The 54,017-nt window shown below is 61.6% G+C and carries 58 protein-coding genes and 1 pseudogene (2 of these 59 only partly in view); 34 read left to right on the top strand and 25 right to left on the bottom strand.

The window, feature by feature from the left end; translation table 11 throughout:
• Window positions 1-41: the final stretch of a bifunctional molybdopterin-guanine dinucleotide biosynthesis adaptor protein MobB/molybdopterin molybdotransferase MoeA gene (locus B5M07_RS13920; protein WP_120351749.1), read on the top strand. Its footprint begins 1,723 nt before the window's first position; only the last 41 of its 1,764 coding nucleotides appear in the window; its start codon lies off the left edge, out of view; it ends in the stop codon at window positions 39-41.
• Window positions 42-50: 9 nt separating this feature from the next.
• Here the strand turns inward: B5M07_RS13920 and B5M07_RS13915 are convergent, their stop codons facing one another.
• The 3 genes from B5M07_RS13915 to B5M07_RS13905 all read right to left on the bottom strand — a co-directional run bounded on the left by B5M07_RS13915 (window position 51) and on the right by B5M07_RS13905 (window position 2,126).
• Window positions 51-1,118 (bottom strand): hypothetical protein, encoded by a 1,068-nt coding sequence (locus B5M07_RS13915; RefSeq protein WP_254693931.1) that lies wholly within the window; start codon window positions 1,116-1,118, stop codon window positions 51-53.
• A gap of 14 nt (window positions 1,119-1,132) precedes the next feature.
• Window positions 1,133-1,603: a transcription elongation factor GreA gene (gene greA / locus B5M07_RS13910; protein ID WP_067624274.1), complete on the bottom strand. Its 471-nt coding sequence runs from the start codon at window positions 1,601-1,603 to the stop codon at window positions 1,133-1,135.
• Window positions 1,604-1,745: 142 nt separating this feature from the next.
• On the bottom strand, window positions 1,746-2,126 hold the full coding sequence (locus B5M07_RS13905; RefSeq protein WP_120351748.1) for a VOC family protein: 381 nt from the start codon (window positions 2,124-2,126) through the stop codon (window positions 1,746-1,748).
• Window positions 2,127-2,211: 85 nt separating this feature from the next.
• Here B5M07_RS13905 and soxR point away from each other — a divergent pair, with 85 nt between their 5' ends.
• From soxR to B5M07_RS13885, 4 genes are all read left to right on the top strand, one after another.
• The gene (soxR, locus tag B5M07_RS13900) at window positions 2,212-2,667 is read left to right on the top strand and encodes a redox-sensitive transcriptional activator SoxR (protein ID WP_120351747.1); all 456 of its coding nucleotides are present in this window, start codon (window positions 2,212-2,214) and stop codon (window positions 2,665-2,667) included.
• 126 nt (window positions 2,668-2,793) lie between these two features.
• The gene (locus tag B5M07_RS13895; protein ID WP_120351746.1) at window positions 2,794-4,446 is read left to right on the top strand and encodes an electron transfer flavoprotein-ubiquinone oxidoreductase; all 1,653 of its coding nucleotides are present in this window, start codon (window positions 2,794-2,796) and stop codon (window positions 4,444-4,446) included.
• A 168-nt stretch (window positions 4,447-4,614) separates the two neighbouring features.
• Complete coding sequence (locus B5M07_RS13890; protein WP_120351745.1) at window positions 4,615-6,324, top strand: tetratricopeptide repeat protein; 1,710 nt, start codon at window positions 4,615-4,617, stop codon at window positions 6,322-6,324.
• Window positions 6,321-7,193 carry a 4-(cytidine 5'-diphospho)-2-C-methyl-D-erythritol kinase gene (locus B5M07_RS13885; RefSeq protein WP_120351744.1) on the top strand — a complete coding sequence of 291 codons (873 nt, stop codon included), beginning with the start codon at window positions 6,321-6,323 and terminating at the stop codon, window positions 7,191-7,193. The genes B5M07_RS13890 and B5M07_RS13885 overlap by 4 nt, the downstream gene beginning before the upstream one ends.
• Here the strand turns inward: B5M07_RS13885 and B5M07_RS13880 are convergent.
• Entirely contained in the window at window positions 7,190-8,188 is a 999-nt protein-coding gene (locus B5M07_RS13880) for a polyprenyl synthetase family protein (RefSeq protein WP_120352276.1), read from the bottom strand. The genes B5M07_RS13885 and B5M07_RS13880 overlap by 4 nt on opposite strands.
• A 55-nt stretch (window positions 8,189-8,243) precedes the next feature.
• Between B5M07_RS13880 and B5M07_RS13875 the strand changes: the two genes are divergently transcribed.
• The 3 genes from B5M07_RS13875 (at window position 8,244) to B5M07_RS13865 (ending at window position 9,488) form a co-directional block, all read left to right on the top strand.
• Window positions 8,244-8,459, top strand: coding sequence for a putative signal transducing protein (locus tag B5M07_RS13875; protein ID WP_040700850.1), 216 nt, complete (start codon window positions 8,244-8,246; stop codon window positions 8,457-8,459).
• Complete coding sequence (locus B5M07_RS13870) at window positions 8,456-9,223, top strand: tRNA1(Val) (adenine(37)-N6)-methyltransferase (protein ID WP_120351743.1); 768 nt, start codon at window positions 8,456-8,458, stop codon at window positions 9,221-9,223. Before B5M07_RS13875 ends, B5M07_RS13870 begins: the two co-directional genes overlap by 4 nt.
• A gap of 100 nt (window positions 9,224-9,323) precedes the next feature.
• Window positions 9,324-9,488 (top strand): YdcH family protein, encoded by a 165-nt coding sequence (locus tag B5M07_RS13865; protein WP_082849498.1) that lies wholly within the window; start codon window positions 9,324-9,326, stop codon window positions 9,486-9,488.
• 188 nt (window positions 9,489-9,676) lie between these two features.
• On the opposite strand, the gene phbB is transcribed toward B5M07_RS13865, so the two are convergent.
• The 3 genes from phbB to B5M07_RS13850 form a co-directional block, all read right to left on the bottom strand.
• Window positions 9,677-10,399, bottom strand: a complete 723-nt coding sequence (gene phbB, locus B5M07_RS13860) for an acetoacetyl-CoA reductase (RefSeq protein WP_067629533.1) — start codon at window positions 10,397-10,399, stop codon at window positions 9,677-9,679.
• 76 nt (window positions 10,400-10,475) lie between these two features.
• Complete coding sequence (locus tag B5M07_RS13855; RefSeq protein WP_120352275.1) at window positions 10,476-11,651, bottom strand: acetyl-CoA C-acetyltransferase; 1,176 nt, start codon at window positions 11,649-11,651, stop codon at window positions 10,476-10,478.
• A 164-nt stretch (window positions 11,652-11,815) separates the two neighbouring features.
• Window positions 11,816-12,658 (bottom strand): EAL domain-containing protein, encoded by an 843-nt coding sequence (locus tag B5M07_RS13850; protein ID WP_120351742.1) that lies wholly within the window; start codon window positions 12,656-12,658, stop codon window positions 11,816-11,818.
• Between the two features lie 106 nt (window positions 12,659-12,764).
• On the opposite strand from B5M07_RS13850, the gene B5M07_RS13845 reads away from it, so the two are divergent.
• From B5M07_RS13845 to B5M07_RS13825, 5 genes are all read left to right on the top strand, one after another.
• Window positions 12,765-13,334 carry a DNA-3-methyladenine glycosylase I gene (locus B5M07_RS13845; RefSeq protein ID WP_120351741.1) on the top strand — a complete coding sequence of 190 codons (570 nt, stop codon included), beginning with the start codon at window positions 12,765-12,767 and terminating at the stop codon, window positions 13,332-13,334.
• 168 nt (window positions 13,335-13,502) lie between these two features.
• On the top strand, window positions 13,503-14,123 hold the full coding sequence (rpsD, locus tag B5M07_RS13840) for a 30S ribosomal protein S4 (RefSeq protein WP_007118979.1): 621 nt from the start codon (window positions 13,503-13,505) through the stop codon (window positions 14,121-14,123).
• Window positions 14,124-14,310: 187 nt separating this feature from the next.
• Complete coding sequence (gene hisC, locus B5M07_RS13835; RefSeq protein ID WP_120351740.1) at window positions 14,311-15,393, top strand: histidinol-phosphate transaminase; 1,083 nt, start codon at window positions 14,311-14,313, stop codon at window positions 15,391-15,393.
• The gene (locus tag B5M07_RS13830; RefSeq protein ID WP_120351739.1) at window positions 15,393-16,313 is read left to right on the top strand and encodes a prephenate/arogenate dehydrogenase family protein; all 921 of its coding nucleotides are present in this window, start codon (window positions 15,393-15,395) and stop codon (window positions 16,311-16,313) included. Before hisC ends, B5M07_RS13830 begins: the two co-directional genes overlap by 1 nt.
• Window positions 16,310-17,104, top strand: coding sequence for an extensin-like domain-containing protein (locus tag B5M07_RS13825; RefSeq protein WP_120351738.1), 795 nt, complete (start codon window positions 16,310-16,312; stop codon window positions 17,102-17,104). Before B5M07_RS13830 ends, B5M07_RS13825 begins: the two co-directional genes overlap by 4 nt.
• A gap of 7 nt (window positions 17,105-17,111) precedes the next feature.
• On the opposite strand, the gene B5M07_RS13820 is transcribed toward B5M07_RS13825, so the two are convergent.
• Complete coding sequence (locus tag B5M07_RS13820; RefSeq protein WP_120351737.1) at window positions 17,112-18,119, bottom strand: DUF2125 domain-containing protein; 1,008 nt, start codon at window positions 18,117-18,119, stop codon at window positions 17,112-17,114.
• Between the two features lie 66 nt (window positions 18,120-18,185).
• Here B5M07_RS13820 and B5M07_RS13815 point away from each other — a divergent pair, with 66 nt between their 5' ends.
• The 3 genes from B5M07_RS13815 to B5M07_RS13805 all read left to right on the top strand — a co-directional run bounded on the left by B5M07_RS13815 (window position 18,186) and on the right by B5M07_RS13805 (window position 21,924).
• Window positions 18,186-18,716 carry a gamma-glutamylcyclotransferase gene (locus tag B5M07_RS13815; RefSeq protein WP_120351736.1) on the top strand — a complete coding sequence of 177 codons (531 nt, stop codon included), beginning with the start codon at window positions 18,186-18,188 and terminating at the stop codon, window positions 18,714-18,716.
• A gap of 71 nt (window positions 18,717-18,787) precedes the next feature.
• Entirely contained in the window at window positions 18,788-19,987 is a 1,200-nt protein-coding gene (locus B5M07_RS13810; RefSeq protein WP_067941511.1) for a biopolymer transporter ExbB, read from the top strand.
• Window positions 19,987-21,924 carry a peptidoglycan -binding protein gene (locus tag B5M07_RS13805; RefSeq protein WP_120351735.1) on the top strand — a complete coding sequence of 646 codons (1,938 nt, stop codon included), beginning with the start codon at window positions 19,987-19,989 and terminating at the stop codon, window positions 21,922-21,924. Before B5M07_RS13810 ends, B5M07_RS13805 begins: the two co-directional genes overlap by 1 nt.
• 16 nt (window positions 21,925-21,940) lie before the next feature.
• Here the strand turns inward: B5M07_RS13805 and B5M07_RS13800 are convergent, their stop codons facing one another.
• The 3 genes from B5M07_RS13800 to gloB all read right to left on the bottom strand — a co-directional run bounded on the left by B5M07_RS13800 (window position 21,941) and on the right by gloB (window position 26,152).
• A complete protein-coding gene (locus B5M07_RS13800) occupies window positions 21,941-22,891 on the bottom strand; it encodes a M23 family metallopeptidase (RefSeq protein WP_120351734.1) in 951 nt (316 codons plus the stop codon).
• Window positions 22,888-25,209 (bottom strand): ATP-dependent Clp protease ATP-binding subunit ClpA, encoded by a 2,322-nt coding sequence (gene clpA / locus B5M07_RS13795; protein WP_067629557.1) that lies wholly within the window; start codon window positions 25,207-25,209, stop codon window positions 22,888-22,890. Before clpA ends, B5M07_RS13800 begins: the two co-directional genes overlap by 4 nt.
• Window positions 25,210-25,384: 175 nt before the next feature.
• Window positions 25,385-26,152: a hydroxyacylglutathione hydrolase gene (gloB, locus tag B5M07_RS13790; protein WP_120351733.1), complete on the bottom strand. Its 768-nt coding sequence runs from the start codon at window positions 26,150-26,152 to the stop codon at window positions 25,385-25,387.
• Between the two features lie 63 nt (window positions 26,153-26,215).
• Here gloB and B5M07_RS13785 point away from each other — a divergent pair, with 63 nt between their 5' ends.
• The 7 genes from B5M07_RS13785 (at window position 26,216) to B5M07_RS13755 (ending at window position 32,602) form a co-directional block, all read left to right on the top strand.
• The gene (locus B5M07_RS13785) at window positions 26,216-26,962 is read left to right on the top strand and encodes a class I SAM-dependent methyltransferase (protein WP_120351732.1); all 747 of its coding nucleotides are present in this window, start codon (window positions 26,216-26,218) and stop codon (window positions 26,960-26,962) included.
• Window positions 26,963-27,248: 286 nt separating this feature from the next.
• Window positions 27,249-27,809, top strand: a complete 561-nt coding sequence (locus B5M07_RS13780) for a F0F1 ATP synthase subunit delta (RefSeq protein ID WP_205570869.1) — start codon at window positions 27,249-27,251, stop codon at window positions 27,807-27,809.
• Entirely contained in the window at window positions 27,810-29,348 is a 1,539-nt protein-coding gene (atpA, locus tag B5M07_RS13775; protein ID WP_067629561.1) for a F0F1 ATP synthase subunit alpha, read from the top strand.
• Window positions 29,349-29,363: 15 nt separating this feature from the next.
• Window positions 29,364-30,245: a F0F1 ATP synthase subunit gamma gene (locus B5M07_RS13770; protein WP_067629562.1), complete on the top strand. Its 882-nt coding sequence runs from the start codon at window positions 29,364-29,366 to the stop codon at window positions 30,243-30,245.
• A gap of 18 nt (window positions 30,246-30,263) precedes the next feature.
• Window positions 30,264-31,688, top strand: coding sequence for a F0F1 ATP synthase subunit beta (gene atpD, locus B5M07_RS13765; RefSeq protein ID WP_067629563.1), 1,425 nt, complete (start codon window positions 30,264-30,266; stop codon window positions 31,686-31,688).
• A 12-nt stretch (window positions 31,689-31,700) separates the two neighbouring features.
• On the top strand, window positions 31,701-32,141 hold the full coding sequence (locus B5M07_RS13760; RefSeq protein ID WP_067629565.1) for a F0F1 ATP synthase subunit epsilon: 441 nt from the start codon (window positions 31,701-31,703) through the stop codon (window positions 32,139-32,141).
• A 110-nt stretch (window positions 32,142-32,251) separates the two neighbouring features.
• A complete protein-coding gene (locus tag B5M07_RS13755) occupies window positions 32,252-32,602 on the top strand; it encodes an H-type lectin domain-containing protein (RefSeq protein ID WP_120351730.1) in 351 nt (116 codons plus the stop codon).
• 80 nt (window positions 32,603-32,682) lie between these two features.
• Here B5M07_RS13755 and B5M07_RS13750 read toward each other — a convergent pair whose 3' ends face one another.
• Window positions 32,683-33,702, bottom strand: a complete 1,020-nt coding sequence (locus tag B5M07_RS13750; RefSeq protein WP_120351729.1) for a ribose-phosphate pyrophosphokinase — start codon at window positions 33,700-33,702, stop codon at window positions 32,683-32,685.
• A 102-nt stretch (window positions 33,703-33,804) separates the two neighbouring features.
• Here B5M07_RS13750 and B5M07_RS13745 point away from each other — a divergent pair, with 102 nt between their 5' ends.
• Together B5M07_RS13745 and B5M07_RS13740 are read left to right on the top strand one after the other, a co-directional pair.
• Complete coding sequence (locus tag B5M07_RS13745) at window positions 33,805-34,401, top strand: 2-hydroxychromene-2-carboxylate isomerase (RefSeq protein ID WP_120351728.1); 597 nt, start codon at window positions 33,805-33,807, stop codon at window positions 34,399-34,401.
• Window positions 34,398-35,195 (top strand): alpha/beta fold hydrolase, encoded by a 798-nt coding sequence (locus B5M07_RS13740; protein ID WP_120351727.1) that lies wholly within the window; start codon window positions 34,398-34,400, stop codon window positions 35,193-35,195. Before B5M07_RS13745 ends, B5M07_RS13740 begins: the two co-directional genes overlap by 4 nt.
• Before the next feature lie 4 nt (window positions 35,196-35,199).
• Here B5M07_RS13740 and B5M07_RS13735 read toward each other — a convergent pair whose 3' ends face one another.
• The 7 genes and pseudogenes from B5M07_RS13735 to B5M07_RS13705 form a co-directional block, all read right to left on the bottom strand.
• The gene (locus B5M07_RS13735) at window positions 35,200-36,234 is read right to left on the bottom strand and encodes a threonine aldolase family protein (protein ID WP_120351726.1); all 1,035 of its coding nucleotides are present in this window, start codon (window positions 36,232-36,234) and stop codon (window positions 35,200-35,202) included.
• The gene (locus B5M07_RS13730; protein WP_120351725.1) at window positions 36,234-36,704 is read right to left on the bottom strand and encodes a YcgN family cysteine cluster protein; all 471 of its coding nucleotides are present in this window, start codon (window positions 36,702-36,704) and stop codon (window positions 36,234-36,236) included. Before B5M07_RS13730 ends, B5M07_RS13735 begins: the two co-directional genes overlap by 1 nt.
• Complete coding sequence (locus B5M07_RS13725) at window positions 36,701-37,633, bottom strand: bifunctional riboflavin kinase/FAD synthetase (protein ID WP_120351724.1); 933 nt, start codon at window positions 37,631-37,633, stop codon at window positions 36,701-36,703. Before B5M07_RS13725 ends, B5M07_RS13730 begins: the two co-directional genes overlap by 4 nt.
• A 61-nt stretch (window positions 37,634-37,694) precedes the next feature.
• Window positions 37,695-38,138, bottom strand: a complete 444-nt coding sequence (locus tag B5M07_RS13720) for a MaoC family dehydratase (RefSeq protein WP_067940580.1) — start codon at window positions 38,136-38,138, stop codon at window positions 37,695-37,697.
• 90 nt (window positions 38,139-38,228) lie between these two features.
• On the bottom strand, window positions 38,229-39,101 hold the full coding sequence (locus tag B5M07_RS13715; RefSeq protein WP_120351723.1) for a TIGR01459 family HAD-type hydrolase: 873 nt from the start codon (window positions 39,099-39,101) through the stop codon (window positions 38,229-38,231).
• Between the two features lie 50 nt (window positions 39,102-39,151).
• Entirely contained in the window at window positions 39,152-40,072 is a 921-nt protein-coding gene (locus tag B5M07_RS13710; protein ID WP_120351722.1) for a manganese-dependent inorganic pyrophosphatase, read from the bottom strand.
• 99 nt (window positions 40,073-40,171) lie between these two features.
• Window positions 40,172-40,525: pseudogene (locus B5M07_RS13705) on the bottom strand (MmcQ/YjbR family DNA-binding protein).
• A gap of 64 nt (window positions 40,526-40,589) precedes the next feature.
• Here B5M07_RS13705 and B5M07_RS13700 point away from each other — a divergent pair.
• The 3 genes from B5M07_RS13700 to groL all read left to right on the top strand — a co-directional run bounded on the left by B5M07_RS13700 (window position 40,590) and on the right by groL (window position 43,432).
• Window positions 40,590-41,270 carry a DUF2161 domain-containing phosphodiesterase gene (locus B5M07_RS13700; RefSeq protein WP_120351721.1) on the top strand — a complete coding sequence of 227 codons (681 nt, stop codon included), beginning with the start codon at window positions 40,590-40,592 and terminating at the stop codon, window positions 41,268-41,270.
• Between the two features lie 166 nt (window positions 41,271-41,436).
• Window positions 41,437-41,724 carry a co-chaperone GroES gene (gene groES / locus B5M07_RS13695; RefSeq protein ID WP_067267338.1) on the top strand — a complete coding sequence of 96 codons (288 nt, stop codon included), beginning with the start codon at window positions 41,437-41,439 and terminating at the stop codon, window positions 41,722-41,724.
• Window positions 41,725-41,788: 64 nt separating this feature from the next.
• Window positions 41,789-43,432 carry a chaperonin GroEL gene (gene groL, locus B5M07_RS13690; RefSeq protein WP_120351720.1) on the top strand — a complete coding sequence of 548 codons (1,644 nt, stop codon included), beginning with the start codon at window positions 41,789-41,791 and terminating at the stop codon, window positions 43,430-43,432.
• Window positions 43,433-43,544: 112 nt separating this feature from the next.
• On the opposite strand, the gene B5M07_RS13685 is transcribed toward groL, so the two are convergent.
• Entirely contained in the window at window positions 43,545-43,973 is a 429-nt protein-coding gene (locus B5M07_RS13685; RefSeq protein ID WP_067629591.1) for a response regulator, read from the bottom strand.
• Window positions 43,974-43,996: 23 nt separating this feature from the next.
• Window positions 43,997-46,027 carry a sensor histidine kinase gene (locus tag B5M07_RS19745; protein WP_120351719.1) on the bottom strand — a complete coding sequence of 677 codons (2,031 nt, stop codon included), beginning with the start codon at window positions 46,025-46,027 and terminating at the stop codon, window positions 43,997-43,999.
• Window positions 46,028-46,203: 176 nt separating this feature from the next.
• Between B5M07_RS19745 and B5M07_RS13675 the strand changes: the two genes are divergently transcribed.
• The 3 genes from B5M07_RS13675 (at window position 46,204) to B5M07_RS13665 (ending at window position 49,400) form a co-directional block, all read left to right on the top strand.
• Window positions 46,204-47,544 carry an extracellular solute-binding protein gene (locus B5M07_RS13675; protein WP_254693930.1) on the top strand — a complete coding sequence of 447 codons (1,341 nt, stop codon included), beginning with the start codon at window positions 46,204-46,206 and terminating at the stop codon, window positions 47,542-47,544.
• A gap of 70 nt (window positions 47,545-47,614) precedes the next feature.
• On the top strand, window positions 47,615-48,370 hold the full coding sequence (locus B5M07_RS13670; RefSeq protein ID WP_120351718.1) for a sensor histidine kinase: 756 nt from the start codon (window positions 47,615-47,617) through the stop codon (window positions 48,368-48,370).
• Window positions 48,371-48,551: 181 nt separating this feature from the next.
• Window positions 48,552-49,400, top strand: coding sequence for a DMT family transporter (locus B5M07_RS13665; protein WP_120352273.1), 849 nt, complete (start codon window positions 48,552-48,554; stop codon window positions 49,398-49,400).
• On the opposite strand, the gene B5M07_RS13660 is transcribed toward B5M07_RS13665, so the two are convergent.
• Window positions 49,366-49,830 carry an NUDIX domain-containing protein gene (locus B5M07_RS13660; RefSeq protein WP_120351717.1) on the bottom strand — a complete coding sequence of 155 codons (465 nt, stop codon included), beginning with the start codon at window positions 49,828-49,830 and terminating at the stop codon, window positions 49,366-49,368. The two genes, B5M07_RS13665 and B5M07_RS13660, sit on opposite strands and share 35 nt — an antisense overlap.
• Before the next feature lie 63 nt (window positions 49,831-49,893).
• Here B5M07_RS13660 and B5M07_RS13655 point away from each other — a divergent pair, with 63 nt between their 5' ends.
• Window positions 49,894-50,694: an alpha/beta fold hydrolase gene (locus B5M07_RS13655; protein ID WP_120351716.1), complete on the top strand. Its 801-nt coding sequence runs from the start codon at window positions 49,894-49,896 to the stop codon at window positions 50,692-50,694.
• Window positions 50,681-51,823, top strand: coding sequence for an alpha-D-ribose 1-methylphosphonate 5-triphosphate diphosphatase (locus B5M07_RS13650; protein ID WP_120351715.1), 1,143 nt, complete (start codon window positions 50,681-50,683; stop codon window positions 51,821-51,823). Before B5M07_RS13655 ends, B5M07_RS13650 begins: the two co-directional genes overlap by 14 nt.
• 2 nt (window positions 51,824-51,825) lie before the next feature.
• On the opposite strand, the gene B5M07_RS13645 is transcribed toward B5M07_RS13650, so the two are convergent.
• The 3 genes from B5M07_RS13645 to B5M07_RS13635 form a co-directional block, all read right to left on the bottom strand.
• Window positions 51,826-52,896, bottom strand: coding sequence for a 5-(carboxyamino)imidazole ribonucleotide synthase (locus tag B5M07_RS13645; RefSeq protein WP_120351714.1), 1,071 nt, complete (start codon window positions 52,894-52,896; stop codon window positions 51,826-51,828).
• On the bottom strand, window positions 52,889-53,374 hold the full coding sequence (gene purE / locus B5M07_RS13640; protein ID WP_201721935.1) for a 5-(carboxyamino)imidazole ribonucleotide mutase: 486 nt from the start codon (window positions 53,372-53,374) through the stop codon (window positions 52,889-52,891). Before purE ends, B5M07_RS13645 begins: the two co-directional genes overlap by 8 nt.
• Window positions 53,375-53,469: 95 nt before the next feature.
• Window positions 53,470-53,694 (bottom strand): YdcH family protein, encoded by a 225-nt coding sequence (locus B5M07_RS13635; protein WP_007119020.1) that lies wholly within the window; start codon window positions 53,692-53,694, stop codon window positions 53,470-53,472.
• Between the two features lie 163 nt (window positions 53,695-53,857).
• Between B5M07_RS13635 and B5M07_RS13630 the strand changes: the two genes are divergently transcribed.
• On the top strand, window positions 53,858-54,017 hold the beginning of the coding sequence (locus B5M07_RS13630) for an Hsp20 family protein (protein WP_067267324.1). The gene runs 254 nt beyond the window's last position; only the first 160 of its 414 coding nucleotides appear in the window; the start codon lies at window positions 53,858-53,860; the stop codon falls past the right edge of the window.

The following is a 54,017-nucleotide window of genomic DNA, read 5'->3' as shown; positions in this document are numbered from 1 at the left end:
ATCTCGTCCGTTTCATTCCTTACGGCAGTTTTACCAGCTAAGGCCGCGCGTCAGTCGAAGGTGCCCGCACAGCGGCCCAGCAGCATAAAGGCGCGGGCAGTGCGGGTGTCAGCCAGCGATGAGATTTCCTCATCGGTTGCCTGTTTCTCGAACTCGGCAAAGGTCCGGTCAAACCGGCGCAGGAAGTGATGCGCGGCATCGCGAAAGATCGGGTCTTGCCGCATACGCGCATTGGCCAGCGCCAGTGAAGAGCGGTCGCGGATGCCACCCAAAGGCGCGATTGTACGGCCCCGCGCACCGCTGGCGAACTGACGCCAGATCTCGGGGCGGGCGCGATCGGGGCGCAGGTCGTCCATATAGATGCCGTCTTGGCTGAGCAGGGTCAGCACGTCCTGCGCGGCCTGCACCAGTTGCGAGGCGGAGCGGTCTTTCAACGCACGGCGCAGCGCGTCGAACCCGGCTTGGTCTTCCGCCGTTTCGGGGAAGTTAAGCGCGCGGGTGAAATCCTCGGCCGAGAGCGGCTGTGTCTTGTCGCCCGCCTGCGTGCCAAGCGCCAGCGTCGGCTGGTCTTCGGCGGCGGGCGGTGTGGGCGCGGGGGCTGGGGTGACGGGGCGCGCAGTCTCGTCGCGGCCCTGAAGCCCGGCCAGCGCGATCTCGGTCTTGCGGGCGCTGGCGGTGAGTTCATCGAGCTTGCGCGCGATGTTGCTGTCGCCCGCAGGTTTGTTGCCCTGCTGTTGCGAGATATAGGAATACCGGATGGCATCAATCGCGGCTTGTAGGCGTTGGATTTCCTCGCGCATGACCCGCCCGGCACGGGCGGCGGTGGCCCCGACCCAGATCATCGCGACCGGCAAGATCACCACCAACAGGATCAGCAGCCCGCGCAGCCCCCCGTCATTGGCCCCTTCCGGCACCTCTGCGGCAATGAAGGTGAAATAGATCGCCGTGCCAAGCAGCCAAAGCGCCGAAAGCGCGCCCGCGATGATCTCAATCTCTGTGATGCTGTTGGGTTTTGGGCGGTCGTATACGCCCATCGACGTAGGCCGCGCGGCGCCGTTCCCGCCGCGCGGGGCGCGGGGGGCTTGATCTTGGGGTGTCGAAGCGTCGGGCTCTGCCATGTCAGCCTTCCCGGTCAAGCGTAAACGATCTTGAGAACCTCATAGGATTTTTGCCCCCCGGGGGTGCGCACCTCGACGGAATCACCTTCGTCTTTGCCGATCAGCGCGCGGGCGATGGGCGACTTGATGTTCAAAAGGCCCTTTTCGATATTGGCCTCATATTCACCAACGATCTGATAGGTCTTCTCTTCGTCGGTGTCCTCATCCACCAGCGTCACCGTAGCCCCGAATTTGATCGACCCCGACAGTTTCTTGGGGTCAATCACATCCGCGAGCGAGATCACGCCCTCAAGCTCTTTGATGCGGCCTTCGATGAAAGACTGCTTTTCCTTGGCGGAATGATACTCGGCATTTTCCGACAGGTCACCATGTTCGCGCGCTTCGGCGATGGCCTTGATGATGGCGGGCCGTTCAACCGACTTGAGCTGCTTGAGTTCGACTTCGAGCGCGGTGTGACCGTCGCGGGTCATCGGGATCTTTTCCATGGCGGTGTGCCTACATAATGAGGGCCGCACCCGGGTTTTCGCCGGGGGGCGGCCAATTGCGTGTTAACTTGGCAGATACCTGACCCAAACTGCCCGCCAATTGCAAGTGCCTAACGGCCTCAGGGTCGGCGGTTGACTGCCGTCAATCGTATTGCACGACCTCATATTCGATCCCGTCCGCATCGTGGAAATAAAACCGCCGTCCGGGCTCATAGTCGGCGTGGTTTCCGGAGGTGAAGCCCTGCGCCAGCACGGCATTTTCGGTGGCGTCGAGGTCATCCACCACGACCGCGATGTGGTTGAGCGCACCGATAGTTTCGTAGCTGGTGTTCGTAAGAGTGCCCGCATTGCCGGGATTGTAGAGCGCGACGTAATGCGCCTCGGTGCCGACATGTTTGGTGTGGCCCCCGGCCATGGCGTCGCCCTCCCATCTCAGGTGCCAGCCAAAGACCTCGCGCATCCAATTGGCGGTGGCGGCGGGGTCAGAGACGGTGAAATTGGCATGTTCAAGTTGCGCGGGCATGGCGTTTATCCTTTTTGTGATCGCTTGTGCCATCTGAGCGTAATTGTTAAACCTAACTTTAGGTCAAGGGATTTATGAGGGCGAAATGGCGGTGAATGAGGGGCTGCCGATCGGGGCTTTGGCCAAGCGCACCGGGCTCGCCGTTTCGGCCATTCGCTACTATGAGGCGCAGGGGTTGATCTCGCCGTGGCGCAATGCGGGCGGGCAGCGGCGGTTTGATCGGGCCGATCTGCGGCGGCTGAGTTTCGTCATGATCGCCCAGCAATTCGGTTTCACCCTGCCACAGATCAAGGCTGAGTTGGACCGCTTGCCGGGCGGGCGCACGCCCACCAAGGCCGATTGGACCCGCATTTCCGAAGGGTTTCGCGCCGCCCTCGACGCGCGCATCGCCACCCTAAACAGGCTGCGTGACAATCTTGACGGCTGCATCGGCTGTGGCTGTCTGAGCCTCGAAGCCTGCGCGCTTTACAATCCTATCGACCAAGCAGGTGAAAAAGGCCCCGGACCGCGCTATCTGATGGGGGACGAACCGGCGGCCTGACAGGTCGCGCGTCATGTTATGTCGCTGAGGCCATGTTTTGCGCAATAAACGCAGGGTCGCGATTGCATTGCGCGCGGCGGTGGTTTAGCCAAATCCAAACCGAATTTGCCGTGAGGGAGCACCAAAATGGCCGAGATTGAACGCGAAGCGATGGAATATGACGTTGTGATCGTCGGCGCCGGGCCTGCTGGCCTGTCGGCTGCGATCCGGCTCAAGCAGTTGGACGCCGATTGCAATGTCGTGGTGCTGGAGAAGGGCTCGGAAGTGGGCGCGCATATCCTCTCGGGCGCGGTGCTTGACCCCTGCGGGCTGGACGCGCTGATCCCCGATTGGAAAGAAAAAGGCGCGCCGATCAATGTGCCGGTGAAAGAAGACAACTTTTACCTGCTGGGCGAGGCGGGCAAGCTGCGTATCCCCGAATTCCCCATGCCCCCGCTGATGAAAAACCACGGCAACTACATCGTCTCCATGGGCAATGTCTGCCGTTGGATGGCCGAACAGGCCGAGGAACTGGGCGTCGAAGTCTTCCCCGGCATGGCCTGCTCTGAACTTGTGTTCGGCGAGAATGGCGAAGTCAAAGGCGTTGTCGCCGGTGAGATGGGCCGTCAGGCCGATGGCACCCCCGGCCCAAGCTATGAGCCGGGCATGGAGTTGCACGGCAAATATGTCTTCCTCTCCGAAGGCGTGCGCGGCAGCCTGAGCAAACAGGTGATCGCGAAATACGGGCTGGATGAGGGCAAAGAGCCGCAGAAATACGGTCTTGGCATGAAAGAAATCTGGGAGATCGACCCCGCCAAGCACAAAGAAGGCACCGTCACCCACACGATGGGCTGGCCGCTGAACAGCAACGCGGGCGGCGGGTCTTTCATCTATCACCTTGAGAACAATCAGGTTTACGTCGGCTTCGTCGTTCACCTTGGCTACAAAAACCCGCATGTCTTCCCTTACATGGAATTCCAGCGCTTCAAGCATCACCCGATGGTGGCCGAGTTGCTCGAGGGGGGTAAACGTGTGGCCTACGGCGCGCGGGCAATCACCGAAGGCGGCTATCAGTCGATGCCCAAGATGGTGGCCCCCGGCGTGGCGATGCTGGGCTGCTCGGTCGGCATGGTCAACGTGCCGCGCATCAAGGGCAACCACAACGCCATGCTCTCGGGCAAGGCAGCGGCTGAGGCCGCCTATGCCGCGATCCAAGCAGGGCGGGGCGGTGATGAGCTGACCGAATATGAGACGGATGTGCGCGAAGGCCCGATTGCCGAAGACCTCAAGAAAGTGCGCAACGTCAAACCGCTGTGGTCGAAATACGGGCTCACCGCTTCGCTGGCGCTTGGTGGCTTTGACATGTGGACCAACACGCTCGGCTTCTCGCTTTTGGGCACGCTGAGCCATGGCAAATCGGACGCCGAGGCGACCGAGCCTGCGGATAAGCACAAGAAGATCGACTACCCCAAGCCCGACGGGAAGCTCAGCTTTGACCGTCTGACCAACGTGGCCTTCTCGTTCACCAATCACGAGGAAAGCCAGCCTGCGCACCTCAAGCTGAAAGACCCGAGCATTCCGGTCGAGGTGAACCTGCCGAAATACGCCGGCCCCTCGGCCCGCTATTGTCCGGCGGGGGTCTATGAGTTCGTCGAGGATGAGAAAACCGGCGAGACGCGGTTCCAGATCAACTTCCAGAACTGCGTCCATTGCAAGACCTGCGACATCAAGGACCCGACGCAGAATATCGTCTGGACCACCCCGCAGGGCGGCGACGGGCCAAACTATCCAAACATGTAAACGGGTCGCCAACAGGCACAATCAAAGGACCGGCATGCGAGGGCGTGTCGGTCCTTTCTTTGTCTGAATCGGCGAAATCCTGTCGGCTGCATGCCTCATCGCGGCCCCGCCATTGCGCCCGGGCACAGAGATGATAGCCTGAGCGCAAAGCGATATGAGGCGGTTTGCATGTTTCGGAATGTCCTAGGTTTCACCAGCGTTGCGGCGCTTTGCATCGGCCTTTCTGCGCCACTGATGGCGCAGTCGATCGCGGGCCCCTATCTGGCGGGGCGGCATGCCGCCGTGAACAGCGATTACCCCGAAGCCGCGCGCTACTACACCGAGGCGCTGGCCCGTGATCCCAAGAACATCGAACTGATGGAAAGCGCGGTGCTGTCCTATCTCTCGCTTGGGCGGGTGGATAAGGCGCTGCCGCTGGCGCGCAACATGATCACCCTCGGCACCAAGAGCCAAGTGGCCGAGATGACCCTCGTGGCCGCGATGGCGAAAGAGGGTGATTACAAGGCCCTGTTAGAGCGGGACACATCTTCCATCGGCCCTTGGGTCGGCGGGTTGGTGCAGGCTTGGGCGCATATGGGCGCAGGCGATGTCACCGCCGCCATGGCTGCATTTGACGGCCTCAGCGAAGAGGCCGGGATGCAGGGCTTTGTGATGTATCACAAGGCCCTCGCGCTGGCGAGTGTGGGTGACTTCGAAGGGGCAGAGGCGATCTTTGACAGTGGTGCGGCGGGCGCTGCGGGCCAGACCCGGCGCGGGGTCATGGCCCATGCCGAGATCCTTGGCCAACTGGGGCGCAGCGACGATGCACTGGCCGTGCTCTCGGACGGCTTTGGCGCAGATACCGATCCCGAAATCGCGCGGTTGATCGAGGCCCTGCAGCAAGAGGCACCGGCCCCCTTCAGCCATATGCCCGACGCCCAAGCGGGTATGGCCGAGGTGTTTTTCACCTTTGCCGCCGTGCTGCGCAACGAGGCGGCGGGGGACTACTATGTGCTGCTCTACTCGCGCATCGCGCGCTATCTGCGCCCCGATCATGTCGATGCGCTTTTGCTGACGGCCAGCCTTTTGGAAAACCTCGGCGAGCATGATCTGGCGATTGCCGAGTACAAATCTCTGCCTGCCGACAGCCCCGCCTATCACGCTGCGGAATTGGGCCGCGCCGATGCGCTGCGGCGCTCGGGCAAGACGGCGCAGGCCATCGAAGTGCTGGAGCAACTCGCCCGCAGTCATGGGGAACTGGCGGTGGTGCATTCCACGCTGGGCGACATGCTGCGCGCCGAGGAAGACTATGAGGCGGCCATCGCGTCCTACGACGAAGCGCTCGCGCTTACGCCTGAAACCGCCCGCGCCCGCTGGGTGCTGTTCTACGCCCGCGCCATCGCCAAAGAGCGCAGCGGCGATTGGGAAGGGTCAGAATCCGATTTCCGCGCCGCACTTGAGCTGAACCCAGAGCAGCCGCAGGTGTTGAACTACCTCGGCTACTCGCTGGTTGAACAACAGCGCAACCTGGACGAGGCGTTGGACATGATCGAACGCGCCGTCGCGGCTAGCCCCGACAGTGGCTATATCGTCGATTCGCTAGGGTGGGTGTTCTACCGTTTGGACCGCTACGAAGAGGCGGTCGAGCAGATGGAGCGCGCGGTGGAGCTGGAGCCGGTGGACCCTGTGGTGAACGACCACCTCGGCGATGTCTACTGGGCCGTGGGCCGCCAGCGCGAGGCCGAGTTCCAGTGGCGTCGGGCGCTGTCTTTCGTGGACCTGACGGATGCGGATTCCGAGGCCGACCCTGAGCGGATGCGCCGCAAGCTGGAAGTCGGGCTTGATGCCGTGCTGTCCGAAGAGGGCGCGGCCCCGCTGAAGGTTGCTGCAGACGAATGAGCCTTCCGAACAATGGGGCACCCGCTGGTCCCGGCGCTGCGGCGTCGCGGATGGCTTGGGCCAAGGTGAACCTGACCCTGCATTGCACCGGCCAGCGCGCTGACGGCTATCACCTGCTGGATTCGCTGGTGGTGCGGGCGGGCGTGGGCGATGCGCTGCATGTGGCGGCTGCGAATGATCTGACCCTGGCGGTCAGCGGCCCGCGTGCCGAAGGTGTACCGACCGATGCCCGCAACCTCATCCTGCGCGCGGCAGAGATGCTGGATGCCGGCGCAGGCCAAGGCGCGGCGCTGCATCTGGAGAAACATCTGCCCGCGGCGGCAGGGATCGGCGGCGGCTCTGCCGATGCGGCGGCGGCTTTGGACCTGCTTGCCGCGCATTGGGGCGTCCCATTGCCCGCAGACACGGCGCGGCTCGGGGCGGATGTGCCGGTCTGCCTGACACGCGGCCCGCAGCGGATGCAGGGGGTGGGGGAGATCCTCACGCCGCTTTCGCCACTGCCGCCCTGCCATATGGTGTTGGTGAATCCCGGCGTCGATGTGCCGACGCCTGCCGTTTTTTCGGCCCTGACCGATAAGAACCAACCGCCGATGCCGGAGGTGATCCCGACCTTCACGGGCTTTACTGAATTCATCGATTTTCTGGGCGAACAGCGCAATGACCTCGCCGCCCCCGCCATCGCGCGGGAGCCGATCATCGGGGCCTGTCTGGAGGCGCTGAGCGATGCGGCGCTGGCGCGGATGTCCGGCTCGGGCGCGACCTGTTTCGGTCTCTACGCCACCGCGTCGCAGGCCGAGAACGCGGCCCTCCGCATCAGCAGTGCCGCGCCCCAGTGGTGGGTCGCCGCCGCGCCGATCTTGGCCGCTTAGCTGATCCGGCTGACGACGTAGTCGGCCAGATCGATCAACATGCCTTTCAACTCATGGTCGGGCAGGGGGGCAAGGGCCGATTGGGCCTTTTCTGCCCAGTCCCGCGCATCGCGCTGTGTTGCCGTCAGCGTATCGTGTTTGCCCAAGAGCATCAGCGCATGGTCGAGATCGCCCTCTTCCTGTTTGCCCTTTTCAATGGTGCGCACCCAAAACGCGCGCTCGGTCTCATCGGCTTTGGCAACGGCCTTGATCACTGGCAGGGTCAGCTTGCGCTCGCGGAAATCGTCGCCGACGTTTTTGCCCGTGGCCCCTGTATCGCCTTGATAATCCAAAAGATCGTCAACGATCTGGAAGGCGATGCCAAGCGCGTCCCCATAGTCGTAAAGCGCTTTGACCTGATCCTCTGGCGCGTCGGCAATTACGCCGCCCACCTCGGTCGCGGCCGAGAACAGCGCCGCCGTCTTGCCACGCACGACTTGCAGGTAGACCTGTTCATCCGTGGCAAGGTTCTGCGCGGCGGTCAGTTGCAAGACCTCCCCCTCGGCAATTGTCGCGGCGGCGTTCGACAGGATTCGCATGACGGGCATTGAGCCCGGTTCGGTCATCAACTGAAAGCTGCGCGCGAAAAGGTAATCGCCCACCAGCACCGAGGACTGATTGTCCCACAAAAGGTTCGCCGTGGGCCGCCCGCGGCGCTGCGCGCTTTCGTCCACTACATCGTCATGCAGCAGGGTCGCGGTGTGGATGAACTCCACCGTCGCCGCGAGATGGACGTGATAGGGGCCGCCGTAGCCGCACATCCGCGCTGCGGCCAGTGTCAGCATCGGGCGCAGGCGCTTGCCGCCAGCTTCGACCAGATGGGCGGTGACTTCGGGAATGCGGGGGGCGTGCTTCGACGCCATCCGCTCACGGATCAGGGCGCTGACCGCCGCCATATCATCGCTTAGATAGGCCGCCATGCGGTCGTGCGGTTTGGCCGTTGCATCACTTTTCATCATCATTTCCCGCGTCCCGCTCGACATGCCGGTGATCCGGCTCTACATCTTTGATATGAAGGAACTTTTGCGCAGCACCGATATGACCATCATCGCCTTTGCCACCGCCCTTCTCAGGGGGGAGGATATAGACTGCTTTGAAATGGACGTAAACATGAGCGTGCTCGAAGGCGGCATCGGGATTTTCCCGCGCCGCTTGATGGTGCACCCCGATGACCATGACGCCGCTTTGCGGGTGATGCGCGACAATGAGATTCCGCTGGGGCTGTGACCCGTTTCGCCGAAGATGACCTGACCTGTGACGCCTTTCTGGGCGGCAAGCTGCACCTCTGGCAGCCGCGCCGGGGGCGGGGCTACCGCGCCGGGGTGGACCCTGTTTTGCTGGCCGCGAGCATTGAGGCCACGGCGGGGCAAAGCGTGCTGGAATTGGGCTGTGGGGTCGGTGCGGCGGTGCTTTGTCTGGGCGCGCGGGTGCCGGGGCTGGCGCTGACGGGGTGTGAGCTGCAACCTGCCTATGCCGAACTCGCGCGGCGTAATGGCGGCGCGGCGCTGGAGGTGGTCGAGGCCGATCTGACCGACATGCCCCTGCATCTGCGGCAGCGACAATTTGACCACGTTCTGGCCAATCCGCCCTATTTCGACCGGGCCGCCTCGGTTCAGTCCCGCGATCCGGGGCGAGAGACCGCCTTGGGCGAAGCCACGCCCCTGCGGCAATGGGTTCGCACCGCGGCGCGGCGGCTCAAACCCAAAGGGCAGGCACATTTTATCCACCGTGCCGAGCGGCTGCCCGAGATTCTGGCCGCCCTTCCGCATGAGATGGGATCGGTCGAAGTGCTGCCTCTGGCCTCGCGCGCGGGGCGGATGCCGGAGTTGATTCTTTTGCGTGCCCGCAAGAATGGCCGCGGTGCTTTTCGGCTCTATCACAGCTACGCTATGCACCGTGGCGCGCAGCATGAATCGGATGGCAACAGCTATGTGCCGGAAATCGAAGCGGTCCTGCGTCGCGGCGCGCCGCTGACTTATCCTACTTCTTAAGCGTTTTTTTACCAACTTCACCCCTATGCTGCGGTGCTGCGTGACTTGTGGGTCGCGCTGTGGTCCACTGAAATTCCACACACCAATCATGGAGGATTGTATGGCTTTGAACGCACATCTGGACACCCTGAAGCGCAAGCATCAGGCGATGAGTGAGGCGGTGGAAACCGCGCAACGCGCCCCCGGTATGGACGATTTACAAGTGGCTTCCATGAAGAAGGAAAAACTGCGCCTGAAGGAGGAGATTAGCCGCCTGTCGAGCTGACCTCACCCCGTGAATTGAGATTTTCATTCGAGGGCTGTCGTTTCGCTGGGGCGGGGCGGCAGCCTTTGCCTAGGGCAGGGGGATGCCAGAAGCGATACTGAGCGTGATGGGTGAACGGCCCCTCCCGCCGCAATGAAAAAGGCCAGCCCGTCGAGGGGCTGGCCTTTTCGATTCCATGCTGGCGTCGATCAAACGACGAATTGCGCGCCATTGGCCGAGATGGTCGAACCATTGATGAAGCCCGCGTCGTCAGAGACGAGGAAGGCCACCGCGCGGGCGATTTCCTCAGGCTCCCCCAGACGCCCCGCGGGGATCTGCGCGATGATGCTTTCGCGGACCTTCTCGGGCACGGCCATGACCATATCAGTCGCGATATAGCCGGGGCAGATCGCATTGGCGGTGATGCCTGCGCGCGCGCCTTCTTGGGCCAATGACTTCACAATGCCCAAATCGCCCGCCTTGGTCGCGGCATAGTTCACTTGGGCGAACTGACCTTTCTGGCCGTTGATCGAAGAGATCACGACGACACGGCCGAACTTCCGCTCACGCATGCCGGGCCAGACCGGGTGGATCGTGTTGAACACCCCGGTGAGGTTGGTGGCGATGACCTCGTTCCACTGATCGGGGGTCATCTTGTGGAAAGGCGCATCGCGGGTGATGCCTGCGTTGGCGACAACCACCTCGATGGGACCAAGATCGGCCTCGACCTGTTCGATACCGGCTTTGGAGGCGTCGTAATCTGCCACGTTCCATTTATAGGTCTTGATGCCGGTCTCTTCGGTGAATTTTGCGGCGGCTTCGTCATTGCCCGCATAGGTGGCGGCGACGGTATAGCCTTTGTCTTTCAGCGCGGTGGAAATGGCCGCGCCAATGCCGCGGCTGCCCCCGGTGACCAAAGCGATGCGTGACATGTAACTCCTCCCTCAAGGTAATGTTCTTGCAATTGCATGTTTTGGCGCGCAACAAAATTGCGCGCCAATTGTAGTTTTAGGGGCGCTCAAGACACATGGCAACACCCATACCGCCGCCGATACACAGCGTCGCCAAACCTTTTTTGGCCCCGCGGCGCTGCATTTCGAACAGTAGAGTGTTGAGCACGCGCGCGCCGGAGGCGCCGATTGGGTGGCCGATCGCGATTGCACCGCCGTTGACGTTCACGATTTCCGGATCCCAGCCCATTTCCTTGTTCACGGCGCAGGCCTGCGCGGCGAAGGCTTCGTTGGCTTCCACAAGGTCGAGGTCTTCTGGTTTCCAACCGGCTTTCTCCAACGCCTTGCGCGAAGCATAGACGGGGCCGACGCCCATGATCGACGGGTCGAGACCTGCCGTGGCATAGGAGGCGATGCGCGCCAACGGGGTGATGCCGCGCTTTTCGGCGTCATTCGCGCTCATCAGCAGGGCACCGGCTGCACCGTCGTTCAGGCCCGAGGCGTTGGCCGCAGTGACCGAGCCGTCTTTGGTAAAGGCAGGGCGCAGCTTTTGCATGGCTTCCATGGTGGCCCCATGGCGGATGTATTCGTCCTGATCGACGACAGTCTCGCCTTTGCGGGTTTTGATCGTGTAGGCGACGATCTCATCCGCGAATTTGCCAGCTTTCTGCGCGGCCTCGGCCTTGTTTTGCGAAGCGACGGCGAATTCATCCTGCTGGTCGCGGGAAATCTGCCATTTTTCGGCGACGTTTTCGGCGGTTTGGCCCATGTGGTAGCCGTTGAACGCATCCCACAGACCGTCGCGGATCATCGTGTCGATGAACTGCAGATCGCCCATCTTCTGACCCGCACGCAGGTTCTGCGCGTGGGGGCTGAGGGTCATGTTCTCCTGACCGCCAGCGGCGACGATGTTCGCATCCCCCAGTTGGATGTGCTGGGCCGCCAATGCCACGGCGCGCAGGCCCGAGCCACAGACTTGGTTGATGCCCCAAGCGGCGCTTTCTTTCGGCAGGCCCGCATTGATATGTGCCTGACGCGCAGGGTTCTGGCCTTGAGCGGCGGTCAGCACCTGCCCCAAAATGGTCTCAGAGACTTCGGACGGGTCGACCCCGGCGCGGGCCACCAGTTCTTTTAGAACGGCGGCACCCAGATCATGGGCGGGTGTATTGGCAAACGCCCCGCCGAAACTGCCCACGGCGGTACGGGCGGCGGATGCGATGACGACATTGGTCATGATGTGACTTTCCTCTACCTTGTTGGGCGGGGGCACACCGACACGCGCCATCGTCGGGCGTGGGCGCTCCCGTCCCTCTAAGGTAGTGATAGCGGATGCGCTGCAATGCGGCAACTGAGCAGGCAGCGCCACGCTGCCGACATGGCGTTACCCTCTTTACCCGGTCAGCCTGTGGCGCGCATGCGGTCGAACCCAAGCCAGGCGGGCCGGGTCGTGGGGGCGGCAAAATGGTAGCCCTGCAAACAGTCGACACCCATCTCGACCAGGACCGCTGCGTCGGCCGCGTTCTCCACGCATTCGGCCACGGTGAGCATGTCGAAATGTGTGGCGATCGACATCAGCGCGGCGGTCAGGGCGCGGTTGTCGGGGTTCGTCGCGATGCCCCGAATGAACTGCCCGTCAAGTTTCAGGATGTCGAAGTAGAAATCCTTGAAATAGCGGATCGCGGTTTGCCCCGCGCCGAAATCATCCATGGCAAAGCAAATGCCATAGGGCTGCAATTGATCCATAAAGTTCGCCACCAGTTCCGGCACCATCATGGCCGAGCTTTCGGTAATCTCTAGAATCAGCCGTTCGCCCAAGGTCGCGTCGCGGGCCAGCCAGTGGCGCAAGACGCGGGTCCATTCCTGATACCCGATGGAACGGGCCGACATATTGATCGACAGCCGCAATCCGGGGTGGTGGTGCAGCGCGTTCAGGCCAAGGCGCAGGGCCAGAACATCCACCTGCCGCCCGGTTTCCGTATCCTCAATCGCTGGCATGAAATCCTTGGCTGGGATCACGCGGCCCGTGGGGTCAAGCAGGCGGATCAACCCCTCATGAAAGGCGATGGACGTCGGATCGCTGGCCCGCATGACCGGCTGAAAGGCCAGCAGGGTCTGACGGTGCGCCACGGCGTCGCGCACCATTTCTAGGGTCGCGGCATCGCGCTGCGTTACCGCATGGTTAAGCGGGCTGTCCCCTCCGGGGGGGATATCGGCGATAGGGCGTTGGAATCGACGGGGCACGGCGGTACTCTTCTTTCTGTCCTGCCGTGGGTATGGGCGCAAAGGTGATAACACGGTCTTAATCAGCGGCGTTTTCCGCGGTGGATCACGGGCAGGAGACGCAAAGATGCAGCGCTGTGACTGGGCCGGGGAGGACCCGATTTACCAAGCCTACCATGACACCGAATGGGGTGTGCCCGAATATAACAGCCGCGCACTTTGGGAAAAACTGATTCTCGACGGATTTCAGGCCGGGCTAAGCTGGATCACGATCCTTAAAAAACGCGACAACTTTCGCGCCGCTTTCGCCGGGTTTGATCCGCATCAGATTGCCGAGTGGGGCGAGGCGGATGTCACGCGCCTGCTGGGCGATCCGGGCATCATCCGCCATCGGGGCAAGATCGAGGCCGCGATTACCAATGCCCGTGCTTGGCAGGAGCTTGAGGCACGCGAGGGCTTTGACAGCTTCATGTGGCGCTATGTGGATGGGGTGCCGTTGCAGCCCGGCTTTGCCACACAGGCTGAGGTCCCGCCGAAAACCGCGCTGTCAGAACAGGTGAGCAAAGACCTGAAGAAAGCCGGTTTCAAGTTCTGTGGGCCGACGATCACCTATGCGTGGATGGAGGCCTGCGGGCTGGTGAACGATCATATTCTGACCTGCCACCGCCACGGCCCCTGTGCGGCGATGGCGCGGTAGGGCGGGGCGTATTGCCCCTGCTGAAATCCCCCGTTGACTCCCGGCCATGGCACCGTATAAGCGCCCCTTCATTGGTGTTGGTGGACCCCGCAAGGGGAAGCCTGTCGGGCTTCGGCCAAAGGACAACGCCCTTTACCGCCCCTCGGGGCCTTATAAAGGAGAACAGCCGTGACAAAACGCACAGCTGCCAAGCACAAACTAGACCGCCGCATGGGCGAAAACATCTGGGGCCGTCCGAAGTCCCCGGTGAACCGTCGTGAATACGGCCCCGGCCAGCACGGTCAGCGCCGTAAAGGCAAGATTTCCGATTTCGGTATCCAGCTGCGCGCCAAGCAGAAGCTCAAGGGCTACTACGGCGACCTGACCGAAAAGCAGTTCCGCCGCATCTACGGCGAAGCCGAGCGTGTTAAAGGCGATACTGGTGAAAACCTGATCGGTCTGCTTGAGCGTCGTCTGGACGCCGTTGTGTACCGCGCCAAGTTCGTTGCAACCGTTTTCGCAGCGCGCCAGTTCGTGAACCACGGCCACGTTCGTGTGAACGGCAAAAAAGTGAACATCCCCTCCTACCGCGTGAAAGAGGGTGACGTCATCGAAGTGCGTGACCGTTCCAAGCAGTTGGCTTCCGTTCTCGAAGCGGTTCAGCTGCCCGAGCGTGACGTGCCTGACTACCTTGAGACGGATCACTCCAAGCTGACAGCAACCTTCGTGCGCACACCCGGTCTGTCCGACGTGCCATACCCGGTTGTGATGGAGCCGAACCTCGTCGTGGAATTCTACGCGAAGAACTAAGTTTCTTCGCCAGTCGACAATCGAAAGGCCGCGTGGTGCACACCGCGCGGCCTTTTTCTTTGCGCGGGGCCGGGCCGGGGCGCAGCAATGCAACAGCCTGTCCGGGGCAGGCGCGGATGCAGAATGATTCTGGCATCACCGCTGCGGCCCCGATAGAAGGGCGGCAGTAGCGTGAGGAAAGAGCGAGATGACACAGATCGCACCGCAACCGGGCATTATGGAGATTGACCTTTATCAAGGGGGTGCGGCGCATGTCGCGGGCCTTGATAATGTGGTCAAACTCAGCTCGAACGAAAACCCGCTGGGGCCCAGCCCTGCCGCCGTCGAAGCCTACCGCCGCGCGGCCTATGATCTGCATCGCTACCCGTCTTCCGATCATAGCGCGCTGCGCGCCGCCATCGCCGAGGTGCTGGGCCTTGATGCGGGGCGGATCATCTGCGGCGCGGGCTCGGATGAAATCATCGCCTTCCTTTGCCAAGCCTATGCCGGACCGGGGACCGAAGTGGTGCACACCGAACACGGCTTTGCCATGTACCGCATCTCTGCCCTCGCCGCGGGCGCCACGCCCGTGGAGGTGCCCGAGCGTGAGCGGGTGACCGATGTAGATGCCATCCTCGCCGCCTGTACCGACGCCACGCGGCTGGTGTTCATCGCCAACCCCAACAACCCGACCGGTACGATGATCGGTCTGGCCGAGATCGAGCGGCTGGCCGAGGGGCTGCCGCCGCAGGCGCTTTTGGTGCTCGACGGGGCCTATGCCGAATATGTCGAGGGCTACGACGGCGGAGCCGCACTGGTGGACCGGCGCGATAACGTGGTGATGACGCGCACCTTTTCCAAGCTCTACGGGCTGGGCGGTCTGCGCATCGGTTGGGGCTATGGACCCGCCCATGTGATCGACGTCCTCAACCGCGTGCGGGGGCCGTTCAACCTCTCACAGGCCGCACTCAACGCTGCCGAAGCGGCGATGCGTGATCGGGCCTATACCGACCACTGCCGGGCCGAGAACGCCCGCTGGCGCACATGGCTCGCCGATGCGCTGGCCGAGATCGGCGTGGCCTCGGATGTCTCGCTTGCCAATTTTGTGCTGGCCCGTTTCGCCAATCAGGCCGAGGCGGAGGCCTGCGACGACTACCTCAAGTCCCAAGGCCTGATCGTGCGCCGGGTGGCTGGATACAACCTGCCCAACTGCTTGCGCATCACCGTAGGCGACGAAAGCGCCTGCCGCCGGGTGGTCCATGCGGTGCGGCAGTTCAAGGGGGGCAGCTGATGGCTCAGGTCTATGACAGGGTCGCTCTGATCGGGCTGGGGCTGATCGCCTCGTCGCTTTTCTGGGCAATGAAACGCGGCGGGCTGGCGGGCGAAGTCACAGGCTATGCCCGCAGCGACGAGACCCGCGCCACGGCGCGCGAGATCGGCCTCTGCGACCGCGTCTGCGACAGCGCCGCCGAAGCCGTTAAGGGGGCCGATCTGGTGGTGCTCTGCGTACCGGTCGGCGTCATGGGGGCCGTCGCCGCCGAAATCGCGCCGCATCTGGCCCCCGGTGCCACGGTGACGGATGTGGGCTCGGTCAAGGCCGATGTGATCGCGCAGGTGGGGCCGCATCTGCCCGAAGGCGCGCATTTCATCCCCGCGCACCCGCTGGCAGGAACCGAGCATTCCGGCCCGCGCAGCGGCTTTGCCGAGCTTTTCGACAACCGTTGGTGTCTGCTGGTCCCGGTCGAAGGCACCGACGCGGACGCCATCGCCCGGCTGCGCGCGCTTTGGGAAGGGGCGGGCGCCAATGTCGAAGAGATGGACGCCGAGCATCACGATCTGGTGCTTGCGGTCACCTCTCATGCGCCGCACCTCATCGCCTATACGATGGTGGGCGTGGCCGACGACCTGCGCCGGGTGACCGACAGCGAAGTCATCAAATATTCCGCCGCCGGTTTTCGGGACTTCACCCGCATCGCGGCAAGCGATCCGACCATGTGGCGCGATGTGTTCCTGACCAACAAGGACGCCACGCTGGAGATCCTTGGCCGCTTCACCGAAGAACTTTTTGCCCTGCAACGCGCGATCCGCACCGGCGACGGCGATCATCTGCACGCCTATTTCACCCGCACCCGCGCGATCCGGCGCGGCATTATCGAGGCGGGGCAGGACACCGATGCGCCCGACTTTGGCCGGGGGGCACGCAAGTCATGAAGGGCTGGGCTGTCCTGCCGCTGATTGTGCTGGGGCAAGTCGCCCTCGCTGCGGGGCCGGACAGTTCGCAACGCCCGGTCCCGCGGGACAATGGGGATACCTTGCCGCTGATCGTCGTGCCCTCGGGCGCGATTGAACAGCCCAAGCGTGACCCCGCCGCCCGTGCTGCCGCTGAAGGGGGGCGGGGGATGGAAACCTCGCTTCGCCCCGCGCTGCGCAGCCGCAAGATCGAGAAAGCCGCCCGCGCACGTCGGCAGATGTTGGCCAAGGGCGCGGTCTGCGGAGACTTGGCAATACAGGGCACGCCGGTGGGCCGGGTGCCCGGCAAGATCAACGGTTGCGGGGTCGAGAACGCGGTCAAAGTGCGCTCCGTCTCAGGCATCAAGCTCAGCAATGCCGCGGTGATGGATTGCACCACGGCCAAGGCGCTGGACACATGGGTGCGCCAGTCGGCGGTGCCCGCTTTGGCGGGGCAGGGCGGCGGGCTGAAAGAGCTAAGGGTCGCGGCGCATTACGCTTGTCGGACGCGGAACAACCGCAAAGGCGGCAAGATATCCGAGCACGGTAAGGGCCGCGCGATTGATATCTCCGGGTTTGAACTGGCGGACGGCAGCTTGGTCACCGTGTTGAAAGGCTGGCGCGCCCGCCGCAGCAGCAAGGCGATGCGGCGGATGCACCGGGGCGCTTGCGGGCCGTTCGGCACGGTGCTTGGGCCGGAAGCGGACCGCTATCACCAAGACCATTTCCATTTCGACACGGCGCGGTATCGCAGCGGCAGCTACTGCCGCTAAGGCCCGCTTACGGCTGGATTAATCGCGGTGCCGAGCCAAGCGGAAGACCCGCAAGGACCATCTGCCCATCGGCAAAGACCAGATCAAGATCCAGACCGCCCGGCGTGCTGCCCCGCGCCTCCAACAGCCGCAGCATGGTATTCACCTGCCCGCGCATGGAGGGCGGCAGGAAACCCCCACGTTCGCCCGCATCAAGCAGTTTGGTCCAATTGGTGATCCGCAGGCTCAGCACCCCGTCGGGAATGCCCTCGGCATCAAAGGTCAGCGCGCCTTCGGCGCCCAGAGCCACGTCGCCCCATGCGGCATCGACATTCTCAACCGTCAGCGCATCGATCTGGGGCAGGGTGCCCGCCACCGCGCTGTGACGATCCAGCGGGCGGGCAAAGGTCACGGCCATTCGCGCAGACAGGATCGGCTGCCCGCCGGGCTGCACCGCGCCGTCCCCCAGAACCTTGCGCAGCAGCGGGCCGGGGGTGATTCCGCCGGGCAGCAAGGCAATGTCATAGTCCCGCGCCGCGCCCGAAGACTGCGTGACCCGCATCCGGGGCTCTTCGGCTTCCAGCAACAGCCCGTCGGGGCCATTGACCTCAAGATGCGTGCTGCGGAGCTCAATCGCTTCCAGTTGAAGCGTGGTCCCGGGATGCAGCGCCAACTCGGCACGCAGGTCGCGTATGTTCAGCGTCAAGGGCAGCGCGCCCGCAGGCAGCGCGGCGCTTGCGACCGAGGCGCGCGCAGAAAGGTCGCCGGGCCACCAGACCGGGGCGGAAAGATCAAACTGCGGGGCCTCAAATGCCAAGCTGCGGGCGGGAGCCGCCACGGCAAGCCCGCTCAACCGGTTTTGCAAGGAGAGGGGGAATCCCGATTTGCTGATGTCCTTGAGCGTAACCTCCCACCCCGCCGCGCGGCGGGTGTCGAGCAGGCCGGTCAGGGTGCTTTGCATCTGCGTCGTCGCAGTGGCCCACCACGCGCCCCAAAGTACGGCGAGCACAATCAGCAGCCAAACCAATTTCCGCATTTCGATAGCCCTTCAAATCGTGCTTCAGATGCGGTTTACCGAAGGCCAGCAGAAAGGACCAGCAGGATGACAATGTGGGTATTTGGCTATGGCAGCCTTTTGTGGAACCCGGGTTTTGAGGTGGCGGAAAGCGTGATCGCCACGCTGCCGGGCTATGCGCGGTCGTTCTGCATGCGCTCGATCCACCACCGCGGCACGGTGGAGCAGCCGGGGCTGGTGCTGGCGCTCGACGAATCTGTCCGCTCGGCCTGCGAAGGCATGGCGATGCGCGTGGCTCCGGGGCAGGAGGCGCAGACGCTGGACTATCTGCGCGAACGTGAGCTGATCTCCTCGGCCTATGTCGAGAAAAACCTCACCGTGCATCTGACCGATGGCCGCGACGTGGAGGCGGTGACCTATGTGATCGACGCGGCGCATGACCAATATTGCGGCGGCTTGCCACTGGAAGAACAGGCCCAGATCATTGCCCGCGCCGTAGGCGGGCGCGGGCCAAATACCGAGTATTTAATCAACACTGCCGTGCATCTTTCCGAAGTGGGCTTGCATGACCCCGCGTTGGAGTGGTTGCATGATCGCGTAAGGGCTTTGGCCTCATAAAAACTTGGCAACTCCGCGCCGTTTCAGTGTAAGCTGCGCCAAGAGCAGAATAGAGGGTCAGGAAAGGCCGCATGGCACAGCCAGACCGCAAGGCAAAACCGCAGTTTTCACAACCGGTGCGTCAGATTTCTCTGATGCTGATCGTATTGGCATTGACCGGCGTGGGCGCTTTTTTGGCCCTGCCCAGTGTGCTGCCGATCTTTGCCGCGAACCCATGGCTTAATGGGGTAATCATCTTTGTTTTCGTCGTCGGCGTACTGGCCTGTTTCTATCAGGTGACGCAGCTGATCGGCTCGGTCCGCTGGATTGAGGATTTTGCCGCCGACAATGCCGAACCCGACGCGCAACCGCCACAGCTGCTGGCGCCTTTGGCGTCGCTGTTGCGCCAGCGCGGTGCGCGGATGCAGGTCAGCACAGCCTCGACCCGGTCGATCCTCGACTCTGTCGCCTCACGTATCGACGAGGTGCGCGAGATCACGCGCTATATCGTCAACATGCTGATTTTCCTTGGTCTTCTCGGTACCTTCTACGGGCTTGCCACGACCGTGCCTGCTGTGGTCGACACGATCCGCTCGCTCGCCCCCGGCGAAGGGGAGGCGGGGGTTGATGTCTTTGGCCGCCTGATGACCGGGCTTGAAGCGCAGTTGGGCGGCATGGGCGTGGCCTTTGGCTCATCGCTTTTGGGGCTTGCGGGTTCTCTCGTCGTCGGGCTGTTGGAGCTTTTTGCGGGCCACGGTCAGAACCGTTTCTACCAAGAGCTCGAAGATTGGCTGAGCTCCATCACGCGGGTCGGGCTGACCTCGGGCGACGATGTGGGCGACCAAAATATCATGGCCAGCGTGATGGACCAGATGGTCGAACAGATGGCCGAGATGCAGCAGATGTTCACCCAGTCCGACGTCAGCCGCGCCATGGTCGACGACAAGCTGGGCAAGCTTGCCGATGCCGTTGACCGGATGACCACGCGGATGGAGCATGACACGACGACGAACAGCGCCCTTGATCGGGTGGCCGACGGGCAAGACCGGTTGATTGCCGTGCTCGAAGGGCAAGTGGCGGGCGAAGGGATCGACGCGGAGAGCCGGATGCGGCTGCGCTCAATCGACGTGCAGATGCTGCGCATTCTCGAAGAGATTTCTGCCGGGCGGCAAGAGACGATGGCCGAATTCCGCAAGGATATCTCACTGCTGGCCAAGGCGCTTTCCGGGCAGCGCGCGCCTGAGGCCCGTCGCCTGCGGGCCGGCGATGTCCCCGGTGGCGGGGACCAGTAATGGCACTTTCCCGGCGGACAGGCGCACGGTTTCAGGGCTCGATCTGGCCGGGGTTCGTCGATGCGATGACCGGGCTTTTGCTGGTTCTGATGTTCGTGTTGACGATCTTTATGGTCGTGCAATTCGTCCTGACCGAACGCATCAGCGGCCAAGAGAGCGAGTTGAACGAATTGGCCGGAGAGGTCGCGGCCCTTGCCCAAGCGCTTGGAGTCGAGGAACGCACCACTGCGCGGCTGGAGGCCCGGCTTGGGGCGCTGAATGCCTCACTGAACGATGCCCGCGATGAGGTCTCGCGCCAAGAAGCGGTGATCGCCGGGCTGACCTCTGAACGCGACGCCCAAGAGGCCGCGTTGCAGGCCGCCGAGGCCGAGATCACTGGGTTCGAGGCGCGGGTGGCGGCCCTTCTGGCTTCGCAGGCCGAAGATCAGGCGCGCATCGGAAGCTTGGAAGACCGCGAAGCCGCGTTGCTGGATGAGCAAGAGGCGTTGAACCTCGCGCTGAGCACCGCGCGGGAAGAGATCGACGCGCAGGCGGAAACGGCCCGGCTGGCCGCGGCAAAGCGCGAGGCGTTGGATGCGCTGGTGGCCGATCTGCGTGCCCAAAACGCTGAAACCGAGGCTGAGGTCGCGGCCCTCAATGCCGAGGTGTTAGAGGCCGAAGAAGCGCTCAGCGCCGAGGAAGCCGCCCGTCTGGCCGAAGCCGCAGCGGCGCAGGCATTGCGCGACCGGCTTGAGAATGCGGATGCGGAATTGACGGCCATGACCCTCTCGCTTGAGGCGCAGCGCAAGAAGGCCGAAGACACCTTGACCTTGCTGGCCGCCGCGCGCGCGGCGCGAAGCGATCTGGACAGTGAACTCGCCGCAGCTCTGCTGAGCTTGGAGGCGGCTGAACAAAGCGGAGCAGGTCTCGAGGCCGAGCGCGCCGCGCTGGCCGAAGAGTTGGACGCGGCAGAGGGCACCGAAGAGGACTTGCGCACACAACTAGCACAGGCAGAGGTGACCGAGCAGGCGTTGAATGCCCGCTTGGCCGAGGCGCTGGCCCGCGTGCAGAGCCTTGAACAAGAGGGCGAAGCACTGAGCGGCTCGCAGTCGGATCTGCGCGAACGTCTGGCGCAGGCGCTGGCGGCAAAGCTTGCCGCTGAAACGCTGGCCGAGGACAAGACCACCGCCGCCGAGCGCCGCGCCGCCCTACTGGCGCAGGCCGAAGCGACCTTGGCCGACGAGAAGGCGGTCAGCGCCGAGGCGCAGCGTCAGACCGAATTGCTGAACCAGCAGGTCGCGGAACTGCGCGCGCAACTGGGCAACCTACAGGCGCTGCTCGACGATGCCGTGGCGCGGGATGCGGCAAGATCGGTTGAGTTGCAATCGCTCGGGTCCGAGTTGAACACCGCGCTGGCACGGGTGGCGGCAGAGGAACGGCGTCGCGCCGAGCTCGAAGCGGCAGAGCGCAAGCGGCTGGAGGAGGAGAGCAAGAACCTCGCCCAGTACCGCTCGGAATTCTTTGGCCGGTTGCGTGACCTTCTGGGCAATCAGGAGGGCGTGCGGATCGAAGGCGACCGCTTTGTCTTCTCTTCCGAGGTGCTTTTCGGGCCGGGCAGTGCGGTGCTGAGCCAAGACGGGCAGGGCGAGATTGCCAAGGTAGCGGGCATTCTGCGCAGCGTGGTAGACGAGATCCCGGCAGAGATCGACTGGGTGATCCGTGTCGATGGCCATACCGATAATGTGCCGCTTTCCGGCTTTGGGGCGTTCGCGGACAATTGGGAACTGAGCCAAGCGCGGGCGCTGTCGGTGGTCAAATATATGGTCAACTTCCTTGGCATCGCGCCGGATCGTTTGGCGGCCAATGGCTTTGGCCAGTACCAGCCCGTGGCCGAGGGCAATACCGAAGCCGCGCGGGCGCAGAACCGGCGGATCGAGCTTAAATTTACCGAAAAGTGAGCGGGGGAAAGCCGGTCTATTGCAGCGTCAACGCGCCGGTCTTTTCGTCAATCACCCGGCCATCGCGCAGCAGGGTAACCGTGCCGCGATAGCGCCCGGCGGGCCATGTTCCGGCGGCGGCGCGTTTGCCGATGGCACGAAACGACTGCGCCTGCGGTTTCTCTAGCACCACATCCCTTTCGATCACGGTGCCGCTTGGCCCCGCAAGGCTGAGGCGCAGCACGTCGTTCTTTTGGGTGCCATAGCTGTAACCGTAGATGACCAAGGCAGGCGCATCCTTGGGGAGGGTGTCGTGATTGGCATCGCCCGCCTTGATTTCATCATAGCTGGGAATGCGGTCCGCAAAGCCGAGCGCGATCAGCCCACCGGGGCGGTAGGGCGGGGTGTCTTGCCAGAGAGACACAGCTGGTTCCTCGCAGCCGTTGCCTTCGGGGGCGAATGGATCAACCGGATTGCCATTGTGGCGCAACGAAAGGTGAAGATGCGGGAAGGCGGCCTTGCCGGACTGGCCGACCAGCCCGAGAGCGTCGCCGACAGCGACCTCTTGCCCGTCCGTCACGCGCAGTGACCCGCGTTTCAGGTGGCAGTACTGTGTTTCCCACCCGCGGCCGAGGTCGATGACCACGCCGTTGCCGCATTCGCGCCCTTGGACTTCCGAGAGTGGCGCGCCATCGGCCATGCCGTCTCGTAGCCCTTTGACCACGCCAGCCGCCGCTGCGCGAACGGTGACACCTGCCGCCATCGCTGCGCGGTCGGGCAGGGCGAAATCGGTGCCCTTGTGTCCGTCATAGGTCAGCCTCGAACAGCGGTAATCGTGCGCCGCGGCACTTGGGTCTTGGTCCATATATTGTTGGATGTGGCAATCCTGCCCGAGGGTGCAATCCAGCGGAAAGGCCAGTTGCACATCCTCCGCCAGCGCAGGGCTGGCGGAGGAGAGGATCAGGGCCAGCGCGGCCCGTGTGATCATTCCGCGGTGAGCAGCGGGGGCCGATCACCTGACAGGCGCTTGCTTTCGGTGCCCAAGACCTTGAGCGTCAGCGCGTCGTCCTTGACGCCAACCTTGACCACACCGCCTTTGGCCAGTTTGCCAAAGAGCAGTTCCTCGGCCAGCGGCTTTTTGATGTGCTCCTGGATCACGCGGCCCAAGGGGCGGGCGCCCATCTTGTCGTCGTAGCCCTTGTCGGCAAGCCATTCGGCGGCCTTCTTGCTGAGTTCGATGGTCACGTTGCGGTCCATCAGTTGCGCTTCGAGTTGCAGCACGAACTTTTCGACCACCCGCAGGATCACCGATTTCGGCAGCGGCGCAAAGCTGATGACGGCATCAAGGCGGTTGCGGAACTCCGGCGTGAAGGTCCGCTCGATCGCGGCGGTGTCTTCACCGGTGCGACGTTCGCGGCCAAAGCCCACAGCCTCTTTCGCCTGCTCGGAAGCGCCAGCGTTGGAGGTCATGATCAGCACCACATTACGGAAATCCACCGTGCGGCCGTTGTGATCCGTGAGCTTGCCGTGGTCCATTACCTGCAGCAGGATGTTGTAGACATCCGGATGCGCCTTCTCCATCTCGTCGAGCAGCAGCACGCAGTGCGGATGCTGGTCCACGCCATCGGTCAGCATGCCACCCTGGTCAAAACCGACATAGCCCGGAGGGGCACCGATCAGACGAGAGACGGCGTGTTTCTCCATATACTCCGACATGTCGAAGCGCAGCAGTTCCACGCCCAGCGTGTCGGCCAGTTGCTTGGCCACCTCGGTTTTACCCACACCGGTTGGTCCGGCGAAGAGGTAGTTGCCGATGGGTTTGTCCGGCTCGCGCAGGCCCGCGCGGGACAGTTTGATGGCTGAAGACAGCGCCACGATGGCATCGTCCTGCCCAAAGACCACCCGCTTGAGCGAGCTTTCCAGATCCTTCAGCACCACCACGTCGTCCTTGGAGACGTTTTTCGGCGGGATGCGGGCGATCTTGGCCACCACGGCTTCGACCTCCTTGGTACCGATGGTCTTGCGGCGCTTGGAGGCGGCCACGAGATGCTGTGCGGCACCCGCTTCGTCGATCACGTCGATCGCTGAGTCAGGCAGCTTGCGGTCGTTGATATAGCGGTGCGCCAGTTCGACAGAGGTCTTGATCGCGTCGGAGGTGTATTTGACGCTGTGATGCTCCTCGAAATAGGGTTTCAGACCCTTGAGGATCTTGGTGGCGTCTTCGACCGAAGGCTCGCTCACGTCGATTTTCTGGAACCGGCGCGACAGCGCGCGGTCTTTCTCAAAGTGCTGGCGGAACTCCTTATAGGTGGTGGAGCCCATGGTGCGCAGCTTGCCGCCCTGAAGCGCAGGCTTCAGCAGGTTGGAGGCATCCATCGCGCCACCCGAGGTAGCACCGGCACCGATCACGGTGTGGATCTCGTCGATGAACAGCACTGCGTCTTTATGTTCTTCCAGCTCGGTCACGACAGCTTTGAGCCGTTCCTCGAAATCACCGCGGTAGCGGGTGCCAGCCAGCAACGCGCCCATGTCGAGCGAGTAGATCGTGGTGTTGGCCAAAACCTCGGGCGTTTCACCGGCGACGATCTTGCGCGCCAGCCCTTCGGCGATGGCGGTTTTGCCCACGCCCGGATCACCCACCAGCAGCGGGTTGTTCTTGCGGCGGCGGCAGAGCACTTGAATGCAGCGCTCAACCTCACCCTCGCGGCCGATCAGCGGGTCGATATCGCCCTCGCGGGATTTGGCGTTGAGGTCCACGCAGTATTTCGCCAGCGCGGATTCCTTCTTGTCGCCATCGGTGACGCCTTGGGCCTCTTCTTCGGCTTCTGGTGCGCCTGTGACGGGGCGGGATTCACCATATGCCGGGTCTTTGGCGACGCCATGGGCGATGAAGTTCACCGCGTCATAGCGGGTCATATCCTGTTCTTGCAGGAAGTAGGCGGCGTTGCTTTCACGTTCGGCGAAGATGGCGACCAGCACGTTCGCGCCCGTCACTTCGGTCCGGCCCGAGGATTGCACGTGGATCGCGGCGCGCTGGATCACGCGCTGGAAGGCCGCCGTGGGTACCGCTTCGGAACCGTCAATGTCGGTGATCAGGTTGCTCAGATCATCGTCGACGAATTCGACCAGCGTTTCGCGCAGGTCAGAGACATCAACGGAACAGGCTTTCATGACCTGCACGGCGTCGGGTTCGTCGAGCAAGGCCAGCAGCAGATGTTCGAGCGTTGCAAATTCGTGGCGGCGGGCGTTTGCCAGCGCGAGGGCCGCGTGGATTGCCTGCTCAAGTGTAGTCGAGAATGAAGGCACGGGCGTGCTCCTTTTCGATCGGGGTCGGTGAGGTGCTGAGATATCTCAGGCCCCGGTCCGACCATGGCCTCATAGTATTAGAGTTTGGTTGATCATCGCCCATCTTCAAGAAGATTCTGGTCCGAATCGGTCACATTTGCCGTGAGCGAGGACTTTGGGCCATGATTGCAGGCATTCAGAACTGGTCTTTGCGCCTGCGGATTTCGGTGAACACTTCTGTGTCGGTGGCGTCTGGCATCCCCAATGTCGCGCGAATGGCCGGGTCGGCAGGGCGCAGGAAGGGATTGGTTTCTAGTTCCAGTGAAAGCGGCGAGGGGACGGTCGGCTGCCCCTTGGCGCGGGCGCTGTCGATGTCCTTGGCCCTTGATATAAGGGCGGGATTATCCGGATCAACGGTCAGGGCGAATTTTGCGTTGGTGGCGGTGTATTCGTGGCCGGAGCAGATCGTCGTATCGCCGGGCAGGGCGGCCAGCTTTTGCAGACTGTCCCACATCTGCGCGGGCGTGCCTTCGAACAGGCGGCCACAGCCAAGCGCCATGAGGCTGTCGGCGGTAAAGGCCGCTTTGGCATCCGGCACGTGAAAGGCGATATGGCCGACGGTGTGGCCCGAGACATCCAACACCTCGGCCTTTAGCGCGCCAAGTTCAACGGTGTCGCCCTCTGCCACGTCGCGGTCTAGCGGGGGCAGGCGGTGAGCGTCGGCCTTGGCCCCGATCACCTCGGCGGGGAAGCGGGTCAGGACCTCGGCCAGCCCTTGGACATGGTCGGGGTGGTGGTGGGTCAACCAGACTTGGCTCAGCGTCCAGCCCCGGCGGTTAAGCTCTGCCATGATCGGGGCGGCTTCGGGTACATCGACCAGCGCTACCGCGCCGCTGTCATGGTCGCGCAGCAGGAAAGCGTAATTGTCCGAAAGACATGGAATCGTGACCAGATCAAAGGCCATGGCGTCTTACCTCGCTGTGTTGTTATGGTCGGGTCAGAGTGACACTCACCAAGGCGGGCTGCAATGCATCTTGATGTACAGGATCTGCGCAATTTCTATTATCGCAGCGCGTTGGGGCGTGCCGCGCAGAAATCCTTGCGCGGGCGGTTGTTGGAGCTTTGGCCAGAGGCGAAGGGCCAGACGGTGGTCGGCTTTGGCTTTGCAGCCCCCCTGCTGCGGCCCTATCTGGCCGATGCCCGGCGCGTGATGGTGTTGATGCCTGGCCCGCAGGGCGTGATGCCTTGGCCTGCGGGGATGCCCAATACCTCTGTCCTGACCGAAGAGACGCTCTGGCCGGTCGAGACGGGGGCGGTGGACAAGCTGGTGCTGATGCACGGGCTCGAGACGTCAGAGCGGCCCAGTGAATTGTTGGATGAATGCTGGCGCGTGCTGGGGCCGGGGGGCAAGGCGCTGTTTATTGTGCCGAGCCGTGCGGGCATGTGGGCGCGGCGAGATCGCACGCCTTTTGGCTATGGGCGGCCCTATTCGCCGGGGCAGTTGGAAACGCAGCTCCGCAAACATCAGTTTCTGCCCGAACGGCACCTTGGCGCGCTGTTCCAGTTCCCTTCACAGCAGCGAATCTGGATGAAATCAGCCCCTTTGTTTGAGAAAATCGGTCGCCAAATGCCAACGATGATGGGCGGTGGTGCGATCTTGGTGGAGGCGACGAAACTGGTCTACCCGCCGCGGGGTCGTCCGCAGCGCAGCACCGCGCGGCGCGCGATTGGGGTGTTGGAGGGCATCGGCGAGCCGCAGGCAAAGCCGGTCTAGGCCTTGCCGCTCTGGGCTAAGCTCGTATTGGGACCATGGATTCGCCCTCGGCCCGCGGGCGCGCCCACAACGGCAGCATTTTCCTGCGTCAAAAAGCCGTTTCATGCAGCAGCCCTTGTAATATTGCCGCGCGTGGGAACATTACCTGCCTATACTGTGTTGCCGGGCGCGAACCTGTCTGCTACATCGCCCCTGATTTAGACGTCTTGGGTAACTTCAAGCCGCGCCAACTGCTGGTGACGCGACATCTTCGCATATCCGGCGCTTATTGAACGAGAGGATGGACGTGTCCGAATCTGCTTCCATTTCCACCGGCATCGCGGAACGCTACGCGACAGCCGTGTATGATCTGGCCCGCGAGGCCAATCAGGTCGATGCCATCGAGGGCGATCTTGACGCGCTTGAAGCGGCCTTGACCGACAGCGATGACTTTCAGCGCCTGATCTCTTCGCCGCTCTATACCCGCGATCAGCAGGCCGGGGCGATCAAAGTGCTGGCCGACAAGATGGGCCTGACCAAGACCATGGCGAACACGCTGGCGCTGATGGCGCAAAAGCGTCGTCTGTTTGTGCTGCCCGCGCTGGTTAAATCGCTGCGCGAGACGATTGCCGAAGCCAAGGGCGAGATCACCGCTGATGTCACCACGGCCAAGGCGCTGACCAAGACGCAGGCGGACAAGCTGACCAAGTCGCTCAATGCCTCCACCGGCAAAAAAGTATCACTTCATGCGACCGTTGATGAAAGCCTCATCGGCGGTCTTGTCGTCAAAGTGGGCTCGAAAATGATCGATACGTCGATCCGTTCCAAGCTCAATTCCCTCCAGAATGTAATGAAAGAGGTCGGATAAATGGGTATCCAAGCAGCAGAGATTTCTGCGATCCTGAAAGACCAGATCAAGGATTTCGGTCAGGAAACCGAAGTGGCCGAAGTGGGTCGCGTTCTCTCCGTCGGTGACGGTATCGCCCGCGTCTATGGTCTGGACAACGTTCAGGCCGGCGAGATGGTTGAATTCCCCGGCGGCATTCAGGGCATGGCCCTGAACCTCGAAGCGGACAACGTCGGTGTTGTTATCTTCGGTTCCGACCGTGACATCAAAGAAGGCGACACCGTCAAGCGCACCAATTCCATCGTGGACGTGCCAATCGGTGACGAACTGCTGGGCCGCGTTGTTGACGGTCTGGGCAACCCCATTGACGGCAAAGGCCCCATCGGCGCGACCAAGCGCGGCATCGCCGACGTCAAAGCGCCCGGCATCATCCCGCGTAAATCGGTGCATGAGCCGATGGCAACCGGCCTCAAGTCCGTTGACGCGATGATCCCAATTGGCCGTGGCCAGCGTGAGCTGATCATTGGTGACCGTCAGACCGGTAAAACCGCCGTCGCCCTCGACGCGATGCTGAACCAAGCCCAGGTCAACGCCGCTGCTGGCGACGACGAAGGCAAAAAGATGTACTGTGTGTATGTCGCGATCGGCCAGAAGCGTTCGACCGTTGCTCAGCTGGTGAAAAAGCTCGAAGAAACCGGCGCAATTGACTATTCAATCGTTGTGGCCGCAACCGCGTCCGAGCCTGCACCGATGCAGTTCCTCGCACCCTATGCCGCCACCGCGATGGCCGAGCATTTCCGCGACAATGGCCGCCACGCCCTGATCATCTATGATGACCTGTCCAAGCAGGCCGTGTCCTACCGTCAGATGTCCCTGCTGCTGCGCCGCCCGCCGGGCCGTGAAGCTTATCCGGGCGACGTTTTCTATCTCCACTCCCGCCTGCTTGAGCGTTCCGCAAAGCTGGGTGATGAGGCTGGCAACGGCTCGCTGACGGCTCTGCCGATCATTGAGACCCAAGGTGGCGACGTATCCGCGTTTATTCCGACCAACGTGATCTCGATCACCGACGGTCAGATCTTCCTTGAGACCGAATTGTTCTACCAAGGCATCCGTCCTGCCGTGAACACCGGTCTGTCGGTTTCCCGCGTGGGTTCCTCGGCTCAGACCAAGGCGATGTCCTCGGTCGCGGGTCCGGTGAAACTGTCGCTGGCTCAGTACCGCGAAATGGCGGCCTTTGCTCAGTTCGGCTCCGATCTGGACGCCGCGACCCAGCAGCTGCTGAACCGTGGTGCGCGTCTGACTGAACTGATGAAGCAGCCGCAGTACGCGCCGCTGACCAACTCGGAAATCGTCTGCGTGATCTATGCCGGTACGCATGGCTATCTCGACAAGGTGGACGTGTCGGAGGTTGGCCGTTTCGAGGCAGGCCTGCTGGCGCATCTGCGCAGCAAGCACGACGACCTTCTCAAGGACATCACCAACAATGACCGCAAGGTCAAAGGCGAGTTGGAAGAGAAGATCAAAGCCGCCATTGACGGTTTCGCCGCCGACTTCGCTTAAACGGGAGATAAGGCAATGCCAAATCTCAAGGACCTGAAGAACAGGATCGCGTCGGTCAAATCGACCCGCAAGATCACCAAGGCCATGCAAATGGTTGCCGCGGCGAAACTTCGCCGCGCGCAGGAGGCTGCCGAGGCTTCGCGTCCCTATACTGAGCGGTTCAATGCCGTGATGGCAGGGCTCGCGGCCAGTGTCGGCGGCTCCGATAGCGCGCCCAAGCTGCTTAGCGGCACGGGTGAAGACAAAGTGCATCTGCTGGTGGTCATGACCGCCGAACGCGGGCTGTGCGGCGGCTTCAACAGCAACATCGCGAAGAAGGCGAAAGCCCATGCGCGTGAACTGCTGGCCCAGGGCAAAGAGGTGAAAATCCTCACCGTTGGCAAAAAAGGCCGTGATGCGCTGCGGCGAGACTTGGGCGACCATCTGGTCGGTCACGTTGACCTCAGCGAAGTCAAAAAGATCGGCTATGGTGATGCGCAAAACATCGCGCAGGACGTGCTGAACCGCTTTGACGCGGGCGAATTTGACGTGGCGACGATCTTCTATGCGAAGTTCGTGAACGTGGTCATGCAGACGCCGACGGCGCAGCAGATCATCCCCGCCAAATTCGAAGCAGACGCGGACGAAGACAGCGGTGCGTCCACATTGTTCGACTATGAACCCAGCGAAGAGGCGGTCTTGGCCGATCTTCTGCCGCGCGGGGTCGCCACGGCGATCTTCTCGGCTCTGCTGGAGAATGGCGCGTCCGAGCAGGGTGCGCGGATGTCGGCGATGGACAACGCCACACGCAACGCGGGTGAGATGATCGACAAACTGACCATCCAATACAACCGCTCGCGTCAGGCTGTCATCACCAACGAGCTGATCGAAATCATTTCCGGCGCGGAAGCGCTGTAAGCAAATCGGAGAAACGACATGGCAAATGCTGTCGGTAAAATCACACAGGTCATCGGCGCTGTCGTTGACGTTCAATTCGAAGGCGACCTGCCGGAGATTCTCAACGCGCTCCACACCGAAAACCAGGGCAAAACGCTGGTTCTCGAAGTGGCGCAGCACCTTGGCGAAAACACGGTTCGCGCCATCGCGATGGACGCGACCGAAGGTCTGGTGCGCGGTCAGGCCGTGACAGACACAGGCGACCAGATCCGCGTGCCCGTGGGCAACGCCACACTGGGCCGTATCATGAACGTCACCGGCGACGCGGTTGACGAACAGGGTCCGGTAAACTCTGACGCGACACGCGCCATTCACGGCGAAGCGCCTGAGTTCGCTGAGCAGTCCACCGAGACACAAATCCTCGTGACAGGCATCAAGGTCATCGACCTTCTGGCGCCTTACACCAAGGGTGGTAAAATTGGTCTCTTCGGCGGTGCCGGCGTGGGCAAGACAGTTCTCATCATGGAACTGATCAACAACATCGCCAAAGTGCACTCCGGTCTGTCCGTTTTCGCGGGCGTGGGTGAGCGTACGCGTGAAGGTAACGACCTTTACCACGAGATGATCGAATCCGGCGTTATCGTCCCTGACAACCTCGTCGATTCGAAAATTGCACTGGTCTACGGCCAGATGAACGAACCTCCCGGTGCGCGGATGCGGATCGCCCTGACCGGCCTGACACTGGCCGAGCAGTTCCGCGACGAATCCGGTTCCGACGTTCTGTTCTTCGTCGACAACATCTTCCGCTTCACGCAGGCCGGTTCCGAAGTGTCCGCTCTGCTGGGCCGTATTCCTTCGGCTGTGGGGTACCAGCCAACGCTGGCGACCGACATGGGCGTGATGCAGGAGCGGATTGCGTCGACCAAATCCGGTTCGATCACCTCCGTTCAGGCCGTTTACGTTCCTGCGGATGACCTTACCGACCCGGCGCCTGCGACCTCCTTTGCGCACCTCGACGCGACAACGGTTCTTGACCGTTCGATCTCGGAAAAGGGCATCTACCCGGCGGTTGACCCGCTTGGCTCCACCTCGCGTCTGCTCGACCCGCTGATCATCGGCGACGAGCACTACAAGGTGGCGACAGACGTGCAGCAGGTGCTTCAGCGCTACAAATCGCTTCAGGACATCATCGCCATTCTCGGCATGGATGAATTGAGCGAAGAAGACAAACTGACCGTGGCACGTGCGCGTAAGATCGAGCGTTTCCTCAGCCAGCCCTTCGACGTGGCGAAAGTGTTCACGGGCTCCGACGGTGTTCAGGTGCCGCTGGAAGAAACCATCGCCTCCTTCAAGGCCGTGGTTGCCGGTGAATACGATCACCTGCCCGAAGGTGCCTTCTATATGGTTGGTGGCATCGAAGACGTGAAGGCGAAAGCCGAGAAAATGGCGGCAGACGCCGCTTAAGGAGCGCTGACAATGGCAGACACAATGCAATTCGACCTCGTTTCGCCGGAACGGCGGCTGGCATCGATGCAGGTGACGGCCGTGCAGATTCCGGGCACTGAGGGCGACATGACGGCCATGGCCGATCATGCGCCCACCATCACCACCCTGCGTCCGGGCCTTCTGCGCGTGGAAGGGCCGGAGGGCACGTCCGAATATGTCGTGACCGGCGGTTTCGCCGAAATCGGCGGTCAGGGCGGCGTGTCTGTGCTGGCGGAACGTGCCGTGGCGCGTGCCGACATGACGCAGGAGCAGATGGACAGCATGGTGGCAGAGGCGCATGCCGTCTACACCCGCGCCAAGGACAACTGGGAAAACGAACCCGGTCCCGTGGATGACGCAGCCAAGCTTCTGGCCGATATGGTTGCCGTTGGCGATCACATCGGATTGTCGAGCAAGCAGCCCAGCCTGTAATGCTTTGAAAATCAGTGAAAAGCCCCGCCTCGGCGGGGCTTTTTGCTTTTATGCCTCCACCTGCTGCGGCATCATTGCGCGGTGACCCTAAATTCAAGCAGGCCCGAGATATGAAACGACTTCGCAGCCATACCATCGGCGTGGACAGTGGCGATGTCATGCTGTTTTCTGAGTTCGAAGACTGCGGATCGATGTGGACGGGCGAGGGCCAGCGCGAACGCCGCCGCCGGATCAGCTTTTCAGAACCCTTCCGGGAGCCGCCGCATGTTCAGGTGAGCATGTCGCTTTGGGACATCGACGCCAGCACCGTCACCCGCGCCGATATCGGCGCCGAGGCGGTGACCGAGACTGGCTTTGACATGGTGTTCCGCACATGGGGCGACACCCGCGTTGCACGGGCGCGTTTGGCATGGACAGCGATTGGCGCGGTGGGGGGGGATGACGACTGGGTCGTCGGCTAGGTGCATCGCTCGGTGAGAGAGAGCGGCCCAGCAGAGGGAGGGCGGCCCGCGGAGGCCAGCCCTAGATCACAGTCTGCGGCCTAGCTTGCCGCGTACATCCCGTCATAGATCGGGCCCAGCGTTTCCGCCTCGAACAGAGAAGAGACCGAGGTGCCGTTCCAGATGTTCAAGATCGCTTGGGCAAACATCGGCGCGGTCGGGACGATGCGGATGTTCGGCGCTTTCTTGATCGCAGGGGTCGGCGCGATGCTGTCGGTGATGACCAGCGATTTCATGACCGAGTTCTCGACCCGCTCAACCGCAGGGCCGGACATGACACCGTGGGTGATGTAGGAGTGTACTTCCTTCGCCCCATTTTCTAGCAGGACTTCGGCAGCTTTGCACAGCGTGCCAGCCGTGTCGCAGATGTCGTCTACGATCAGGCAGGTCTTGCCTTTCACGTCGCCGATCACGGTCATTTCAGCCACTTCGCCCGCCTTCTCGCGGCGTTTGTCGACGATCGACAGGGGCGAGTTGATCCGCTTGGCCAGTTCACGCGCACGGGCCACGCCGCCAACGTCGGGGCTGACGACCATCAGCTCATCCATCCGGTCTTTGAAGGCGTCTTTGATATCCAGTGCAAAGATCGGGGAGGCGTAGAGGTTGTCGACCGGGATGTCGAAGAAGCCCTGAATCTGTGCCGCGTGCAGGTCCATCGTCAGGATCCGCTCAATGCCGCTGCCGGTCAGCATATTGGCGACCATCTTGGCGGTGATCGGCGTCCGAGCTTTGGTGCGGCGGTCCTGACGGGCATAGCCGAAGTAGGGCAAAACGGCCGTCACACGCGCCGCCGAGGACCGGCGCAGCGCGTCGGCCATGATCATCAGTTCCATTAGGTTGTCGTTCGCGGGGTTCGACGTGGGCTGGATGATGAACATATCCTCGCCGCGCACGTTCTCATAAACTTCGACGAAAATCTCGCCGTCGTTGAACCGTTCGACCCGCGCATCGACGAGCCCCACGTTAACGCCGCGATGCAGCGACATGCGCCGCGCGATGGCCTTGGCAAGCGGCATATTGGCATTGCCTGAGATCAGTTTTGGTTCTGAAGTGCGTGGCATAGGGGCTCCGGGGCAGCGGTAGGTTGCAGATTCGTGACGTTGACACCGCTTAGCATGCGCTTACGGTCGGGCAAAGCTGCACCGCCCCCGAAGGAGAGCCAAATGGCCCGGATCGACTATTTTTTCGCGACCCTGTCACCCTATTGCTACCTCGCCGGGAATCGGCTTGAGGAGATCGCCGAAAAGCACGGTGCTGAGATCGTGTACAAGCCTTTCGACATTATCGCGGCCTTCCCGCGCACCGGCGGCATGCCCCCGGCAGAGCGTCACCCCAGCCGCAATGAGTACCGCGCGCAAGACCTGCCGCGTCAGGCGCGCAAGCTGGGTCTGCCCTTCAACCTCAAGCCCGCGCATTGGCCCACCAACGGCGCGCCTGCGGCCTATGCGGTGATCGCCGCGCAGAATGCCGGGGGCGGTGATCTGGGCAAGCTGACCCATGCCATCACCCGCGCCGTCTGGGCCGAAGAAAAGGACATCGGCCATGACGATGTGGTCCGGGCCTGTTTGGAAGAGGCCGGTTTTGACCCCGATCTGGCGAACAGCGGCTTGCTGCAGGGGGCCGAGACCTATGCCGCCAACCTTGAGGAAGCCGTCACTCAAGGTGTCTTTGGCGCCCCCTTCTATATCGTTGGGGATCAGCGGTTCTGGGGACAGGACCGTTTGGAAGACCTTGATCTGCACCTCGGGGGCAAGCTGTGATCCCAGAGGTCAACGCGCGCCGTTTCGGTCACGGCCCGCGCCCGGCCTTGGCGATCCATTGCTCGCTTGCGCACTCCGGTGCGTGGCGGGGCGTTGGGGCTGCCCTATCGGACGAGCTGACCCTGCGGGCCTTCGATCTGCCGATGCACGGGCGGTCCGGCGATTGGGACGGGCAGGGCAATATCCACGACGTAGCAACCGACATGGCGCTCAGCTTGCTCGAAGCGCCGATGGATCTGATTGGCCATTCCTTTGGTGCGACGGTCGCGCTGCGGCTGGCGATCGAGCACCCCGAATTGGTGCGCAGCATTACCCTGATTGAGCCAGTGTATTTCGCCGCTGCCAAGCAGGACGATCCTGACGCGATGGCTGAATACAATGAACAGAACGCGGCATTTGAGGCCGCCTTGGCCGAGGGCGACAAGGAGACCGCTGCACGGCTGTTCAACCGGGTCTGGGGCGATGGCACGAAATGGGACCAAATTCCCGAACCGACCCGCGCCTATATGGTGGATCGGATCGGTTTCATCCCCGCCTCTTCGCCCTTCCTCGGAGAGGACAGCGCCGGGTTGCTGGCGCCGGGCATGTTCGACCGCGCGTCAATGCCCGCACTGCTGGTGGAGGGGAGCGGGTCGCCCAAAGCGGCGCATGCGATCAATGCGTCGCTGATGCGCCGTCTGCCGAACGCGCGGCGGGTTTCAGTCGACGGGGCAGGGCATATGGTGCCGATCACGCACCCCGCCGAAGTCGCCGAAGCGATACGCGATTTCCTGAACGACGTGCCGCTGGCGTGACTGCTTAGAAGTGGCTTAGGAACTGGTCGATCTGGTCACGGCTGATCGACCAGTCGCAGACCATCCGCGCGGCCAGCATCTCGTTACCATCGCCGTCCAGCGTGCCATCCCAAAGGTAATAGCGCGCGCCTGCGTCATGCAACTTGCGGTGAATGGCGCGGGGGAAGCGGGCAAAGATCATGTTTGCCGCAGGCTCATGTAGGAATTCCGCCCCCGCTTTGCGCAGCCCTTGGGCCAGATGCGCCGCATTTGCGTTGGCCGTCTTGGCCGTTTCCAGCCAAGCCCCATCCGCAAGGTAGCCCGCCATCTGCGCCGACAGAAAGCGGTGTTTGGAAAACAGATGCGCCCCGCGCTTGCGGCGCAGCTCGAATTCCCATGCTTTTTTGGGGTCGAAAAAGACCACCGCCTCGACCCCCATGCAGCCGTTCTTGGTGCCGCCGAAGCTGACCACATCAACGCCCGATCTCCACGTCATCTCAGCCGGGGTGCAGCCCAGAGCCACCAGCGCATTGGCAAACCGCGCGCCGTCCATATGCACGGGCAGGTCGTATTCCTTGGCCACCGCTGTCAGCGCCTGCAATTCTTCAAGGCTATGCACCCCGCCGCGTTCCGTCACCTGCGTGATCGACACCGGGCCGCGTTGCGGCGTGTGCACATCGCCCGCCGCCCGCGCGACGATGGCGCGGCGCAGGGCGTCGGGGGACATCTTGTCGTCGGTCTCTACCAGTGTCAGCTTGGCCGCACCTGCGTAGAACTCCGGCGCGTTGCACTCATCCTCTTCGATATGCGCGACCTTGGAGCAAAAGATCGTCTGCCACGGCTGGGTATAGCAGGCCAGCGCCAGCGCATTGGCCGCGGTGCCGGTGGCGACGAGGTAGACCTCCGCCTCAGGTGCCTCAAACTGTTCGCGAATCTGCGCGCGCACCTCATCCATGATCGGGTCTTTGCCGTAGGGCATGGCGTAGTCGCTATTGGCCGCGATCACGCGCTCCATCACCTTGGGGTGGACGGGGCCAGCGTTGTCAGAGGCGAAAAACATCAGGTGGGCTCCTCGATAATATGGTCTTCCCATTCTTCGAACGGGGTATCAAATTCGGATACGGTATCAAATTGCACGCTGACCCCGGCGTCATGGACGCTGTCGGGAGTGCCGGTCAGCAGGGGGTGCCATTCGGGCAGGGGCTTGCCCTCCCACAGGAGGCGGTAAGCGCAGGTCTGGGGCATCCAATAGGCGTGGGTATCGAGGTTATCGGGGCGCAGCACGATGCAGTCGGGCACGAACTCGTGCCGGTTTTCGTAATGCACACAGCGGCAGGTGCTATCATCAAGCAGGCGGCAGGCGACGCGGGTCAGGGCCACTTCGCCGCTGTCTTCGTCTTCTAGCTTGTTCAGGCAGCATTTACCGCAGCCATCGCAGAGCGCCTCCCATTCGGTCTGCGACATCTCTTTGAGCGGCTTCTTCTCCCAGAATTTCGGGGTCAGGCCCTTGCGGGGTATCGGATCGCTCATAGCGCCGCCAGAATGGTTCGAGCGCGGTCGCAGTCGGCCCCCATCTGGGTGATCAGCGCGTCGAGGCTGTCAAACTTTTCTTCGCCGCGCAGGTGTTCGACCAGCCCGACAGAAAGCGGTGCGCCGTAGAGATCACCTTTGAAGTCAAAGAGATAGGTTTCCAGGTTGGCTTTGTTCTCACCGAACATGGGCCGCACACCAATGCTGGCCGCACCGTGATAGCCGCCCTTATGCGGCCCCGCGAGCACATCCACCAACACGGCATAGACACCAAAGGCAGGCGGGTGCAGCCCGTCAATCGACATGTTCGCGGTAGGAAAGCCCAACTCGCGCCCGCGCTGCTCGCCCGAGATCACCGGTCCGTCGATGCGGTGCCAGTGACCCAGCATCGCCGCCGCTTCGCGGGTTTCACCACGGGTCAGCGCTTCGCGGATCGCGGTTGAGGACACGGTGAGGTCATCGCGCTCCATCAGCGGGGCGATGGTGACGCCGAAACCATATTGCGCGCCGAAACGGGCGAGATCTTCCGCCGTGCCCGCGCGGCCCTTCCCAAAGCAGAAGTCAGCGCCCACAACCACATGCGCCAGCCCCAGCCCGTCGTGGAGCACGTCGCGGGCGAATGCCTCGGGGCTCAGGCTGGCCAGTGTGCTGTTGAATGCCAGCTCATAGAGCCGCTTAACGCCGATCTTTTCCAGCCGATGCGCGCGGGATTCGCGGCCCATCAGGCGGAAGGGCGGGGCATCGGGGGCGAAATATTCGCGGGGATGCGGCTCGAAGGTGACGACGCCGAGGGGCGCATCGGGGGCGGCACTCTGTGCAAGTTCGATCACCGACCGGTGGCCAAGGTGCACGCCATCAAAATTGCCAATCGCAGCGGTGGCACCGCGATCTGCAAGGTCGACGAATTGATAATCTCGGATGATCCGCATGTGCCTTGCCTAGCTGCGCGGCGGCGCAAGGGCAAGATGCTCAGGCCGCGAAACCGTCCCCTCAGTCCAGCTTGGCCGAGGGGGCAAGCACCGTGGCCTCACCGGCGAGCACCGGTTTGCCATCGACCGAACAGCGGCAGTCCATTTTTACGCGACGTTTGGCGATGTCCATGTCGGTCACGGTGACTTCGGCCAGCACCATGTCGCCGGGGCGCACGGGGCCAAGGAACTTGAGCGATTGCCCGAGGTAAATCGTGCCGTGCCCGGGCAGCTGCTCACCAATCACCGCCGAGATCAGCCCGGCGGTCAGCATCCCATGGGCAATGCGCCCTTCAAAGATCGTGTCGCGGGCGTAATCGTCATCCAGATGCACTGGGTTATGGTCGGTAGAGACCTGCGCAAACATCTCGATATCCGTATCGGTCACGACCTTACGCAGATGGCGTGTCATCCCGATTTCGATGTCTTCGATGCAGATCGTCCCGCGTGGCATATTGTCCAACATGACGGCTCCTTGGTAACAAAGTGGCGCGTTCGCGCATCAAGATGCAACTTTATTACTTTGCAGCTGCAGAAAATCAAGCCCTTTTCTGAGTTAGCGCAGGAATCCGATTGCATAGGTCGGGGCCGAGGCTTCGCGATCGAGATAGGCGCGGAGCTTGTCTTCGTCGGGTTGCTCGGTGGTCGCGGTTTCCGCGGCGGCCAGTCCTCCGGTGATGAACAGCGAATCGATGCCTTCGTCCATCGCGCCTTTGACGTCCGTCAGGATGCCGTCACCGATGGCGAGGATGCGATTGTCGGGGATGTCGACCTCAAGGGCGGCAAGGCGACGGCGGGCGAGATCGTAGATCGGGCCATGCGGCTTGCCGAAATAGAGGCTCTCGCCGCCCATCTCGGTATAGAGTGCGGCCAGTGCCCCGGCGCACCATTCGCGCACTTCGCCCCGGTCCACGACGATATCGGGGTTGGCGCAGAGCAGTTTCAGGCCGCGGGCGATGGCCTGTTCGAACTCGGGGCGCATGATCTCGGGGTCGGCCATCGGATCGACCGGGCCGGTGCAGACGATGCCGTCTGCCTCGGCCAGCGGAACGGTTTCTACATTTACCGGGTTTTCGAGGATCGCCAGCGGCTCGAAAAACTTGCGCTCGCCGGGGTGGCCGATGAACCAGACCTTTTCGCCCACCGCACCGCGGAACATGGCAGAGCGCGCGGAATCGCCGGAGGTGGCGATGCTGTCCCATGCGTCTTCTGGCACGCCAAACTGCTGCAACTGTTTCTCCACGCCCGTGCGCGGACGGGGGGAGTTGGTGACCAGCACGACCTTGCCGCCGGTCTTGCGATAGGCCTGCAAGGCCGCCACCGCATCGGGCAGCGCTTTGCGCCCGTCATGCACGCAGCCCCAGAGGTCGACGAACAGCGCGTCATATTGATCGAATACGTCGGGCAGGGCAGAAATAATGCGGGTCATGGGGCGGCCTTTCAAAAAGCGAGGGCGGGCACTTGGCCCGCCCGATTGGCTTACATCTTGAGGTTGGGGATGATCTGCTTTTTGCGGCTCATCACGCCGGGCAGCACGACCGTGTCGCCCGAGACCTCAGCGCCAAAGCTCTGCTCGGCGATATGTTTGACCATGTCGTTGGGCACCAGCAGCGTCGCCTCTTCTTTCAGGATATCGACGATGAACAAGAGCACCTGCGCGGCACCGTCGGCCTCGGCCACTTTCGGCATCTCAGCCATCAGCGCGTCCTTGCGCTCCAGCAGCGGTGCGGGGGAGGTGGTTTCCAGCACGCTCACGCGCAGGTTGGTGCCATCGAGGTCGAATTCCTTGCTGTCCATGCGCAGCAGTTCCGCCTCGCTGAAGGACGAAACGTCGGATTTCGCGGCGAACATCTCTGCAGCGTAGTCGCTGATGTCGACGCCCAAGTCCTGCGCGATGTCTTCGGCAATGGCGCGGTCTTCTTGGGTGGTGGTGGGGCTGCGGAATTCCAGCGTGTCAGACAGGATGCAGGACAAGGCAGCCGCTTTGACGCCGCGCGGGGCTTGCGCCCAGTCTTTGCCGATCATCTTGAACATGATGGTTGCCGTGCAGGCAAGCGGCTGGATGTTGATCTCAATCGGGCCGCGTGTTTCCAGCCCGGCCACCAGACGGTGGTGGTCGATGATGCCGGTGATGTCGGCCTCGTTGATGTTGGCGGGCAGCTCGGCTGGGTTGTTGGTGTCGACGATGACAACCTTGGTGTCGGCCTCAAGCGCGGTCAGGATTTCCGGCTTATCGAGGTTCCATTTGTCGAGCATGAACAGCGCTTCGGTGTTCGGCTCGCCCAGCAGAACGGGTTTGGCGGGGATGCCCTTAATCTCGTTAAGATACCAAGCCCAGACGATCGGGCTGCCGGTGCTGTCGGTGTCGGGGGATTTATGGCCAAAAACAAGCGTTGTCATGGGGTGGTCCTGTCTGTTCGGGTGGATTTGCGGGCCTTATAACAGGTTCAATTGGCTTGTCACCTGCGCCTGCTGCAATGCGGCATTGCGCGCCAGCGGCTAAAGCCCCAGTTCCGCGCGCTTCTTTTTGGAGAGCGCGGCGACGATCATGTCATAAGAGGCGCGGATGTGGTCGCGCAGGCTGTCATCGCTCAGCCCCGGCGCGGCGTAATGCTGTATCCACTTAAGCCCGCGCGAAGCCAGATAGGGCGCGGGCCGCAAGCCGGGGCTGTCGGAGAGCACCTCAAACCCCAGTTCAGTCACCTTGAAAGTAAAGGCGGACGCATCCTCGGCTCAGCCGCAGATCGCAAAGACCTTGCCGCCGACTTTCCAGACGTCAGCATTGCCCCATTGCACGACGTGGGATGTCTGAGGCAGGGCGGCGCAGAAGGCGTTGAATTCGTCGCGGGTCATCGCGTCAGTCTAAGGCCGCGCGGCCCCTTTGCATAGCGCCGCGCGATGGGGCAAGTTGCGCGCCATGAGCAACCCGCGCGAAACAGATCTTTACCCGCCGATCAAGGCTTTCCTTGAGGATCAGGGCTATGTGGTGAAGGCCGAAGTCGGCGCGGCAGATGTGGTGGCCCTGCGCGGGGCCGAGCCGCCGGTGGTGGTTGAGCTGAAGCTCGGCTTTTCGCTGGCGCTGTTCCATCAGTGTCTGGCGCGGCTGAAGGTGTCGGATGATGTCTACCTCGCCGTTGCGCGGCAACCGGGCAAACGCTTTGCCAAGGCGGTGAAGGACAACGTCACGCTGGCGCGGCGGCTGGGGTTGGGGCTGATTACCGTGCGGCTGTCGGATGGGTTGGTCGAGGTGCATTGCGATCCCGGCCCCTATGCGCCGCGCAAGAATGCCAAACGGGCGGCGATGCTTTTGCGCGAATTCGCCCGGCGGCAGGGGGATCCGAACGACGGCGGCCAGACCCGCGCGGGGCTGGTGACCGCCTACCGTCAGGATGCGTTGAAAATCGCGGTCTATCTGTTCGAAGCCGGCGCAAGCAAAGGCGCGCATGTGGCCCGCGCAACCGGTGTCTCGGCGGCAACCCGCATGATGCGGGATGACCACTACGGTTGGTTTGAAAAGGTCGACAAAGGCATATACGGACTAACGCCAACGGGGGCCGAAGCGGTGGCCACAGCGGACCGTGTTTTGGGTGCTGATTAACAGTTCCCGGCCCTGCAAAATTTTTCGAAGCCGTTGTTGACAGAACGCAGACTGCTGCTTAGCTATGCATCGTTATCACTCACAAGGGTTGAGTGCTAACGGCTGCACCCCTCGCCCGGAGGGGGTGGCTTGGAAGAGTAACTTTGAGCCTTAAGGAGCTGCAAAGATGGCATTGAAACCGCTTCATGACCGTGTGCTGGTAAAGCGTACCGAAAGCGAAGAAAAAACCGCCGGCGGGTTGATCATTCCTGATTCCGCCAAAGAAAAGCCTTCCGAGGGTGAAGTTGTTGCCGTGGGCACCGGCGCACGTAAAGACAACGGCGAGTTGATCGAAATGGCCGTCGCACCCGGCGACAAAATCCTGTTCGGCAAATGGTCCGGCACAGAGGTCACCGTCGACGGCGAAGAAATGCTGATGATGAAAGAAAGCGACATCATGGGGATCATCGCGTAAGCCACCCGGCTTGCCGACCCTCTGAAGACGCTCACATCAATCCAAGATTTTAGGAGAAGACAACATGGCTGCTAAGGACGTCAAATTTGACACCGATGCCCGTAACCGGATGCTCAAGGGTGTGAACATCCTTGCCGACGCGGTGAAAGTCACACTCGGCCCCAAAGGCCGGAACGTGGTTCTGGACAAATCCTTCGGCGCACCGCGCATCACCAAAGACGGTGTATCCGTGGCGAAGGAAATCGAACTGGAAGACAAGTTCGAGAACATGGGCGCACAGATGGTCAAGGAAGTTGCTTCCCGGACCAACGACGAAGCAGGCGACGGCACCACCACCGCGACTGTTCTGGCCCAAGCCATCGTCAAAGAAGGCATGAAATCGGTTGCCGCTGGCATGAACCCGATGGACCTGAAGCGCGGTATCGATCTGGCAACAGCCAAGGTCGTCGAAGCGATCAAAGCCGCTGCCCGTGACGTATCCGACAGCGACGAAGTCGCGCAGGTTGGCACAATCTCCGCCAACGGTGAAAAAGAGATCGGCCGTCAGATCGCAGACGCGATGCAGAAAGTCGGCAACGAAGGCGTGATCACCGTCGAAGAGAACAAAGGTCTGGAAACAGAGACCGATGTCGTCGAAGGCATGCAGTTCGACCGCGGCTACCTGAGCCCCTATTTCGTTACCAACTCCGACAAAATGACTGTCGAGCTGGAAGACGCGATCATCCTGCTGCACGAGAAGAAACTGTCGAGCCTTCAGCCGATGGTTCCCCTGCTTGAGCAAGTGATCCAGTCGCAGAAGCCGCTTTTGATCATCGCCGAAGACGTTGAGGGCGAAGCCCTGGCGACACTCGTCGTGAACAAACTGCGCGGCGGTCTGAAGATTGCTGCTGTGAAGGCACCGGGCTTCGGTGACCGTCGCAAAGCGATGCTGCAAGACCTCGCGGTTCTGACCGGTGGTCAGGTGATCTCCGAAGACCTCGGCATGAAGCTTGAGTCCGTGACCATGGACATGCTGGGTTCTGCCAAGAAAGTCGCGATCACCAAAGACGAGACCACTGTCGTTGATGGCGCAGGCGAGAAGGCCGAGATCGAAGCACGTGTTGCTCAGATCCGTAACCAGATCGAAGAAACCACCTCCGACTACGACCGTGAGAAGCTGCAAGAGCGCGTTGCCAAACTGGCAGGCGGTGTTGCCGTGATCCGCGTCGGCGGCATGACCGAAGTCGAAGTGAAAGAGCGCAAAGACCGCGTTGACGACGCCCTGAACGCGACACGTGCCGCTGTTCAAGAAGGCATCGTTGTTGGCGGTGGTGTTGCTCTGGTTCAGGCGGGCAAAAAGCTCGAAGGTCTGACCGGCGACAACAACGATCAAAACGTTGGTATTTCCATCGTGCGCAAAGCACTGGAAGCACCGCTGCGTCAGATTGCTGAGAACGCTGGTGTGGACGGTTCGGTTGTTGCCGGCAAAATCCGCGAAAGCGACGACCTGAAGTTCGGCTTCAACGCGCAGACCGAAGAATATGGCGACATGTTCAAGTTCGGCGTCATCGACCCGGCGAAAGTGGTGCGTACAGCATTGCAAGACGCGGCTTCGATCGCTGGTCTGCTGATCACCACCGAAGCGATGGTCGCCGACAAGCCTGCTAAAGACGGCGCACCCGCCGGCGGCGGCATGCCCGACATGGGCGGCATGGGCGGCATGATGTAAGCCAGCCCTATTGGCTAAAGTTCAGGAGGCGTGCCAGCAATGGCGCGCCTCTTTCCGTTTAAAGGCAGCGACTATCCGGGTTCGATGGCCCTTTATCTGATTGTCATGGTGATCAAGCTGGCAGTTCTACGATCCGCGAATAGGCATTGAGCATGCCAAGCGCATTGGCAAAGGTCTCTGACGGGTTCTCCTTCACGATATAGCCCGCGACATTCTTGCTATAGGCGGATTGCACGTCCGTGGGCATATCGGAGGTGGTGAAGACAAAAACCACCATCCGCTCCAACGCCGGATCGGCTCGGACAACTTCCAAGAACTCAAGCCCGCCCATGCGCGGCATGTTGAGGTCAAGTGTGACGATATAGGGCGGCAATCGCCCATGCCGCTTCACCTCCTCCGCTAAAAATTCGAGCGCATGTTGCCCGTCGTGACAAACCGCCGTTTCGTTGACGATCTTCAACTTGCGCATCGCCCGTTGCATGGCCATCACGCTGACTTTGTCATCGTCTACGATAAGAAATTTCGCGGGCGTCGTTTTCATCCAATATTCCTTTTCGGCTTGGGTCACGCCGCCGCCGCCACGGCCAGATTGCGGTGCGTTTGCGTTGCCAATGGAAGCTCCACAACAAAGGTCGATCCGCGCTTTTTGTTGGGGTCGGAGACCAGCGTGATCTTCCCTTTCTGGTGAGACGCAAGCTTGCTTACGATGGCGAGGCCCAAGCCGCTCCCTTCAACCTCATCACGAGATTTAAGTGTTTGAAACAGTTCAAATATCTTCTCTTGGTGCCGAAGTTCTATTCCAGGCCCGTCATCGCGCACGCTTAGAACAACACGGTCCTGCTGCAACTCGGCATTAACATGGATGGTGCCATGATCCCGGTCATGGTGTTTGATTGCATTTGAGATCAGGTTGCCCAAAATCTGCTGCAACGGCGTAAGCTGTACGTCGATGATCTGGTTTGTCCCGGCAAAGCTAATTTTGAACCGACCCTCGGTGTCGGTATATCGGGCAAGGTCTGCCACCAATCGGGCAAGGTGCACCGGCTCTGGCGCGGGTTGGTCCTGTCCCGCCCGGGCGTAGTCCAAAAGATCGTTAAGAAGGCGGTTGAGCCGATCGATCCGTTGTTGTGACATAAGCAAATAGCTTCGGCTTTCCGCACTCAGCGCATTTTCCTCATCCTCAAGGACCCAAAGGCTTAGTTCATGCACCGCACGGAGGGGAGATCGCAGGTCGTGGGCGGCCACATAGGCGAATTTCTCGAGCTCAATGTTCGAGCGCCGCAACTCTTCCGCAGTTGTGCGGAACACAACTAATGCACGTGCCATCTCTCCTAGTTCGTCCTGCCCTCGCACGGTGACGGGGTGATCAAGGTCACCCTGAGCGATAGCCGTGACGGAATTGGTCAATCGATTGATGCGACGGTTAAACTGCCGCTCAACAACAAAGCCGTTGGTAAGGGCAATCACGAGAAGCGCGCTTCCAACGGTAAGGCCAACAGTCCATATGACCCGATGGATGGTGTCGCGCAGCTCATCTGTCGCGAGATCCACCCGCCGCAAAGTGTTCTGAGTAAGATCGGAGGATATGTCCGAAATCCCCACGATCATGGGCAGGTGTTCGGCTTGTAGCCTTTGAACGCTCTCGTGAAACTGCAGACGTGCCGTTGAATGCGCGAAGAAGCCCTTTTTGGGATCAAGCAGCACGTCGCGCAGCGCGTCGATTTGGCGGGCCAGCGACCGTCTACTGGCTGCTTCATGAATGCGCGGTAACCGGGTGATGGCATCCTGGAAATGTTCTTCGACAAGAAGCCGTGCGCGCTCAAGTTGAAGGAGTTGGTTCTGTAGTCCTTGTGAGTTGATGATGTTAATAAGCGTGTCGAGACTTAGCCGAATGTCATTGAGATTAATTGCGCTCAACAACATGTCGGGAAAGCCTGAAGGGCGATTTTCTGAGGCTACATCACCGGATGCAAAGCTTCCTGAGACTTCACTCAGCAGGGCTTCGGTTTGCCGTGAAAGTCGGTAGGCTAACTCATCAATAATAGTATGATTCTGTACTTGGATTTGCTCGACAAGATCAAGCGTTGTGAGGATCTGGCCCTCGGCGCGCCGCATTTCCTGAAGGCTGAAAACTGTCGCATCAGATGCCCGCCGCGCCATATGCAGCCGTCCCTCCAGCCGCGCTGCCAGCGGGAGCGCGATCTCCATTGTCTTCAGATTTTCTAAAAGCTCAAAAGTTTTGTCGATTTTTGTTGTGATGTCTTTCCCGAGCGTATCTGGCGACACGGAGGTATCTAATTGATTAAGCTGCTCAATCGAAAGGAATACACCGTTCAAGGACCGCTCAATTTGCTGGGAAATAGCCAACGTAGGAAGGGCCGATTGGCTCAAATGAGCGTGACTGACCAGCACAGATCGCATCTGACCCGTAGCAGCCCATCCCGCAACGCCAATAATGGCCGCCACGAGAAGGAGCGCTGCCCTTAGGCGGGTGCTGATACGACTGCCGAGAAACTGCCGCAGCGACCATGGGGGATGCATCGTAACCATGCTGACTAAATAGCTGGGACCAATTAACGCAATGTTAATCGCCACGGCTCTAAAACCGGGTTCATCAAAGCGAGAGGGGGGCACCCTCCTCCCGCTGATTGGAGGATTGCAGTGTGTTAGGCGGGCGCAGGTTGACAAGGCGAAGGTTCTCTATCGGCCTGGGTGCCGGTCTTAGCACGCTTATCGCCGGTCCGGTATTTGGGGAGACGATTGATATAAAAGTGGCCGCGCATGCCCGTGGTTTGGTTGGAGATGCCAGAACGCTCTCTGTGCTGCTTCCGGAAGGGTCACGTGCCAATCTTGAACCGGTCGCGGCGGTGTTTACGGAGCGAACCGGGGTGAAAGTCGACCTTCAAGAGGTGCATGTCGATCAGATCAACGCGGAGCTAATGCTAAATAGTGTACTTGGGGAGGCGAAATATGACGTTGCCCTGCCTGCGACCTTTGGGGTGGCAGACCTCGTTGCCGCAGGGGCAATCCACGCTTTGGATGACTACGCCGCACGCTATGAGCCGACGGGATTTCGCGACCCTATGCTCTATCAGGAAGGGGATAGGTTTGACGGTCAGAACTATGGTTTCCAAACAGATGGCGACGCCTATGTGATGTTTTACCATCGCGAAATGCTTCACGATCCGGATGAGCAGGCGCGCTATGCGGATCGTTTTGGTTATTCTCTCGCCATGCCAGAGACTTGGGTGGAGCTGGATCGGCAAATACGTTTTTTTCATGCGCCAGAAGCGGGTCGATATGGCGGGTTGTTGTTTCGCACGCCGGGGTATCTGGCGTGGGAGTGGTGGATTCGATTTCACGCCAAAGGGTATTGGCCGTTGTCCCCCGATATGACCCCGCAAATCGCTGAAGACCCGGGTGTAGCGGCGTTGGAGGAATTGATTGCGATTTCAGACAGCCTCGTCCCCGATACCTCTAGCCTTGGGCTGTTTGAAAACTGGGCGCGATACGCGAAAGGCGATGTCTATTGCAATATTGGCTGGGGCGGTACGCAGAAATATCTAAATTCTCCCCGGTCGTTGATGAGAGGGCGGATGATTTACGGCCCGACGCCCGGTGGGAAGGTTGGGGGGGAACTCCTTGCAACACCCTATTTCAACTGGGGGTGGAGCTTTGTGGTCAGCGCAACATCGGCACAGAAGGAACTCGCCTATTTATTTGCCCTATTTGCCGTCACACCTGAGATGTCGACACTGGCCGTTCGGCAGGCAGATGGCTTTTTCGACCCTTACCGAAAGGAACACTACAGCGATCCGGGCGTAGAAGATGCTTATTCAAAATCGTTTCTTAAGGTACATCGCGCGTCGCTTGACGGGGCAATTCCAGATTTCTACCTAAAAGGGCAATCTGAGTATTTTCAGGCTTTAGGAAGAGGATTGGATCGGGCGCTGCAGGGCGAGGTTGCGCCGAAAATAGCCCTGAGCCGTGTGGCGCAGCAGTGGCAGCTTATCACCAGCCGGGCGGGGCGGGAGAGGCAAATACAAAGATGGGCGCGCCTTCGTCGAAAGTATCCGCCAAATGCGCGGCGTTTGCTGAGGGATATCACGTAATGGCAGCTTTACTCTTCGATCCGGCAGGTGCGGGGCTCTGTCCAACGGTCAAGCGTAGGGCGTTAGTAATATGACCCATCCCCAGCTATATTCGTCACTCGACGTTGAAATCCCTTTGGGGAAACAGCCAAATACGGCGCCGGACGCAGAGGAGTTTATCCATTTGGTAAGCCATGATCTGCGCGGTTCCATCCGCGCGCTATTGGAACTGCCAGAATGGATTGCCGAGGATATCGAGGAGTCTGGGCTTGAGGTAAGTCCTTCGGTGCATAGTTCCATTACTTTGATGAAGCGGCATACGCAGCGTTTGGATCGGATGCTGTTCGATCTGTTGCAGTATTCCCGCGCAGGGAAGATGGCGAATATACAAGAGGTTAGTCTCCAAGAGAAATTCGATGCTGTGGTAAAGGAAATTGGTCCGTCCAGTGGTTTCCGGATCGATCATGACTTTGGTTGCGGCTCATTTCTTATTGATGAAGCAGACCTTCACACGCTCTTTTCGGCATTGATCGGAAACGCGATCAAGCATCATGATAAGTTTTCAGGAAGGGTCGAGGTGGCGGCATGGCGCGAAGGGTCTGCCCTGATGTTGACCGTTTCAGACGATGGGCCGGGGATTCATCCGCGATTTCACGAGCGTGTTTTCAAGCCGATGACCACGTTGCGATCCCGGGACGAGGTGGAAGGCTCCGGGCTTGGGCTGGCTTTGGTTCGAAAAATCGCTGGGAATTATAACGGACATGCCCGTTTGATTTCGACCGGTGCCGAACGCGGTGCGTTGGTAGAGGTGCGTTTGGAGGGAGGCAATATAGGCAGTGCAACATGAAACCCGAATGACCCTAGCAAAGGCATCTGGTTTCACCTGTCGGAATGATGCGCTGATTGTATCGCTTCATCCGATCGCGCTGGTCAAATCGAGGGGGTTTGTCATCACGACCCAGTTAGATTGCTATGTAGAGGAAAATCAGCGCTTGGCGCAGCTGGGTAGGGGGGCTAAGCGAATGGTCATGCAGCTTTTCCTTCTCTCCGCTCTCACCATGTGCGCTTTTGCGGCAAACTCCATTTTAACGCGGATGGCGGTAGACGGAGGGCATATTGATCCTGCGGGCTTTGCGCTTGTTCGCGTCGCCGCAGGTGCTCTGGTTTTGGGGGTCATGGTGGCGCTACGGGGCGGACGGCTGTCTCTCTTGCGAGCCAACAGGATCGGCGGCGCTGTCAGCCTTGCTGTCTATATGATTGGTTTTAGCCTCGCTTATCTAACGTTGGATGCCGGGCTCGGCGCGCTTATTCTTTTTGGTGTCGTGCAGATTACCATGTTTACCTACGCCGCGATGACCGGCGCGGCCCCCACCGCGCGGCAAATCACAGGCGCCGCCGCGGCCTTCGCCGGATTGGTGCTTGTTCTTTGGCCGGATGGGCAGGGTTCGACAGATATCATCGGCGCTGGGTTGATGGTCGCCGCGGGGATGGGCTGGGCCGCCTATACGATCATTGGTCGCACATCGGGCGATCCCTTAGCAGCGACTTCGGCGAATTTTCTGCTTTGCCTGCCTTTCATGCTTATCCTGCCTGCTTTGACAGGGTCGCATTTCAGTATGACGGGCCTGCTGTTGGGCGCGCTTTGCGGTGGGGTAACTTCGGGCCTTGGGTACGCATTGTGGTATGCGGTGCTGGCCCGGATCGACGGTGGCACGGCGGCGGTGGCACAGCTTAGCGTGCCGATCATCGCCATCCTTGCTGGCGCGCTGCTTTTGGGCGAACCGCTGAACCTCACGCTGATTATCGCAACGACGTTGGTCCTGGGCGGGATTGCTTGGGCGATCAGCGCAAGATCGGCTCCAACGGATCGTAGGTGATCGCCGCCTCCGCCGGACCAAAGGCGACCGCGCCAAGGCTGCCGGGCTTGTGTGGAATCTGCGCCAATTCGGATTTGGTGACCCATTGATGTCGGGTGACGATGGCTTCGTGATCCTTCCAGTCTGATGCGATCTGGGCGGGGCCGATGATATGGCACCTGAAATAGATATCCACCTGATGAAAATCGCCGCTGGGGTCGTGAAATTCGTTGACCAGACAGGGGGCGCCGACCGAGATTGTCAGGCCCGTCTCTTCGAACACTTCGCGGCGCAGGTTGTCGGGCACGGAGGCGCCGGCCTCTACTCCACCGCCGGGGGCGCACATCAAACCCAGTCGATTGTCGGCATAGGCATTGACCAGCAGGAGGCGGTCCTCGTGCAACAAGACAGCGCGGGCGGCTAATCGGGGGCAGGGGCGGGGCATCGGCATACTTTCGTCAGGTAACGCGGCAAGACCATTTCACAGTCCCGCCAATCAGTCTATCTGGAGGGCATGATGAAACCTCTCACCTTGCTGATCGCCGCGATTTGGCTGACAATCCCTTTGCCTGCGGCGGCTGAAACGGCTGCGGGCCGCTGTGTTGTATTGCTGCATGGGCTGGCACGAACCGAGATGTCTTTCGCTGTTATGGAAGCCGCCTTGGCCGCCGAAGGATACCGCGTGGTGCGCCCCGGCTATCCCTCGACCGAAGCCAATATCGCAGAGTTGACCAAGCAGACCTTGCCACAGGCTGTTGCCGCTTGTGACACCGCGCAGATTGATTTCGTGACCCATTCTATGGGTGGTATTCTGGTGCGCAAATGGGTGGCAGAGGCTGGCGCCGACCGTGTCGGCCGCGTGGTGATGCTGGGGCCGCCCAATCACGGCAGCGAAGTGGTCGACGAGTTGGTCGAGAACCCCGCCTTTGAGTGGTTGAACGGCCCGGCCGGGGCCGAGATCGGCACCGGGGATGGGGCGCTCCCGAACCAATTGCCGCCTGTGCCGTTTGAGTTGGGCGTGATCGCGGGGTCACAGTCTCTAAACCCGTATTTCTCAAGCCTTTTGCCGGGTCCGGATGACGGGAAGGTCTCGGTCGCGTCGACCCGTGTGGCGGGGATGAAAGAGCATATCGTTTTGCCCGTGACCCACACTTTCATGATGAACAACCCGCGCGTTATCGCCCAGACCATGGCGTTTTTGAGAACCGGCAGTTTTGACCGGTCGATGACCTTTATCGATGGCGTATTGAACGCGATTGGCTGCCCCGAAGGCGGGTGCCTGCCGGGGTTGGGAGGGGACGATGCCAAACCTTGACCTGATGAACGCAGAGGTCCTGCATCCCGAAGGGCTTAGCCGCGCGCCGCTGTCTTTTGCCGAGGGGGTGATTAATGACCGCCCGGTGGGGCGGAGCGTTGATTTAACCGGCTTCCAAGTGCTGCCGGGGATTGTCGATCTGCATGGCGATGCGTTCGAGCGGCATTTGGCACCGCGCCGCGGGGCGATGAAGCAGCTTTCCGAAGGGCTGGTCGCCGCAGAGGCGGAACTGGCGGCCAACGGCATGACCACGGCTGTTTTGGCCCAGTTCGTCAGCTGGGAAGGCGGCCTGCGGGGGCTGGGATTTGCCGATCAGGTCTTTAGCGGCATCCGCGACACGGCGCCGGAATTGGTCACTGATATCCGCCCGCAGTTGCGCTTTGAGACCCATATTCTCGACCTCTACGACAGTCTGCCGCGGCGTATGGCGGAGTGGGGCGTGGGCTATGTGGTGTTCAACGATCACTTGCCGCATGACCGCTTGGCGGCGGGTAGGATGCCGAAACGGCTGGTGGGGCAGGCGCTGAAGGCCGGGCGTAGCCCCGAGAGCCATCTGGCGCAGATGCAGGAGATGCACGCTCGGCGCGATGAGGTGCCAGCGGCCTTGGATCGACTGTGCGCAGAACTGGCGCAGCGCGGGGTCAAGATGGGCAGCCATGATGATCAGACCGCCGAGGGGCGCGGTCTGTGGCGGGCGCGGGGTGTGACACTGGCAGAATTCCCCGAAACGCAGGAGGCCGCCGAGGCCGCGCATGGGGCGGGCGATGCGGTGATCATGGGCGCGCCCAATGTGGTGCGCGGCGGGTCGCATAACGGCAATCTGTCGGCGCTGGACCTGATCAGCATGGGGCTGTGTCACGCCTTGGCGTCAGACTACCATTACCCTTCGCCGCGCCGTGCCGCCCTCATGCTGGCGCAAAGCGGGCTGCTCGACCTTGCGGGGGCATGGGCGCTGGTCTCATCCGGGCCGGCGCAGGTGCTAGGGCTTACCGATCGTGGCACGCTGGCGCCGGGCAAGCGCGCCGATATCGTTGTGTTGGACAAGGCCACAGGCCGCGTCGCCGCCACTTTCGTGGCGGGGCGGGTAAGCTTCATGTCCGGCGCGGTTGCGGAGCGTTTCGTCGCCTGACCTCAGGCGTGAATGATCTGGTTCACATGGCCCATCTTGCGGCCCGGTTTCACCTCGGCCTTGCCGTAGAGATGCAGCGCTGTGTCGCGCGCGCGGGCAAGCTCTGGCACGCGGTCCATATCGTCACCGATGAGGTTGGTCATCACCACATCCGCATAGCGCTGACCATCGCCCAAGGGCCAGCCCGCGACGGCGCGGATGTGCTGCTCGAACTGGTCGATCGCGCAGCCATTCTGGGTCCAATGGCCCGAGTTATGCACCCGTGGGGCGATTTCGTTCACGATCAGCCCCTGCGGGGTGACGAAAAGCTCAACCCCCATGACGCCGACATACTCAAGCGCGTTAAGCACCCGACCGGCCAGAAAAACCGCATCGGTGCGCTGCGCGTTGCTGATCTTTGCCGGGACGGTGGTGGTGTGCAGGATGCCATCGCGGTGGACGTTCTCACCGGGATCGAAACAGGCGACTTCGCCCGTGGCGCTGCGCGCGGCGATGACGGAAATCTCGGCGCTAAAATTCACGAACCCTTCGAGCACCGAAGGCGCGCCGTTCATCTCGGCCCAAGCGGTGTCGAGGTCGGTATCGTCTTTCAGCCGCGCTTGGCCCTTGCCGTCATAGCCGAAACGTCGGGTCTTGAGGATTGCGGGCGTGCCGATCTGCGCCACGGCGGCCTTCAAAGTCGCGGCGTCGGTGACATCGGCAAAAGGCGCCACCCGCAAACCAAGGTCACCGAGGAAGGTCTTCTCGGTCAGCCGGTCTTGGGAAATGCGCAGGGCTTCGCGGCCCGGACGGAGCGGGGTGATCGCCTCAACCACGTCGAGCGCCTCGGTTGGGATGTTCTCAAACTCGAAAGTGACGATGTCACAGGCGCGGGCGAAAGCCTCTAGCGCGCTGTGGTCGTCATAGCCTGCGGTGGTCACCGCATGGGCCACATCGGCGGCGGGCGGGTTGGCGCCCGGCTCAAAGATATGGGTGCGAAAGCCAAGCCGCGCGGCGGCGACCGAGAGCATGCGCCCCAGTTGACCGCCGCCCAGAATGCCGATGGTGGCGCCGGTTTGCAGTGGCTCAGTCATGCGGCACCTCGGGGATTGAGGCGCTAAGCGCGTCGCGCCAATCGTCCAACCGCTTGGCCAGTTCCGCATCTTGCAAGGCAAGGATGCCCGCCGCCATCAAGGCCGCATTGGCCGCGCCTGCGGCACCGATGGCCATGGTCGCGACCGGAAAACCACGCGGCATCTGCAAGATGGAATAAAGCGAATCCACACCCGACAGCGCTTTGGTTTGCACCGGCACGCCAATCACCGGCACGCGGGTTTTGGAGGCCATCATGCCCGGCAAATGCGCCGCACCGCCAGCGCCTGCGATAATCACTTGCAGGCCACGGTCGACGGCCGTTTTGCCATAGTCCCACAGCCGGTCGGGCGTGCGATGCGCAGATACGATGCGCGCCTCAAAGGGGATGTTAAGCTCTTCCAGCAGGGTTGCTGCTTCGCGCATGGTGGCCCAGTCGGACTGGGACCCCATGATGATGCCAACCGGGGGCGTGGTCATTGCGCAGGGCCTTCTCTTGGTGGATCAGAGCGCGCACTATACCCATCCCGGCCCATGTGGCAACGATGATTGCCGCAGGCAACAGAGATCAAAGTTTAGGCGATGATATCGGGGGTCAGGCGGTCTTCGATCTGGGCGATAAGATCCTTGAGCCGCAGCTTGCGCTTTTTCAGCCGCTGCAGGGTCAATTGATCGCCAGTTCCTTTTTCAACAAGAGCGTGGATGGCGTCATCCAGATCGCGATGTTCCCGTCGGAAGACTTCAAGTTCAACACGCAGCACTTCATCCGTTTTCATCGACAGATCGGTAGGGGCATTCATGGGTAGGTGATTCCGTTGGGCATCTGAACCTTGAATATAAGCGCTTGAGATCATTTGGCATAGCCCTTGCGCCCCTGCTTAAGCCCCCCCATATTCAATGCAACGGGTTGCCGGTTGCGGGGCCTGTGAAACACTGTCGCTTGACCTGATAAGGACGTGTCGCATGACGAAACTAACGCTTGCCTCTTACCCTCACATGCTGGGGTTTGAACAATTGGAACGGGTGCTGGAACGCAGCGCCAAGGCCGGAAACGAAGGTTATCCGCCGTTCAACATCGAGCAGACCTCTGATTACAGCTACCGGATCACACTGGCGGTTGCGG

The organism is Sulfitobacter sp. D7, from assembly GCF_003611275.1.
Lineage (GTDB): Bacteria > Pseudomonadota > Alphaproteobacteria > Rhodobacterales > Rhodobacteraceae > Sulfitobacter > Sulfitobacter profundi.
The sequence above is the reverse complement of the archived record's forward strand: the minus strand, read 5'-3'. Positions and strand labels throughout refer to the sequence as shown.

What these genes read in the sequence shown, in the direction of transcription:
- B5M07_RS13660 (WP_120351717.1), bottom strand. Translation starts at nt 49,830, where the DNA reads ATGCCGATGCCCCGCCCCTGCCCCCGATTAGCCGCCCGCGCTGTCTTG.
- B5M07_RS13735 (WP_120351726.1), bottom strand. Translation starts at nt 36,234, where the DNA reads ATGTTTTTCGCCTCTGACAACGCTGGCCCCGTCCACCCCAAGGTGATG.
- atpD (WP_067629563.1), top strand. Translation starts at nt 30,264, where the DNA reads ATGGCAAATGCTGTCGGTAAAATCACACAGGTCATCGGCGCTGTCGTT.
- B5M07_RS13635 (WP_007119020.1), bottom strand. Translation starts at nt 53,694, where the DNA reads ATGAATGCCCCTACCGATCTGTCGATGAAAACGGATGAAGTGCTGCGT.
- B5M07_RS13670 (WP_120351718.1), top strand. Translation starts at nt 47,615, where the DNA reads ATGACCCATCCCCAGCTATATTCGTCACTCGACGTTGAAATCCCTTTG.
- B5M07_RS13800 (WP_120351734.1), bottom strand. Translation starts at nt 22,891, where the DNA reads ATGATCACACGGGCCGCGCTGGCCCTGATCCTCTCCTCCGCCAGCCCT.
- B5M07_RS13720 (WP_067940580.1), bottom strand. Translation starts at nt 38,138, where the DNA reads ATGTTGGACAATATGCCACGCGGGACGATCTGCATCGAAGACATCGAA.
- gloB (WP_120351733.1), bottom strand. Translation starts at nt 26,152, where the DNA reads ATGGCCTTTGATCTGGTCACGATTCCATGTCTTTCGGACAATTACGCT.
- B5M07_RS13750 (WP_120351729.1), bottom strand. Translation starts at nt 33,702, where the DNA reads ATGCCACGCACTTCAGAACCAAAACTGATCTCAGGCAATGCCAATATG.
- B5M07_RS13810 (WP_067941511.1), top strand. Translation starts at nt 18,788, where the DNA reads ATGGCACAGCCAGACCGCAAGGCAAAACCGCAGTTTTCACAACCGGTG.
- B5M07_RS13685 (WP_067629591.1), bottom strand. Translation starts at nt 43,973, where the DNA reads ATGAAAACGACGCCCGCGAAATTTCTTATCGTAGACGATGACAAAGTC.
- B5M07_RS13770 (WP_067629562.1), top strand. Translation starts at nt 29,364, where the DNA reads ATGCCAAATCTCAAGGACCTGAAGAACAGGATCGCGTCGGTCAAATCG.
- B5M07_RS13890 (WP_120351745.1), top strand. Translation starts at nt 4,615, where the DNA reads ATGTTTCGGAATGTCCTAGGTTTCACCAGCGTTGCGGCGCTTTGCATC.
- B5M07_RS13825 (WP_120351738.1), top strand. Translation starts at nt 16,310, where the DNA reads ATGAAGGGCTGGGCTGTCCTGCCGCTGATTGTGCTGGGGCAAGTCGCC.
- B5M07_RS13710 (WP_120351722.1), bottom strand. Translation starts at nt 40,072, where the DNA reads ATGACAACGCTTGTTTTTGGCCATAAATCCCCCGACACCGACAGCACC.
- B5M07_RS13715 (WP_120351723.1), bottom strand. Translation starts at nt 39,101, where the DNA reads ATGACCCGCATTATTTCTGCCCTGCCCGACGTATTCGATCAATATGAC.
- B5M07_RS13885 (WP_120351744.1), top strand. Translation starts at nt 6,321, where the DNA reads ATGAGCCTTCCGAACAATGGGGCACCCGCTGGTCCCGGCGCTGCGGCG.
- B5M07_RS13745 (WP_120351728.1), top strand. Translation starts at nt 33,805, where the DNA reads ATGGCCCGGATCGACTATTTTTTCGCGACCCTGTCACCCTATTGCTAC.
- groL (WP_120351720.1), top strand. Translation starts at nt 41,789, where the DNA reads ATGGCTGCTAAGGACGTCAAATTTGACACCGATGCCCGTAACCGGATG.
- B5M07_RS13815 (WP_120351736.1), top strand. Translation starts at nt 18,186, where the DNA reads ATGACAATGTGGGTATTTGGCTATGGCAGCCTTTTGTGGAACCCGGGT.
- B5M07_RS13665 (WP_120352273.1), top strand. Translation starts at nt 48,552, where the DNA reads ATGCAGCTTTTCCTTCTCTCCGCTCTCACCATGTGCGCTTTTGCGGCA.
- B5M07_RS13655 (WP_120351716.1), top strand. Translation starts at nt 49,894, where the DNA reads ATGATGAAACCTCTCACCTTGCTGATCGCCGCGATTTGGCTGACAATC.
- B5M07_RS13820 (WP_120351737.1), bottom strand. Translation starts at nt 18,119, where the DNA reads ATGCGGAAATTGGTTTGGCTGCTGATTGTGCTCGCCGTACTTTGGGGC.
- B5M07_RS13755 (WP_120351730.1), top strand. Translation starts at nt 32,252, where the DNA reads ATGAAACGACTTCGCAGCCATACCATCGGCGTGGACAGTGGCGATGTC.
- B5M07_RS13725 (WP_120351724.1), bottom strand. Translation starts at nt 37,633, where the DNA reads ATGCGGATCATCCGAGATTATCAATTCGTCGACCTTGCAGATCGCGGT.
- B5M07_RS13855 (WP_120352275.1), bottom strand. Translation starts at nt 11,651, where the DNA reads ATGACCAATGTCGTCATCGCATCCGCCGCCCGTACCGCCGTGGGCAGT.
- B5M07_RS13730 (WP_120351725.1), bottom strand. Translation starts at nt 36,704, where the DNA reads ATGAGCGATCCGATACCCCGCAAGGGCCTGACCCCGAAATTCTGGGAG.
- B5M07_RS13650 (WP_120351715.1), top strand. Translation starts at nt 50,681, where the DNA reads ATGCCAAACCTTGACCTGATGAACGCAGAGGTCCTGCATCCCGAAGGG.
- B5M07_RS13700 (WP_120351721.1), top strand. Translation starts at nt 40,590, where the DNA reads ATGAGCAACCCGCGCGAAACAGATCTTTACCCGCCGATCAAGGCTTTC.
- B5M07_RS13785 (WP_120351732.1), top strand. Translation starts at nt 26,216, where the DNA reads ATGCATCTTGATGTACAGGATCTGCGCAATTTCTATTATCGCAGCGCG.
- purE (WP_201721935.1), bottom strand. Translation starts at nt 53,374, where the DNA reads ATGACCACGCCCCCGGTTGGCATCATCATGGGGTCCCAGTCCGACTGG.
- atpA (WP_067629561.1), top strand. Translation starts at nt 27,810, where the DNA reads ATGGGTATCCAAGCAGCAGAGATTTCTGCGATCCTGAAAGACCAGATC.
- B5M07_RS13875 (WP_040700850.1), top strand. Translation starts at nt 8,244, where the DNA reads ATGAAGGAACTTTTGCGCAGCACCGATATGACCATCATCGCCTTTGCC.
- B5M07_RS13895 (WP_120351746.1), top strand. Translation starts at nt 2,794, where the DNA reads ATGGCCGAGATTGAACGCGAAGCGATGGAATATGACGTTGTGATCGTC.
- B5M07_RS13865 (WP_082849498.1), top strand. Translation starts at nt 9,324, where the DNA reads ATGGCTTTGAACGCACATCTGGACACCCTGAAGCGCAAGCATCAGGCG.
- B5M07_RS13830 (WP_120351739.1), top strand. Translation starts at nt 15,393, where the DNA reads ATGGCTCAGGTCTATGACAGGGTCGCTCTGATCGGGCTGGGGCTGATC.
- B5M07_RS13645 (WP_120351714.1), bottom strand. Translation starts at nt 52,896, where the DNA reads ATGACTGAGCCACTGCAAACCGGCGCCACCATCGGCATTCTGGGCGGC.
- groES (WP_067267338.1), top strand. Translation starts at nt 41,437, where the DNA reads ATGGCATTGAAACCGCTTCATGACCGTGTGCTGGTAAAGCGTACCGAA.
- greA (WP_067624274.1), bottom strand. Translation starts at nt 1,603, where the DNA reads ATGGAAAAGATCCCGATGACCCGCGACGGTCACACCGCGCTCGAAGTC.
- B5M07_RS13760 (WP_067629565.1), top strand. Translation starts at nt 31,701, where the DNA reads ATGGCAGACACAATGCAATTCGACCTCGTTTCGCCGGAACGGCGGCTG.
- phbB (WP_067629533.1), bottom strand. Translation starts at nt 10,399, where the DNA reads ATGTCACGCATCGCTTTGGTCACCGGGGGCAGCCGCGGCATTGGCGCG.
- B5M07_RS13845 (WP_120351741.1), top strand. Translation starts at nt 12,765, where the DNA reads ATGCAGCGCTGTGACTGGGCCGGGGAGGACCCGATTTACCAAGCCTAC.
- B5M07_RS13880 (WP_120352276.1), bottom strand. Translation starts at nt 8,188, where the DNA reads ATGAAAAGTGATGCAACGGCCAAACCGCACGACCGCATGGCGGCCTAT.
- hisC (WP_120351740.1), top strand. Translation starts at nt 14,311, where the DNA reads ATGACACAGATCGCACCGCAACCGGGCATTATGGAGATTGACCTTTAT.
- B5M07_RS13905 (WP_120351748.1), bottom strand. Translation starts at nt 2,126, where the DNA reads ATGCCCGCGCAACTTGAACATGCCAATTTCACCGTCTCTGACCCCGCC.
- B5M07_RS13805 (WP_120351735.1), top strand. Translation starts at nt 19,987, where the DNA reads ATGGCACTTTCCCGGCGGACAGGCGCACGGTTTCAGGGCTCGATCTGG.
- soxR (WP_120351747.1), top strand. Translation starts at nt 2,212, where the DNA reads ATGGCGGTGAATGAGGGGCTGCCGATCGGGGCTTTGGCCAAGCGCACC.
- B5M07_RS13915 (WP_254693931.1), bottom strand. Translation starts at nt 1,118, where the DNA reads ATGGCAGAGCCCGACGCTTCGACACCCCAAGATCAAGCCCCCCGCGCC.